This window comes from Chitinibacter sp. FCG-7, assembly GCF_040047665.1.
In the GTDB taxonomy this organism is placed as follows: Bacteria; Pseudomonadota; Gammaproteobacteria; order Burkholderiales; family Chitinibacteraceae; genus Chitinibacter; species Chitinibacter mangrovi.
The window spans coordinates 2,860,065-2,917,735 of the sequence record NZ_CP157355.1; the positions used below are offsets into that span (position 1 = coordinate 2,860,065).

Here is a 57,671-nt window from a genome sequence, read left to right on the forward strand (position 1 = left end):
TTGGTGGTGGCGGCGCTTCAGGACGATGGTAATGACAACAAAATTCTCGCGCTGCTGGCAGCATCTAAAACGCAACCCTTTTCGTCAGCAACTTAATGGCGAAATGAGTTCGCGCCTTACACAGGTGATCAGCCAATCCGAGCTCGGTCATCGCTGCGAAATTCGTCTTGTCATCGAAGCACGCCTGCCGCTTTTACTGGCATGGAAGGGGCTTAGCGCGCGCGAACGCGCGGTGCAATGGTTTTCTGATTTGCGCGTATGGGATACCGAGTGCAATACCGGCATGGTGTTGTATTTGCTACTGGCTGAACGCAAAATCGAACTCGTCGCCGATCGCGGGATTGCTGCTTGTGTACCCCAAAAGCAATGGGATCAGATTTGCCAGCAGCTACAAAACCATCTGGCTGCATCGCAAGCCGAAGCGGGCTTAACTGAGGCATTGAAAGCGCTGGGGCAATTGCTGCAACAACACTTCCCATTAGCATGCACCCAGGCCAATCCCGATGAACTATCCAATGAGCCCGTAATTATCGCCTAGGTATATAGCTAGAAATCTCTCGAAATAAGGCTTGTATCAACATACCTATGAGCAATAGAGTTGCCGCTCTTTTGCGAGAACATATTACGTTTGCTGCTAGATTAACGATCGCCACGAATAACTAAAGGCCGATTGTCTCCATCTTGGAAACGTCGGTAGCCTTTCAGTGTGATGAGTAAATCATGAAAGGCATATGTGTATTTATCTTGGTCGCCATAATATGCCCATGTGTATTCACCGCCAGTATGCTCACGGGTATTACGCACCTCGGCCATCAAGTCCATATGCCAAGTACCATCAACTTTTATAAAGAAGTGCGGCGATACAAAAGGTGTGTTGGTGAAATAAAGCAATGCTAGGTCGCCACGCTCGACAACCTTGAATTGCTTGCCATACTCACTCAGAAAAATATATTCCGCGTAAGCCGGACTACTCGGCAATGATGCTAAATATTGGCGTGACTCTGGGGTTAGGAAATCGGCGTTTGGATTCAGTGGCCAGTTTGATAACCAAGCCAGATAAGTCTGATAAGTGCTTGTTGGCGATTTTTCGGCTGGAAATGCTGCTTCACTGTCTGGTAGGGCTACAGGCGTGCTTTCTGTCGTGCCAAGTGTAAGCGCCGCATTAACCCCTGCGCCTCCAGAAAGGTGCGCCAATTCGCTAGCTTTGCTGATAGTACGCGGATCGAAATCATTTCCAATTACGGCCTCGCGAATCCGATGCTGCAGTAGACGTAACATTAACCGTAAACCTAACGATGCATCTCCTGACGCAAAGAATGTTTTCGTGTGCTTTTGTACTAGGTAATTAACAAATACATCTGGAAAAACTGCTTCTAGTCCATATCCCACTTCAATTTTAAGCCGTTGATTTTGCACGTCGTACAATAACAAAATGCCGCGCTGTTGGCCGGTTTGCTTGCCAATCTGTAATTGTGACATCAGATCCACGGCCTGAGTCTCAATGGGTTTATTCCCTGTGCTGGGTAAAAACACCATGCGCACATCAATGCCTGATTCACGCAAAATCCAGCCCATATACTGCTCAAAGCGCGGTATGTCGCCTGACGGGATAAAATTTGCTTGATCGATAATGTGGGAATTTAAAGGCAACTGGGCCTGCGCTGCGATTGGTGTTGACGCAGAAACGAAGTTGACTGGATTGGACTCTTGTTGATTATGCCAAAACCACAGCGGCGATAATGAAACGGTACATAACCCCAAGCCATATAGAATGCCGCGATTCATTATCTGTTTTTTGCTAAGTATTTCAAGGCACGCTCCTCGCCTTGCGCTGCTGCTTTTTTAATCCAGCTCTCTCCCAAAGCAGAATTGACTTCAATTCCTTGTCCCGTCAAGTAATGAAATCCCAGAGCACTTTGCGCATGCATATTTCCTTGTTCGGCAGCTTTGCGATACAAGCTCAATGCTTTAGCCAAGTCTTGGGGCACACCTTTGCCACTTTTATACATGGTGCCTAAGTTGTACTGTGCCTTGTCATAGCCTTGCGCTACTGATTTTTGATACCAGCTGGCAGCCTCTGTGTAGTTGATTGCAGTGCCAAATCCATTGTAGTAACAGAGCCCCATGTTGTATTGGGCGTTGGCATAACCTTGATCGGCTGATTTGCGATACCAAGCAATGGCAGCCGCATTATCGTATCCTCGTGCTAAGTTGCCGATTTTATTTTGAGCAAAGGCATCGCCACGCTTTGCCTCAGCTAGCAAAGTGTCAAATGAACTTTTGTCGCCTTCTTGTGCATTGGCGTACAAGTTATTAGCCTGCTGTTCAGTTAATTTGGCGCTTGCAATTTGCGAAACAAATAAAGCACTGGCGATGAGCAAAAGGAATGAGGCTGTGCGATTCATGAGGCCCTAAAAGGTATCATCGTAAAATGACAGCGTATTACAAGATTGCTAGCGATGCATAATTCTGGGCTGCTTTGTTGTGAAACTGCAGAGAATGTCCGCTTTGGCCGAAGAACACTCGCACAAATCAAAAGTAATGAAGGTGGCAACCGGATGGTTAGCGGCCTTTCGTTTTCCTGGGGCATGCTTGTGCTGCTCAGCCATAGCCGACACTCAAATTTCTCTACAAAAGCTTGGGCGATTCAGTCATTACATAGTTGCTGTATTCCTATGAACTTGCGTTATTGCTTGAGTTGCCTGAGACTAAGAAAAAACTTGGCTAGAACATGACGCTTGATAATCTTGATGCAATGAAAGCTCGAATCTCTCGAATGCTAGTTACGGCCCAGACGGCTTCGGGAAATAGGTACCAATCCAACTTTCAGGTGCCTGGACAGGACTTCGTTACTAACTTCACTGCACTTGGCATAAAGGCACCGGTGTTCGCGCCGATTGAAATTTGACCCATCCTGCCGATCGAATTTTGACCCAGGCCGGGGCGTTGCTTTTTCATCGAGCAACTGTGGATAAGTCTAGCAAATAGCGAACGGCCCGCCCGCTATTTTTCATCATCACCTTCGCTTTAGAACTGCTCAGGTTCTGCCGTTAGTTCTTCCTTTCTGCTTTGCTCCCTTTGTTTGATTTTCGATTTCGCCACCATATTGCTGTGCTGGAAGCGGTAAGACTCATTGCCCGTTTCTACAATGTGGCAATGATGAGTGAGTCGATCCAAGAGCGCGGTCGTCATCTTGGCATCGCCAAATACACTCGACCATTCCGAGAAGTTCAGGTTAGTCGTGATGATCACGCTAGTGTGTTCATATAGCTTGCTGAGCAAATGAAACAGCAAAGCACCCCCAGCTTGGCTGAATGGCAGGTAGCCCAGCTCGTCCAGTATCACCACATCAACCCGCATCAAACTCAGCGCAATCCGTCCTGCTTTACCTTCACGCTTTTCCTTTTCAAGCAAATTGACCAAGTCCACTGTCGAGTAGAAACGGGCTCTTTTGCCATGACGCGTGATGCCTGCAATCGTGATCGCCGTCGCCAGATGCGTTTTTCCGGTACCTGGCCCACCAATAAAGACGGCGTTTTGTGCTGTTTCAGTGAAGGCCAGCGTGGCTAATTGGCCAACTAATGCTTGATCTAATTTGGTGGCACTGAAGTCAAATCCAGCCAGATCGCGATGCACAGGGAATTTGGCCGCACTCATCTGATGCTGGATCGAGCGCATACCTCGGTCGGTGTTTTCAGCTTGAAGTAAATGCTCGATCAGCCAACTGGAGGTATCAATACCTAGGCCACCTTGGGCTTTTAAATCCACCCAGGCACCAGCCATGCCATGCAAACGCAAGGCTTTGAGTTCTGCAGTGATGTCACGCATGATGAACCCCTTCATGTGTCACTACTTCAGTGCCGGCTGAGGTTAACTCATCGGTATCGCGCAGTTGGTCATAACGCTCGGTATTGGCTTGCGGTGCTTCGAGTAGTTGCAGCTGGGTTTGCGCCGATTCAGCGGTGGGCGGATCATTCAAGCGCGCGACGATATTCAGAATGTGTTCAATACTGAGTACGCCAGATTCCAACACCAGTTCCACTGCGACCAGCACCGCATCTAGCCCCGCAACGGGGACTGTCGCGAGCACCTGTGCCATCACTCGGTCACCGCCATCGCGTTTGAGCAGGCCTCGCTTGAGTCGCAACAAGGGTTCGGGCATATCGGCAAAGGGCGCGCCGTTGCGTAATGCGCCCGGTTTACGCCCAATCAACGGAATGTAATGCTGCCAATCAAAGCTCACCTGCTGCTTGCCCGTCAGGCGAGCATGACTGGCAACGATGTCATCATTGGCCACAATGACGACCTGCGTCGGATACAGTCGCACACTAACGCGATGGCGTGCCCATTCGCAGGGCACCGAGTAACGGTTACGGGCAATCGACACTAAGCAAGTACTGGAAACGCGCGCCAATTGTTCTACGTAGCCATCAAACGGCGTTGGCATCGGCATCATCTCCAGCCTTTCTTGCTCCAGCATTTCTGCGATGCTGAGCCCCTTGAACTCTGGATGCGGCAGTTCTGCCCACAACGCCCGACAACGTTCGCCAAGCCACGCATTCAACGCCTCAAAGGTGCTGAATTTAATGCTTTGGGCTTCAATCCAGATTCGCCGCCGACTATCCTGAACATTCTTCTCGACGACGCCTTTCTCCCACCCTGAAGCCACATTGCAGAAATCGGGATCAAATAGATAATGTGCGCACATCACCGCAAAGCGCGCATTGACGATCCGGCCTTTGCCCTTCAAGACCTTGTCGACTGCGGTTTTCATATTGTCGTAAATGCCGCGTCGCGGCACACCACCCAATGCAGCAAACGATCTGGCATGTGCATCGAACAACATTTCATACCCTTGGCTGGGATAGGCCACCAACCAGAAGGCACGACTAGCGCAGAGTTTAAGGTGAGCCACCTGAATCTTGCGATAGAGACCGCCAATCACCAGATTCTCCTCGCTCCAATCAAATTGAAACGCTTCACCCAGCGCAAATTGTAATGGCACAAACCCCTGAGACGTTTTACCGGCTTTACCTCGCCATTCGCGAATGAAATCCGTCACGCGACTATAGCTACCGGTATAGCCTTCGGCCTGAATCTGCTCGAACAATGCTTTGCCAGTACGCCGATTGTGCTTGGCACGAAAGGAATCAGCTTTAAGGGCTTGTTCTAAAGTAGCGCAATACGGAGTGAGTTTACCGGGCTTGGGTTGCCGGATGTAACGAGGCTCTGCCTTTGAAGCGGGCTTGCGAACCCAGGTGCGGATGGTGTTGCGCGCCAGACCGGTACGCTTAGAAATTTCGTGCAGCGATAACTTATCGCGAAAAAACATCCTGCGGATTTTGCCAATCATTTCCATGGTGATCACCTTTTAGCCTCTGCCTAAGAATTAAGCAGAACAAGTAGAACACCTGGGTCAATTTTGGATCGGCACAACTAGCTAAAGTGGGTCAATTTTCGGTCGGCGACAACATTATCTCTTGCTTGCTCAAGCATTTCTAGAGCGTCCTAAGCCATTGGCTGTGCGTCCAATTGCCATGAACTTTAAAAAGAAGGCGACTGAATTAGGTTTGCAAACCTATGCTGGCAAAGTTAAGCACGCCTTGCTCAGTGATCTCGTCATTTCAAAATTTGGGCGTGAGTGGTTGCAGGCCGTCATGCCTAAACTCGCAGCAAAGTCTGAAGGTAAGATCTTAAATTCGATTGATGGTGTGCTCTATTGCTATAAGAGTTCATCAACTTCAGTTGCCTATTTGCTTGCCGCAAGCGCCTTATTTGAAACATATGATCAAGCTATGCTGGCGCTTGAAGCCACTGATGAAGAAGAGCAAGTGGTCAGTAGTCGCCAATCGATCCGCATTCCCAAAAACGAATTACCCAAACACTATGCCGCGTCAAATGGCGATTATCGAGCGACCACGGAGCTGTTCCCAAAGATCAATGACTTTGTGGTTCGCAATCGATTACAAGCGCTTGGTTTGCCAAACTTTGGTGGTAGGAGCCACCCTAATTTGTTACAAGCGGCGAGCGCTTTTTATCTGGAGCAAAAATCATTAATTGAGTCCGCTACAGTATTTGGCGTTCCCTTGTCGCAACTGGAAAGTCTAGTGCGAAATGCTGGAGTGAGCATGGCGAAGGTACTGAAAATGATTGCTCAGGGCGGAGAACAGCGATTCTTTACGAAGACGCAACAAAATCTGCCGACAGTATGTTTTGCCAATTGAACCAAAAGCAATGAAGAACTAGTCAAAGGAGTTGCCAGACTGATCCGCACTCTAAGCTACGCGCTTTTATTACGATAAAGAGCATATTTGTAAGCTTTAGCCACGACTTTAAAAATACCCCTTCGCTGCAAAGGGCATTTTTATTGGGTTCAATTTCACGACTATATTAAACATTTCACGACTTTAATTGCTAATTCACGACTTTAATAGGTTGAAATAGTAGTTGAAATAATAATGAACCTCATTCGACAGTCACCGATTTGGCGAGGTTTCTAGGTTTGTCTACATCAGTGCCTTTGCGATGCGCTGTATGATAGGCCAAGAGTTGCAAAGGTATGCTGAAAACAATCGGTGCGAGTGGGCCGGTGTTCATTGGCAAAATCAAGGCTGATTTGACGTAGGGTAGTGCGGCTTCGCAGCCGGGCTCGGCGATCAGGAAAATTTGCCCTCCGCGTGCTTCTACCTCGCGCAAGTTCGACATTAATTTTTCAAACAAGGCATCATTGGCAGCACACACAATCGCGGGCATGTTTTCATCCACCAGAGCCAACGGGCCGTGTTTGAGCTCGCCTGCAGCATAACCCTCGGCGTGAATGTAGGCGATTTCCTTCAGCTTGAGTGCACCTTCCAGTGCAATAGGGAACAAGGTGTTGCGGCCCAGATAGAGCGCATGCTGGAAGTGGCTCAGGGCTTGCGCCCAGCCTTCCATTTCGGCTTCCTGTGCCAGTACCGCAGTGATCATCGCTGGTAGGCGTGGTAGCCAATTGGCCAGCTCGGCAAGCTGCGTCACATCCAGGGTTTGCCGTGCCTGCGCCAAACTGCCGGCCAAGACATAAAGTGCAGCCAATTGCGTGGTAAAGGCCTTGGTGGAGGCGACGCCAATTTCAATTCCGGCTTGGGTAAGCAGAACCAGATCGGCTTCACGGGTCAGCGTGGAATGGGCCACATTGCACAGGGCTAGGATTTTCACGTCGCCGCGTTCCTTGGCATTTCTGATGGCAGCCAGCAAGTCAGCAGTTTCACCCGATTGCGAAATGGCAATAATCAGCGTGCCTTGCTGTTCAAGGCCTTGGCTATAGCGGTATTCGCTGGCGATGTCCACGCTGACTGGCATACCGGTATATGCCTCTATCCAGTATCTGGCGACTAGCCCAGCGTGATAACTTGAGCCGCAGGCAATAATCCGCACTGCACTGGCCCGGCTGAAAATATCAGCCGCAGTGTCGCCAAACAATTCAGGTTTAAACCCCAGACTGAGGGCCTGGTTCAGCGTGTTGGCCAGCGCGACGGGTTGCTCGAAGATTTCTTTTTGCATGTAATGGCGATAAGGACCAAGTTCGGCCGAATCACTGCACACATCCAGCGTGCGCGTCTGGCGTTCGCTCGGTTGCCCTGCGTGATCCCAAATCCGGATGCCGCTCGCATCCAGCAGCGCCATATCGCCTTCTTCGAGATAAATCATTTTCTGCGTCAGAGGGAGCAAAGCGGCGATATCGGAGGCAAAAAAACTTTCCTGAAAACCCAGACCTATGACCAGAGGGCTACCTTGGCGGGCACAAATGACTTCAGTCGGGTGGGCCAGATCGAGCACGCCAATTGCGAATGCGCCTTTGAGTTTTTGTATGGCCAAACGAACTGCACCGAAAAAATCAGGCGTAGTTTTGGATTGTTGCGCAATTAAATGGGCGATGACTTCAGTATCGGTATCTGAGCTGAAAGCAAACCCGTCGCCGATCAGCGCTGCTTTGAGTTCGGCAAAATTCTCAATAATGCCGTTGTGCACCACCATGACGCTTTCTCCACCCAGATGGGGGTGTGCGTTTGCTTCGGTGGGGGCTCCATGCGTTGCCCAGCGCGTATGGGCAATGCCTATGTAGCCATTTGCAGTTGATGCTTTTTGCGCCAGATCGGCTACACGTCCAGCCACCCGGATTCGCTGCAAATAGGGCGTTCCATCGACATGATCAATAATGGCAAGACCACTGGAGTCGTAGCCGCGATATTCCAATCGCGCCAAACCTTCCAGCAGCATGGGTACAACATTTCGAGTCGAGATAGCGCCAACAATTCCACACATAAGCCAAGATCCTTAATTGATGCAGTGCAACGCCCGAACTGTAGGCGAGTTGCCTGCTGGTGTCCCTAAACAAAACACCTTATAAGCAGAGCGCAAGTGCTTTAGTGGGTCTTGACCGTTTGACGGATGGCGCTATCAATGCCTAGCTGGCTCACTACATTGAATTAAAGGTTTATGCGGGTTGGAGCTTGATATGGCCATTCAATTATTAAGTCTAGGCGTCATTGGAGTGCGCTTGCTTGATCGAATTCTGACGGCCAAAGCAATTTACCCAGAAGAATTGGCCGATCAAATCGTTGATGAAATCAATCAATATTTAAGCCGGGCACCAGAAGCCGAAAAAGCCATGCTATTTAATCTGGCTTGTGAGGTACACGAGGCGCTGGCTGATCGTTATGGTCGGGTTGATGCGCCCCAAACCCGTCTGGATATTTCGCAGATAATGGGGCTTTTGGTCTATCGCGCCAAAATGACAGCGAATCAGGGACGCTGAAGCTGTTATTACCCACCCATCTTCAATCTGAATAGCCACAAACCATATGGTTTGTGGCTATTTGCTGTATCAATTGCCATTTACAGTTCAATCAAAGGCATGCTGAGTGCCTTGGCTGCAGTTACTGCAGGCTGGCTTTGAATTGCTGCTCCAACTGCGCATATTGGCCATTGGCTTTGATCGTGTTCAGGCCTTGCTCAAACACTTGGCGCAGGCGTAAACCGTCGGGGTGTTTTTTGCTAAAGCCGATGTAAAACCTGGCCTGATTGACCAGACCTACTTCAATGATTTGAGTGCGGTAGCGCTGGTTGTTTTTCTGCATCAATTTGGCGGGCGTGCTATTGACCAGCGCATATTGCACCCGTCCGGCGAGCAGCTTTTTGAATTGCACTTCGTCGCCGGGCGAGCCGTCTTTGATGATTTTCCGGTTATTCATAATCAGTGGCGGGTAGGTATAGCCATTGGTGATGGCGACGGTGTGGCCTTCCAGATCGGCCACAGTAATTTTGCGATGCGGCGATTTGGCAAAAATGGACAGGCCTTCTACAAACAGCGGTGTGTTATGGAAGTGGTATTGCTGCTCGTTTTCACTATTGATTTCGATGTCAAAGCAGCCAAGCGCTGCGCCTGAGAGCGTCTCGCGCAGGCAGCGGGTAAATGGCACTGCGTTGTAATTGACCTTGATGCCTTGGCTGGCAAAGGCTGCGCTGATCACTTTGGGGGCAAAGCCCTGTATTTTGCCCGCGACGACGTAGGAGTAGGGCGCCCAATCGTCTTCCGCATTCAGCGTGATGGTTTCGGCGGCGTTGGCGCTCGGGGGGGATACGCTGGATAAAGTCAGCAGACTCAGAGATAAAATCAGGGCAGAAATCTTGTGCATGGCCATACTCGTGCGTTCTTTTGTACTTGGTCTTTTTGCCGCGGCCTTACGGGCTTTGGGGTACTTCTATAGGGTATATCTGGCTAACTAAATTGTATATTGCCTTCTGGCGATATACCTGCCTTGCTTTTCGCCAGCTTATCAGCGCATTTTTTGTGCGCAGTTCAGACCGTGCAGCTGTAATGATTGTCGGCGCAATCGATTTTCCGTGCAATCTTCAACTGGGCTTTAGTCAGATAACTGGGTTCATTTGCACAGTGGCGACTGCATCCGTGCTGCTGATGCTGTACTCCTGCACCAGTTGCTGCAAAGGCCAGCGCCCGTCTTCATAGGGCAAAATCAGTGGTGCCAGGCTGTGCTGAGCCAGACGTTTTTCGCAGGCGTCGGCGATATTGGGGTGACACATTGCTGCCGATATTGATTCTTGCAATGGATCATCCGACCAGATGATGTGCTCAAGATCAAAGGTGCGCAAAGTACTATTACGCTGATGGTGGCTGGAGAGCACAGCCTGATTGCCTGTCAGCAGCACCATGCCAATTTGCTGTACCAGATCCCACTCGCTCGGCCCCAGGCAGGCAATGCGCCCTAGGGGGCGATAGCGCAGCTCGTTGTATTCGCCCTGAATGCCGGGAAGGGCTAGCACGTGTTGCAAGGGGCTGCGCCTGGCGGCGTCTTCGAACAGAATTTCCAGATCCAGCCCTTGGTCGATGTCGGGCCAGAGCTGGGCGATTTTGCGCAAATCTTCCACTTTGCTCGCCAGCTCGCGGTAATGAGGCTGGCAGGGGCTGGCGTGGCGCGTTAATTGCCATACAGTCCACGGGCTGGCCAGCTTGCCGAGCGGATGGCTACCCACGATGACATCGGCCAGATTGCAGTTGAGCCGGTAGTTGCCAATCTTGGTTTGTGCGATCAGTTGCTCGATGTGCTGGCTAATCCGGCTGTGGATACCGAGCGTGGCGCAAGCGGGGAGTGCGTTAATCAGGCGACTCAATTCATGCTGTTGCTCTGCATGATAAGCCCACACATAAAGCACTGGGCCGGGGATGGTTTCTTTGAGCGTAGCCGGGTCGTCAATTTCAATCAGGGTCGGTGCCATGAATTGCCCGTCTGCCGTCGCGGTATTCAGCTGTGGCTGAAATACCTTGCAGCCTTGCGCCCTGCGTTGGCTTATTTCCTGCTCAAGCGCAGCCAGTGCAGCCGCATTGAGCATCGGCCCCAGATCACTGGCAGCGTGCGCCGGGTCGCCCACCACAAAGCTGTCCATCGCCTGTTTCAGCTGCAAAATCACCTGTTCTGCAATGTCTTGCTGCACACACAGTAGCCGCAAGGCTTCAGGGTGCTGACCGGCATTGAGCCACGCCGAATCCAGTACATCCTTGATCAGCAAGGGAAGGGTGGCGCTGCTGTCCGCGATCATCACATTCAGGCTACGGGGACGCGCCAGCAGGACGCGGCCCGCGCCAAATTCGGCTAGCGCCTGGCGGACTTTATGCGCGTTGGCCTGTGTGCCCTGAAAGCAGACGCCCTGACAGCGCTGATCGAGCGTCAATGCCGCGCCCAAGGCCGCGCCGCCGGGCAGCATTTGCAAGGCCGCTTCGGGAATGCCAACCTGATGAAGGCACCGAATGGCCAGCGCGGCAATCAGGCATGTTTCGGGCGCAGGTTTGGCAATCACTGTATTGCCGGTGAGCAGGGCGGCGACAATCGGTGCGATCCACATCGCCAGCGGCGAGTGTCGATCACCAATCACAATCACAATGCCCAGCGGCGCTGGTGCTGTTTCGGGCCAGGCTGATCGGGCTTGCTGGGCATGGTAACGGCATAGATCAATGGCCTGACGCAACTCGTTTCTTGCTTGCAACAAGGTGTAGCCACATTCGCTGATCAGCAGGTAGATCAGCGCGGCCTGGCGCTGCTGTAACTGGTTTGAAACGGCGTTGATCAGTCTGGCGCGTTCCTTGATGCTGCGTGCATGCCAGCTGCCCAGCTGAGCCTGCGCGCTGGTAAACGCTGGCTCGATGGCGGCAAATGGTGCATCGTAGCAATGCCCGATCACTTGCCGGGTATCGGCGGGTTTGTAGCAGATACGTGGTGTAGTATTGCTATCGGGCTCTTTTTCCATAATGGGTCTGGCGATATACCCCTCACTATGGTTTGAATTTAATAATGAATACCAGGCCAGACCCTGGGGCCAGAATAAAGGATCGTCTAGCGCCGGGGTTTCCCGTGGGGAGAAAACCTTGTTGGGGGCTGGAAAATGGTGTTCCCCCTTGACAAGCATCTCGCCAGCCTCGGCGCTCCCCGGTAACTGTTGAACGGTGTCCGGATTGGCATGGTGCTGCAAATAGCGCCTAACCAGATACGGCAATAATTCATGATGCGCGCCCACCGGGGCATACAGCCGACACGGCCGATCAATGCCCAGCTCTTTGGCGAGTTGGTACAGCGTTTCACCCAGACCAAATAGCGCCTGAAATTCAAAATCATGCGCCCCAGCCAGTTGATGAAGGTAAGACAACGTAAAGGGATTGTGCGTGGCAAATTGCGGGTGGATGCGCCCACCGCTTTGCAGCAGCGCCTGGGCGCAGGCCAGATAACATTGCTCGGTGTGCTCGGCTTGTGTCCAAACCGGATAGTGGCCGAGCGCAGCCTGCTGTGCCTGCCGGATTTCGCGCTCCCAGAATGCGCCTTTGACCAGCCGAACCTGAATCTGGCGTTGAGTCTGCTTGGTGTACTGGTTTAGCCATTTAACCGTATGCAGGGCGTTTTTCTGGCAAGCCTGTACTGTGATTCCCAGGCCATCCCAGTGCGCCAGATGATCTGCCTGCAGCAGGCGTGAAAATAACTGCAGCGTCAGTAGCTGGCGGCTGCTTTCTTCGGCTTCGATCATCAGGCCGATATCATAGTGCTTGGCCAGCAGAGCCAGCTGGAGCAGCCGCGGATACAGCACTTCCTGCACTTGCTGGTAATGCAGCAGATTAAACTGCTCATACAGCGTCGATAGCTTGACCGAGACGTCAGGGCTAAGCCGTGTACCACCCTGATGGGCGCGGCCAATCAGATGGATGGCAATTTCGTATTGCTCAAAGCAATAAGCCGCATCTTCCCGGCCAATGGCCGACTCGCCCGAGAGGGCGAACGCGTATAGAAAATCCGGATCTTGCTGCTTCAGGGCACTTTCAATGTCCTGGGCGATAATCAGCTGGCTTGCCAGCATATGCATGGCCTTTTTCATGCCTTCGCGGATCACCGGCGCCGCCAGTGGCTGCGGCAGATGTTCGGCCACATCCAGCCCTAATGTCGCCAGATTGATTGCCCACGATGGGCTGGCTCCGCGATAGGTGTGCCACTGCGCCGAGTGCAATTGCGTTTCAATCAAACGGTCTAGCTGTGGCTGATCGCTGATGCGCAAAACACCTTCAGCAAGATTGATCAGGGCTTGTCCGGCAGGGCTGGACAGCGGGTATTGCATCAGCAGATTATCCACGCTGCCTTGCCCTTGCCGGGCAAAGTGCAGCTTTTGCTTAAGCAAATGAGCCAGTGCATCGGCCCGCAAGCTCTGCTCGGCCACTAGATGGACTGCGCCCCTGATTTGTCTGGCCAGGCTGAGCTCGTCAGCCAGCTGCGCCTGTGCCAGCGGCGCAAACATGGCGGGTAAGGCTGGAAAGGCGGGAAAGCCTGGCTGGGCCCGAATCATGGGCGACTCCAAAAAAGCATCAGTACAAAAGGCAAGGTGTGGTTCTGTCCGAAATGATCGGGTTTGCTGTACTAGACCTTAAAGCGGCGGATGGTGTTGTCCAGACTCTGGGCAATCTGGCTTAAGCGCTCGGAGAGCCGGTTGGTGCTGGCGGCGGCGCTGTGATTTTCTTCGCTGGCCTGGGCGATCTGCTCGACATGGCGGGCAATCTCATGGCTGGCCGTGCTTTGCTCCTTGATCGCGCTGCTGATGCTGGTGATATGCTCGACCGAACGCCGTGATACCGCTTCAATTTGCGCTAGCGCCTCGGCAACGCTTTGTGTGCTACGCACGCCGTTTTCAACCAGATGCGTGGCGGCCCGCATGCCTTCAGCGGCGGTGCTGGTGTCTCTTTGCACCGAATCAATCTTGCTGGTGATTTCTATCGTCGCCTGCGTGGTTCGTTCGGCCAGCTTGCGCACTTCATCGGCGACCACCGCAAAACCGCGCCCCAGATCGCCCGCTCGGGCCGCTTCAATCGCGGCATTCAGGGCCAGCAAATTGGTCTGGTCGGCAATATCCTTGATCACCATGGCGATGCTGCCAATTTCATCCGAGCGCTGATTAAGCTGCACGATTACTTGTGAAGAATGGTTGATTGAATTGGCAATCTGGTTGATTTCAGTCGCGGCTTTTTGCGCCGTTAGTGCACCTTCGGTCGCGGTTTGTGCTGCCTCGTGGGTTTCATGCTCCATATTGTGCGCATTATCGGCAATCATGTTCACGCTCACTGTCAGCTGCTCAATCGCTGCTGCCGTTGATGCCGACGCTTCGGCTTGCAGATGAGACGACTGGGTAATTTGCGACGAGGCACTGGTGAGTTCGTGCGCGGCGCTGATCAGCTCGCTGGAGTTGCGGTTGGCCTGCGAAATTACCTCGCACATGCCGGTAAACAGCCGATTGAGTGCGCTGGTGGTTTGGCCGATTTCGTCCTGATTATGCGCTTTCAGGCGCAAACCGATATGGCCGGAGCGGTCGATTTCGCCAATATCGCGCTGCATTTCATTCAGCGGCGTGGTGACCGATTTTATAATGACAATGCTGGCTGCAAGGCCAGCCAGGATCGCCAGCGCCATCAGGATCAGGCTTAAACGCAATTTTTCGGTCTTGATGGCATCCACTTTGCCCTCAATCGCGTTGACGTTGGTAATCGCCTGTTTGGCTTGCGTGCTCAGGCTGTCGCTAAGCGTGCGCACGGGCTCCTTGTATTTACCAAAGGCTTTGTTAGCTTCGCCAGTATTGGCGAATTGCCCGGCCGAGAGCTGGGTAAAAGTTTCGCCAAAGCCCTGCGCATATTGATTCAGACTTTCTTTTAACGTTTGTAATTGTGCTGTCTGAGCGGGGTTGGCCAGCTTTTCTGCGGCGGCAATCGCAGCTTGGGTTTCATTTAGACTATCATCCCATTTCTTTTTGTATTCGGCGATTTTCTCGCCTTCGCTCAGATTGATGAAGGCGTCTTTTTCGTAGCGCCGCAGATCGCCAACGTGTTTTTGCGCATCAATGATATTGATGCCAAATTGCAATTCGGTTCGCAGCAGCTCGCTCACGACGCCGTGCTGCTTGCTCATGCCGAGCAAGCCGACAATCCCGATCACAATCAGTAGTGCGATCATGATCACGAAACCGACGGTAATTTTTGCTGCAATGGAGAGTTGGTTTAGCATCTGCATGACCTCAAGTTTGAAATCGCTGGTTCAGCCTCAGTTTAGCTTTGATAAGCGGATTAGCAAGTGGGCAAAGGTCTGGAGCGCAAGCGTAAAAAATGTAATAATTTCTTAATAATTCATGGCATTAGAGAAGGTTGGTGTATGTCGGAAGTGATTGAATTAAGCCCGTATGAACTCTTAGGTGGGCCAGCCGTTTTGCGTCAGCTGGTGGATCGTTTTTATGACATCATGGCGACAGATCCACGGGCGGCGGGCATTCACGCCATGCATGCACCAGACAGCGCGCTGATTCGTGATAAGTTTTTTGATTTTTTGTCCGGCTGGCTGGGCGGGCCGCAATTATTTATTGAAAAATATGGTCATCCGCGTTTGCGGGCACGGCATATGCCGTTTGCCATTGGCGAGGCTGAGCGCGATCAGTGGCTGCTTTGCATGTATCAGGCAATGAGCGAAATTGCGATGAGCGATGCGCTGCGCGAGCACTTGGAAGAAGCGTTTTTCAAAACGGCTGATTTTATGCGGAACAAAGAATAGGGTATATCGCTGTAGCTCTATCTAGATTTAGTTTAGCGAGTAATGCTGAGGTAGGGTATATGAAAAAGGCCGCATAAAAGCGGCCTTTTTCATGCTCAGACGTGCTTAAAAAATACCGCCCGCAAAATCATTCTGCCGCCAGGCTTCGTACACCGTGATGGCGACGGCATTGGATAGATTCAGGCTGCGATTGTCCGGGTGCATCGGCAGGCGAATCCGGTCTTGCGGGGCGAATTCGGCCAGAATCTCGGCGGGCAATCCGCGCGTTTCCGGGCCAAACACCAGCACATCACCGGGTTTGAATTGCACCAGATCGTAGCGCTGCGAGCCTTTGGTCGTTCCGGCAAAAAATCGCCTTCCAGCCAGCGCGACGCGGCAATCAGCCCAGTTCTCATGCACCTGCATTTGCGCGTATTCATGGTAATCCAGCCCGGCGCGGCGCATTTTGGTGTCGTCAAGCGGAAAGCCCAGTGGTTTTACCAGATGCAATGTACAGCCGGTATTGGCGGCCAGACGGATAATATTGCCGGTATTGGGCGGGATTTCAGGCTGGTATAAAACGATCTCGAACATAAGCTCTTATTGCTCTTATTGGTAGATGGCAGCAAGTTGGAAAGCGCGGCAGCGGCGGCTAAAGCCTGCAAAAAGCACTCGCCGCGCCAGGTGCCGCAATCATACCAAAGCCGTGGCGAGGTTGCCGCAGGAACTGACTTGCAGGCCGTGAGCGGCCTGCGCCGCGACAAATGAGCTGATCAGGCGCAAAACTCGTGGCTTTTGCCTGACATTAGCGGCGTGTGGCTGTTAGAATCGTTGCAACTTTTGTTTGCGAATCCATCATGAATCAAACTGCCACGCTCCTGATCAGCTGCCCAGACCGCAAAGGCCTGTCTGCAGCAATTGCCAATTTTCTGTATACCTACAACGCCAATATCGTTCACTCCGACCAGCATCAGGACAATACCGATAATCTATTTCTGATGCGGATCGAGTGGGATTTATCCGATTTCACGCTGGATATGAATGCTTTTTCGGCGGCTTTTCAGCCGATTGCAGATCGATTCGAGATGACCTGGAAAGTGGCGCTGTCTAATCGCCCGCAGAAAATGGCCATTTTCGTGTCGAAATACGATCATTGCTTGGTTGATTTGCTGCACCGACATAAAAGTGGCGAGCTCAATTGCGAGATTCCGCTGATTATTTCCAATCACGAAGATTGCCGCGCGCTGGCCGAATTTTACGGCATCGAGTACCACGTGATTTCTGTTACCAAAGACAATAAAGCGCAAGCCGAGGCCGAGCAAAAAGCGCTGCTGGCTGAGAAAGAAATCGATCTGATCGTGCTGGCGCGCTATATGCAGGTACTCAGTCACGAATTTACCGCCGCTTACCCGCAGCGGGTGATCAATATTCACCACAGCTTCCTGCCAGCGTTTGACGGTGCCAAGCCATATCACCGCGCTTTTGCGCGTGGCGTGAAGCTGATCGGCGCCACCAGCCATTATGTGACCGAAATTCTCGATGACGGCCCGATTATCGAGCAGGACGTGAACCGGATTTCTCACCGTGATGATGTTGAAGCGCTGATCCAGAAAGGCCGTGATCTGGAGCGCGTCGTGCTCTCGCGCGCGGTGCGCTGGCATCTGGAACACCGCGTACTGGTGTATTCAAACAAAACAGTGATTTTTGACTAAGCGATTTTCGATTAAATCATCTTCGACTAGCCCAGCCGTGGCGGGCTAGACACAATGCGCGGTGATCCCGCGCATTGTTTTTTGCAAGACGAATTACAGGCAGACCAGCGCGGTGCCAAGCAGGATAATCATCGCGCCAGCAATGGTATTGCCGCCGATATGTTCACCCAGAAACACCGCACCCCAGAGCACGCCAAATACCGGAATCAGAAAAGTGACGGTCAGCGTTGAGGCCGCGCCGATCTCGCGCACCAGGCGGAAATACAGCAAATAGGCAAAGCCGGTGCACAGGACGGCCAGCGCAATAATCGCCAGCCAGACCGATGGCGTGGGTGTGGTTAGCGGCTGGCTGCTCAAAAACAGCGGTGCCAGCAGCAGGCTGGCGCCCCACATACTGCCGTGCGCGACCTGAAACGGCGCAATGTGCTGGGCTTTGAGCTTGGTATAGGCACTGGCGATCCCATAGCACAAGGTGGCACCCAGGCAGGCTAGAATACCCAGAATCGCTCCGGACTGAGTGCTGATCCGGTCAAACCCCACCAGCACCGCCACCCCCAGCATGCCAAGTAATAAGCCCAGACACACTTTGCGCGCCGGCATTTTGCGCATGAGCAAAGCCATGATGACCGCGCCCCAGATCGGTGCCGTGGCGTTCAGAATCGACATCATTGACGCATTGAGGGTACGGGCCGCGAAGCCGTAAGCCAGAAAAGGCAGTGCGGTATTAAACAAGCCGAGAAACAGATATTCCCGCCAGTTCTGCCAGTCAAACCGGTGCTTGAGCGCCGCAGCAACCAGCCCCAGAAACACCGCTGCCAGCCCGATGCGGGCGCTGATCAGCCAGATCGGCCCCAGGCTGGGGACGGCAATGCGCATAAACAGAAAGGAAGCGCCCCAGATCGCGGCAAGCAAAATCAGGCGGGTGGCGTTGGCAAAAGTCATGGTAGGCATCGCATCAGCAAGGTGGCTTTATTGTGCGATGCCTCGATAGTGATAGCTAGGGATAATTGCTGCCGGATTTCCCGTATTGCCAATAGGCGATAAAGCCGTAGTAGCCGAATATCGTAATTGCCCACGTTGCCAATGTGCAGGATTTATTGCCGCCAGTTCAGCTGCTCGTGCAGTTTGACCACATCGCCAATAATCAGCAGCGCTGGCGGTTTGATGTGGCTGTCACGGACGGTTTGCGCCAGCGTGCTGAGCTCGGCAATCACGACTCTTTGCTGCGCCGTGGTCGCGCGCTCAATCACGGCGACTGGGGTATTGCCTGCTCGACCATGTTTGATGAGCTGTTCAGCAATATACCCTGCCTGTGCCACGCCCATGTAAACGACGACGGTTTCATTGGGGTTGACCAGACGTGGCCAATCGAGCTCGAGTTTGTCGGCGTCGCTGTCGGTGGCGCGGCGATGGCCGGTGACAAAGGTGACCGATTGCGCGTAATCGCGGTGCGTGAGCGGAATACCGGCGTAGCAGGACGCGCCGGCCGCCGAGGTAATGCCGGGAACCACTTCAAACGGAATTTGCGCAGCGGCCAGCTCGGCAATTTCTTCGCCGCCCCGGCCAAAAATAAACGGATCGCCCCCTTTAAGCCGCAATACTTTTTTGCCTTCCTGCGCCAGCCGCACCAGCAGCAGATTGATTTCTTCTTGCGGCAGCGCGTGGTTATTCGATTTCTTGCCGACATAAATGCGTTCGGCATCGCGGCGCACCAGCTCCATGATTTCGGCGCTGACCAGATTGTCATACAGCACGACATCGGCTTGCTGCATCAGGCGCAGCGCGCGGAAAGTGAGCAGGTCAGGGTTGCCCGGGCCGCTGCCTACCAGGTATACCGCACCCTGTATTGGCACCGAGCCCTTGTTGATTGCGTCTTCCAGAGCAATACGTGCTGTTTCAATCTGGCCGGAAAAGACCTGATCCGGGATGGGGCCAGCCAGAACGTTCTCCCAGAATTCGCGGCGGCTGGCCGGATCGGGTATTTTTTCCTTGGCCAGCGTGCGCAGCTGACTGCCCATTTTGGCCAGCTCGCCCCAGCCGTGCGGAATCAGCGCTTCGAGCTGGCTGCGCAAATGTCGCGCCAGCACCGGCACGCCGCCGCCCGTGGACAACGCAATGGTCAGCGGTGAACGGTCAACGATTGCCGGGGTAATAAAACGACTGTGCGCCGGGTCATCGACCGAGTTGACCAGAATACCCGCCGCTTCACAGGCGGCAAACACCGCTTGATTGACGCTGGCGTGATCGGTGGCAGCAATCACCAGTCTTTGTCCGGCAATGTGCGAGAGTGAAAACTCGGCCGGACGCCAATGTACTTTGCCGTGCTTGACCATTTCACGCATTTCATTGCACAGCTCGGGCGCGACAACCGTAATATCTGCGCCAGCCGAGGCCAGCAGCCGCAGCTTGCGCACGGCGATTTCGCCACCGCCGACAATCATGCAAGGCTGCTGTTTCAAGTTGATAAAAAGCGGGAAGTAGTCCATGGGTTTCACCTGCACAGTAAGGTGGCTATTGTCGCTTGGATTTGCCACTTTGCGCATAGAATTTGCCCGCTATTATTGATTTAAGTCGATTATTTACCGTTCCAATCATGCCATGATCGGCAGGTGCGCGCAGCGGCTGATCTTTTAACCTTGCGCGCGGCGGTACCTGCGGCCGCCAAGATCATGAGTAATCAATCAGGAGAAAACAATGAAAAAGCCAGTTGCATGGATGATGTTGACCTTGGGGCCCTTGCTAGCCTTGCCAGTGCAGGCATCGGGCGTTGAGGCGCTGATGAAATCGAAAAGCTGTTTTGCCTGTCATGCCACCAATACCAAAATGGTTGGTCCTTCATACAAGGATGTGGCGGCCAAATACAAAACCGACAAAGGCGCAGTTAGCAAATTGGCGCTGAAAATCCGCAAAGGCGGAGCTGGGGTTTGGGGGGGCGTGCCGATGCCAGCCAACGCGGTCAGCGAGGCCGAAGCCAAACAGATGGCCGAGTGGATTTTGAAAGTGAAATAATACCGTGGCAGGTTTTGGCTTGGCTTTGGAACTTCGGTGTCAGATCTGGCCTCCCATCACGACTAATCGGTAATCATCCGAATGAATGTGGAGCCTGATCATGCTGATTCGTCGTCCCGGCGATATTTTGCCATCCGAAATTACCCCCAAAGACGTGTTTTTGAACCGTCGGCAATTTATGGCTGCGGCAGCCGGCAGCGCTTTGCTGGCTGGCGAAGCTGCTGCAGCCTTAAAAGGCATTCCCAGCCGCTATTCGGCCTCCGAGCAGCCCAATAGCCGCAAAGAAATCACCTCCTACAATAATTTTTACGAGTTTGGCACCAGCAAGGAAGACCCGGCCAGAAATGCGGGCAGCTTGAAAACCCGCCCGTGGCAAGTGGTGGTCGAAGGCGAGGCGGGTAAACCCAAAACCTTCGGCATCGAAGAGATATTAAAGCTGGCGCCGCTGGAAGAGCGTATCTACCGCCTGCGCTGTGTGGAAGGCTGGTCCATGGTGATACCTTGGGTGGGTATCCCACTGGCGAGCTTACTCAAAGCCGTACAGCCAACGGGCAATGCCAAATTTGTCGCCTTTGAAACGCTCAATGATCCCAAGCAAATGCCGGGGCTGGCGAGCCGGGTGCTGGATTGGCCGTATCGCGAGGGCTTGCGCATGGACGAAGCCCTGCATCCACTGACCATACTGGCGGTGGGCTTGTATGGCGAAGTGCTGCCCAATCAGAATGGCGCACCCATCCGCCTAGTGGTGCCGTGGAAATATGGGTTCAAGAGCATCAAATCCATTGTGCGGATCCGCTTGCAGGCGCAACAGCCCGCAACGAGCTGGAATCTGGCCGCGCCCAACGAATATGGTTTTTATTCCAATGTGAACCCCGCAGTGGCGCACCCGCGCTGGAGTCAGGCCACAGAACGGCGCATCGGCGAATTCCTCAAACGCAAAACGCTGCCGTTTAACGGCTACGGCGATCAGGTGGCCCGCTTGTATCAGGGGATGGATTTGGCGAAGTTTTTCTAGGGTATAAGCTGGAAGTTATTTCTGATATTGGTTTGTGGCTATATACGTATAGGGAGTAGTTCTGGTGTTGCTGCGCGTATTACAAAGCGGGTCTTTATGGTTTGTACTGTCCTTATTGCCATTGCTGCGCGCTGTGTTGCTGCTCTGGCAGGGAGAGCTGGTCAATCCGGTTGAATTTATTACGCGCTCGAGCGGTACCTGGGCGCTGGTATTTTTATTGCTGACCCTGGCGATCACGCCGCTGCGGCAGATTAGTGGTTGGTCGGGCTGGCTGCAGTACCGGCGCATGCTTGGGCTGTATGCATTTTTTTATGCCGTGCTGCACTTTGGTATTTATCTCTGGCTTGATCAGTTGTTTGATTGGGCTGCAATCGTGCGCGATATTATTGAGCGGCCATTTATCACTGTCGGCATGCTGGCTTTGCTACTCTTGATACCGCTGGCGATGACTTCGACCAAGGCCATGATGCGCCGGCTCAAGCGCCGCTGGGGGCAATTGCATCGACTGATTTATCCGATTGCGATTCTGGCGGTGGTGCATTTCTGGTGGCTGGTGAAAAAAGACCTGAGCGAGCCGATGATCTATGCCGCCGTGCTGACGCTCTTGCTTGGCTGGCGCTGCCGTGCCTGGTTGCTCGGTTTTACAGGCCGCCTGAAGCAACAAAATGCACGCGCTCATAATCCGCACCGCGGCCAAGCAGGCTAACCAGACGGATGCGATTCATTTGTTTGCCATCCCAGTAATCGAGCAGACGCCCCTGTCTGAACCAGCCGGGGGGCAGCAGCAACGTGGCTGGCGATTTCAGCGCTGGCATCGCGCCGAGCATCAGCACCTGGGTAAAGTCGCCCTGACCAAAACGGGCCGCATCCTGCGCGCGGATACAGGCCGCCTCAGGAATGCCGGGTAGCAGCTCGATGCCGATTTCCCAGTGTGCTGCACATTGTGATAACCAACGGATTTGCCCCAGAAACTGCGCTTTGCCGTCGGCCAACAGGATTAGCTGATGCAGTTGCAGGCGCTGGGCGAGTGCGGTGCTGCTGTTCAGGCACATGCCTTGCGCTGTTTCATTCACAATTTGCCATTGCTGCGTTTCCGGCGCTGCTGGCGCGATCACCTGGCGAGCGCGGGTTTGGCCGAACATCCGGATCTGCATCAATTCGGTGCTGCTTATTTGATGCTCGTTTTGCGGTGGCGGCGCAAATTGATGGCGTGCCAGCCACAGGTGCAGATTGTTCAGGCCAACTCCGGCCTCAAGGTATTGCTCGCTGCTGCGGCGTACCAGCGTGCGCTCCATAGGATGATCGCACCAGAGCCGATATAGATCACGCAGAATTTCTTCGGCTGCCTGCGGCCCCAGCTCATTGCCTAGGCCGATCTTCTCCGGCATTTCGCCCAGTTTGAGCAGCTTGATCCGCTTGCTGATCACCTGAGCCAGCGCCAGCGTATCGATTTCGAGTTCGCTATCCTGTGCGCGCGGATGGGGGCGACGCGTGGCTGGTGCCGGGGTGGCCAGATCGATGCAGAGTGGCGCACGCTGCGGCAGGGTGGGGGCTTGTGCCTGCAGTGAGGTGCGCGTGGCGAGAATTTCCAGCCGATTATTGAGCCAGGCTTGTTGTTTGAACGAATACTGCGCCGGGTTGGCCATATTGAATAGCAAGGCGTGCAGAAATATCGATTCCGGTGTACTGGTGCCGCTGATGGGGATCAGGCTGTCGCGCGCTTTGAGTTTTTCAATATGCTGGGTTTTGGCCAGCTCGTAATAAGCAAACAATTGCCGCCATTCTTTGTCTCCCGGTTTGCGGTAGATATGCGCCAGATGTTGCAGATTTTTATTGGCGTAATACAGCGTTCGCTCGGCCAGGAGCGGCAAAAATTCGGCAATGCCCAGCTGATTCTTGCACGCAGCATGCCAGGCGCGTGCATAGGCTGTTTCAAGCAAGCGCCACAAATTGGCAATCGATTGCCAGATTTTCTCTTCTTCGTCGCTCAGGGGCAGCGCTTTGCCGATCAGTTTACTCAGTGTCGCGTCTTGCAGTACGTGCACTGATTCGCGGAACTGTTCGACAATTTTCAGGCTTTCCAGCGCGGCCAGATCGCTTTGGTTTAATTCCGATAGTGCCTGGCTAATTTCGGCATGGGCAATCGGCACATTGATCATCGGGAGTAATTTGAGCCAGTCACGGGCAGTTCGCACATCGTCAAATTGGGGTGTGCTACTGCCGCCCACAGCGGGGAGTGTGCGCTGAATCAAAACCTCGATCATGGCTTTAATTGCTCAAGTTGGTGTTGCAATTGTTCAAGAAGAGCTGCTGCCGGGGTGTAAACCTGACGATCCGGATTTGCGCTGGCCCAGATTGGGGCAGGAAAGTGCAGATCATCGCGCCAGCGCGGGATAATGTGCCAGTGTACATGCGGCACCATATTGCCCAAGCTGGCTAGATTGATTTTAGCCGGATTTAAAACGCTGCGCTGAATGCTTTCAACGGCCCAGACGATATTCATTAATTCGGTGCGTTCTGCGACGGACAGATCGGTCATTTCGGCCGCATGACGATTCAGAATAACTCGGCAAAATCCGGGGTAATCAGGCTCATCCGCCAGCACGACGCGCGCCAAGTCATTGCGCCAGACAATTTTGCCGCCGTCTTGCTGGCAGAGTGGGCACTGGGTAGGCATGGATGAAGTCCGTCAGCTAAATAATCTTTTGATTATATTACGCGCAGGCGGTATTGAGCGGCGATTCTGCTCGAAGACGACCATTTTGCGTGAAGAAGATTACAAGATAGCGACAAACGGGAGTTGCTTAAAGGCTGAAAAAACAATGGCGTCAGAATCCTTGCAGATTCTGACGCCATGATGGCTTACGGAAATAAGCTGAAATTACAGCAGGACGCGCTCGATACCGCCATTGCCTGCTTGCTTGACGTATTCGGGCATCCAGTTCTCGCCCAGCACGGTCTTCGCAATTTCAACCACGATGTAATCGGCTTCAGTGCCCGAATCGTCGTTATAACGGCTCAAGCCCTGCATACATGATGGGCAAGAAGTCAGGATCTTGACTGGTGCTTTAGCATCGCCCGCATCGGCGCGCAGTTTAGCCGCGCCTTTTTCCATCTCTTCTTGCTTACGGAAACGCACCTGAGTCGAAATATCAGGGCGAGCAACGGCAAATGTACCCGACTCACCGCAACAACGATCATTCAGGTCAACGCGTTGGCCCATCAGCTCGTTGGCTACTTCAATGCCTTTGTACGTTTTCATCGGTGTATGGCACGGCTCGTGATACATATACTGGGTACCGCTCACACCTTCAAGCTTGACGCCCTTTTCAAGCAGATACTCATGGATATCCAGCAGGCGGCAACCCGGGAAAATCTCCTCGAAACGATATTTGAGCAGCTGATCCATACACGTACCGCACGAAACAACGACGGTCTTGATGTCCAGATAATTCAAAGTGTTGGCCAAGCGATGGAAGAGCACGCGGTTTTCCATCGTGATCTTGTCGCCTTTATCTTGCTGGCCGCTCGAGGTTTGCGGGTAGCCGCAGCACAGATAGCCTGGTGGCAAGACGGTCGTCGTGCCGACATGCCACAGCATCGCTTGTGTCGCCAATCCGACCTGACTGAACAGGCGTTCCGAGCCACAACCGGGGAAGTAGAACACGGCTTCGTTTTCTTCGTTCAGCCGTTTCGGGTCACGAATCACCGGTACGATATTGCTATCTTCCACATCCAGTAGTGCACGCGCAGTTTTCTTCGGCAGGCCACCTGGCATCGGTTTATTGATGAAGTGAATCACCTGCGTCTTGATCGGCGCAGTGCCGAGTGTCGACGGTGGCTGTTTGGTGACTCCCTTGAGCAGACCAAAGCGTTTTGCCAGCGAATGACCTAAACGCTGGGCTTTGTAACCCCAGCCTATCATCAAGGCGCGCATCAATTTGATCGTGGCCGGATCTTTTAGCGTCAAGAAAGTCATGCCCAGCGCCGAGCCCGGGTTGAATTTCTTTTTGCCTTCTTTGCGCAGGAAGTTGCGCATCGCGACCGACACATCGCCAAAGTCGATCTTCACCGGGCAAGGATTTACGCAGCGGTGGCACACGGTACAGTGATCTGCCACATCACCCAGCTCTTCAAAGTGCTTGAGCGAAATGCCACGGCGAGTTTGCTCTTCGTAGAGGAAAGCTTCAGTGAGCAAACCCGTCGCCAGAATCTTATTGCGCGGCGAATACAGCAAGTTCGCGCGTGGCACGTGCGTGCTGCAGACAGGTTTACATTTGCCACAACGCAGACAGTCTTTGACCATATTGCTGATGCTGCCAATGTCCGATTGCTCCAGAATCAGCGACTCGGTGCCGAGCAGGCTGAACGATGGCGTGTAAGCATCGGTCAGATCGGCACCCGGCATCAGTTTGCCTTTGTTGAAGTGGCCGTTTGGGTCGACTTTTTGTTTGTACGCTTCAAACGGCGCAAGCTCGTCACGCGTCAAAAATTCGTACTTGGTAATGCCAATGCCGTGCTCACCCGAAATTACGCCATTCAAATCACGCGCAACTTGCATAATGCGTGCCACGGCGTGGTGAGCGCGTTGCAGCATTTCATAGTCGTCTGAATTGACTGGCAAATTGGTATGCACATTGCCATCGCCGGCGTGCATATGCAGCGCAACCCAAGTGCGGCCTTTGAGCACCTTTTGATGCAGGGCGTGGATCGCATCCAGAATTGGCTTGTCGGTGCGGCCGCTAAACAGCGTTTCCAGCTCGGTGAGCAATTCGCGTTTGTACGAAATACGCAGCACAAAGTCGCGCAGCGCGTGGAATACGCTTTGCGGTAGCTCATTGGCATCCACTGCTTTTTCCAGTGGCATACCCGGGAAAGCAGTCTGGTATAGCTCGAAGGCGTCGTCCAGATTGGTGTTAATCCATTCCCAGTGTTTGCGCGTTTGCGCAATAAATGCCAGCGCCGACTCGCGACGATCGCCAATCAGCACATCGTGGCTGACGGGGGCATCGCTGGTATCGAAAGGCAGGCGGCCTTGGGCGAAGAAATCGCTCAGATGATCGAGCAATTCGAGTTTGTTATGAATCGACAGCTCGATATTGATGCGCTCAATTGCGTCCGAGTATTCGCCTAGCCGTGGCAGCGGAATCACCACGTCTTCATTGATCTTGAAGGCGTTGGTGTGCTTGGCAATCGCGGCCGTGCGGGCGCGATCGAGCCAGAATTTTTTGCGCTGCTCAGGCAGTACCGCAACAAAACCTTCGCCGCCACGGGCGTTGGCCAGCTGCACCACATGGCTGGTCGCTTCGCCCAGTGCTTTTTCATCGTCCGATACGATATCGGCGATCAGCACCATTTTCGGGCGGCCTTTGGATTTTGCCTTGGTCGCGTAGCCGACGGCACGCACATAGCGCCAATCGAGGTGTTCCAAGCCCGCCAATTGCACGGTAGGGTGCGCATCCAGATAGTTTTTGATTTCAACAATCGACGGTACAGCGCGGCTGACTTCGCCGAAAAACTCCAGACAGACAGTACGGATATGATCAGGCATGCGGTGCAGCACAAAGCGTGCGCTGGTGATCAAACCATCGGTACCCTCCTTCTGTATACCCGGCAAACCCGCAAGGAACTTGTCGGTCACGTCTTTACCCAGGCCTTCTTTACGGAAGGTGGTGCCTGGAATCACCAGCGTCTCGACGCCCAGCGCGGTTTTGCCGTCGGGTTTGAATTTGCTGATGCGGAAAGTGGCTTGCGCCGCATCGTGGATTTTGCCCAGATTGTGATCCATCCGCTCGATGAACAACCAGTTGCCATCGGGGTCGACCATTTTCCAGCTGACCAGATTGTCGAGCGCAGTGCCCCACAGAACGGCTTTTTTACCACCAGCGTTCATTGCGACATTACCGCCGATACAGGAGGCATCGGCTGAGGTTGGGTCAACGGCAAAGACGAGGCCAGCTTCTTCAGCCGCTTCCATCACGCGGCGGGTGACGACACCGGCACCGCACTGGATCGTTGAAATTTCGTGGTCAACACCGGGAATATGCATTTTCTCAACGCCCTGATGGCGATCGAGTTTTTCAGTGTTAATCACGGCGCTCAGCGGGGTGAGCGGCACAGCACCGCCGGTGTAACCCGTACCACCGCCACGCGGGATAATCGTCAGCCCCAGCTCGATACAGGCCGCTACCAGCGGCGCCATTTCGGCTTCGGTATCGGGGCATAGTACGACAAAGGGATATTCAACGCGCCAGTCGGTGGCGTCGGTAACATGCGATACGCGAGCCAGACCATCAAACTGGATATTATCCTTGCGCGTGAGCGAGCCCATTTTGCGCATCACTTTTTTACGCAGGATCGCTACATCACGGAATTCGCGCTCAAACTCATCAACGGCCTGGCGTGTCCGCTCCAGCAGCACATTGACGCGCTCGTTTTCCTGACGGCGTTTTTCAATTTCGGATAGCCGGTGATGCATGGCCTCAACCAGCAGCTTCAGGCGCTTATTGTTTTCCAGCAAATCATCCTGCACATAGGGGTTGCGCTTGACGACCCAGATATCACCCAGCACTTCAAACAGCATGCGGGCAGAGCGGCCTGTTTTTCGTTCCTGACGCAGCTCATCCAATACGCGCCAGCCGTCTTGGCCAAGCAGGCGAATCACGATTTCACGGTCGGAAAATGAGGTGTAGTTATATGGGATTTCACGCAGGCGTTCTTGCGTGTGGGCGAGGGGCGCGGCAGTCTGGTCGGCCATGAAGGGCATCTCCGGCGGGAAATACGACTAAAGACCGAATTTTAACGGAAAAACGTCAGGTAAAACTCGCAAATTTAATAAGGATATGGCGAGTAAAGCGGAAAATATTGATTTTTAGCTAAATTTGCATCTAGTTCACGCTTAAAAAACAATCTGATTACGACCCGCTTGCTTGGCTCGATATAAATTCTGATCAGCACGCTGGACGAGCTGCATCAACTGGGTGTCATTCTGATAGTGCGTCACGCCAATGCTGATGCTCATACTCAGCCCATGCTCGATTTTGTCCCACGACCAGTTTTGCACCATCAGGCGCAGGCGCTCGGCCACATCGCGCGCAGGCATGCCATTGCGCGACGGTAGCAGGATCAGGAATTCTTCCCCGCCCCAGCGGCAGACCAGATCGTCCTGCCGACAGCCGGATTTGAGCAGGGCAGCGACCTGGCGTAGCACATAATCGCCGACCAGATGACCCCAGCGGTCATTGACTGCCTTGAAAAAATCAATATCCAGCATCAGTAGTGCCAGTGGTTCACGGTGTTCCGGGTTCGACTGCAGTAGCGCGTGCCCACGCTGCTCGAAGCCACGGCGGTTTAATAACCCGGTCAGCTGGTCTTGTGATGCGATATGGTCGCTGTAAAGGCGTGCTTTGCGTTCCTGATCGTTTTGCGCACGCAGGTGGATGTTTTCCTGTCGGGTTCTTTCGGCCTCCAGCTTGGTTTCCATGGCATGCAGACGTTGCAATGAGGCCTGACGCAATAAATGGTAGTGGTGCTGATAGGCTTGCTGGTGCAGTTTGAGTGCCAAGGCAAAGTTGCCGCTGTATTCCTGGGCTTCGGACAGGGCAAATTCCAGTTGATAGATCAAATGGCCTGCACTCATCTGTTCAGCCGCCTGCAGGCTCAGATTGAAAAACTCGATGGCCTTGTCGAGCTGGTTTTCCCTGCGCGCCAAAAGCCCGAGGTTATACAGATTGTGCGCCTCTCCCCAGCGGTTTTCGTGGCGCTGGTTGATGCCGCGTGCCCGCTCTAGGTAAGAGCGTGCGAGCGGTAGATCGTTCTCCGCCAGTGCCACACGACCTAGTGTGCCCATGGCCGCCGCCTGATATTCCAGATTGTGCGCTTGCTGAGCATAAACTAGGGCGCGTTTGAGTGTGGCTTTGGCGCTATCGAGTTGTTCCAGTTCAAATTGGTCGGTGCCAATATTGATTTCAATTGCGGCCAGAATGTTCTGATCCTGGCATTGATAAGCGTGATCGCGAGCTTTGAGGTGGTGATTGAGCGCATTATAAAAATCGTCATGCGCAAAATACAGCTGGCCCAGGCCAATCTGCCCCTTGATATAGATGTCTTTGGCGTCAATGGCTAAAGCCGCATCCAGACACAGCGCCCAGGTATCCAGTGCATTATCGTAATCACCCATCGTGTAGCAGGCTCTGGCGATTTCCTGCAGGCAATCGGGAGTTAGCGTCTGAAACTGGTGCAGATTGGCCATATACAGGGCGTGGCGCATCAGGTGCAGCCCTTCGGCCACATTGCCCTGCAAGCTCATAATGCTGCCCTGAATGAAGATGGCCTCGGTAAAGCCAAAATCATAGTTGAGCTGGATGGCGTAAATGGCCGCTTGCTGCGCACAGGCCAGCGCTTCGGTTGGGTGTTCGCGCGAGAGGGCACGTGCTCGCTGGTTCAGGTTATTGACATCGTGTTCTGTGGTCATACGGGCATCCCTGCGTCAGCGCTATAGCAGTTCCAGACGCAATTCCATGGTTTCCAGATCACTTTCCAGCGTGCTGGCCAGTAGCTGATTGCGCAAAGTCTTATGTAATAAAACATGCCCTTCGGCGATATCGCTTTTACCCAGCTTTGAATAAATTTCAGCCAGCGCCAAATGGGCATTGTATTGCAGATGAATTGCCCCCAGACCGCAGGCTTTGTTCAGCGCCTCAACCAGCTGCTCTCGTGCCATCTCAATATGACCGCTGGCCAGATAAACTTTCCCCAGCGTGAGCATGGCACTGGCTTCGCCCCACTGATTGATGTGCATGCGGTTGATTTTCAGCGCCACAAGCAAACTCATCCTGGCTTTGTCATAGTCGCCGCGAAGCAGCTGGATTTGCCCGATCAGTGCATAAATCTCGGCTTCATTCCGGTAATTGTGATCGGCTTTGACTAGCGGCAGCGCGCCTTTGAGTACCACATGGGCATCGCTGAGCTTGTTACAGCTGATCAGATCGGCGGCAATATTGATCAGGATGGCTGCTTGCAACTGGTAGTCGTCCGAGCTGGCGGCCAGCTCTTCGGCTCGGCGATGGTGAGCCAGCGCCGATTCGTAATGCTCGTGTGCGTAATACAATTGACCCAAGCCAATATGCGCCTTGATTCGCGTGTCCAGAATTATGGCCGAGTCGGGCAGGGTGAGGCAGCGTCGCCAGTAATCGCTGGCCTTAGCGTACTCGCCCATCGTGTAGTAGGTGCGCGCATAAGTTTGCAGCAGCTCGCCTTCCTGTTGCCCAATCTGATTCTGGCTGGCCAGCTGGTCGATTTGATCAAGGTAATCGAGCACTTCGGCGTAATGGCCAAAGTCATAAACGCACAGGGCAGTGATGCACAGGGTATTGGCTTCCAGCTCGGGTAATTGCAACGCTTTGGCGTGCTTGCGAGCATCCAGAACGATGGCCAGTGCTTCGGTGCTTTGCGAGTGGAGGAGTTTGCGCGCACGGGCGATTTGGCGCCTTAATTCTGCCTCGTTCATGGGTCTGCTGTCGGTGAAAGGCTCAAAGCGCAAGAATACCACTGTGTCCTGGCTTACACCGCAATCGCCTATGCCGCTGTCAGCAAAATGGCACGGCAATCGTCGGGTGTCAGATCCTGATTTTCTCCCAGCTTCAAACGCTGATGCCGGATTAGCTGGGCGGCAACGCCATCGGCGGCTTCTTGCGCGTCGATGCCATAATCGCCGAGCCGGGCAGACAAGCCCATCTGGGCAAAAAACTGGCTGGTCGCTTCAATGGCTGCAGCAGCCACCGTGGCATCGTCGCCGGTCAGCGCCCAGACTCGCCGCCCGTATTGCGCCAGCTTGGCCTGCTTGGCGGCAAAGCGATAGCGCCATAAAGCGGGCAGCACAATAGCCAGCGTGCGCGCATGATCCAGACCGAACAGCATGGTCAGCTCATGCCCCATCGCATGGGTGGCCCAGTCTTGGGCTTGCCCCAAACCGACCAGACCATACAGAGCCTGATTGGCCGCCCACATTAGATTGGCGCGGGCATCGTAATTGTCCGGCTCGTTCAGTGTCACCGGGCCGATTTCGATCAGTGTTTGCAAAATGCCTTCGGCCAACCGGTCTTGCACGCGGGCTTCGTTCGGGTAGGTGAGGTACTGCTCCAGCGTGTGTACGAAGGCATCGACTACGCCGTTGCCAATTTGCCGTGCGGGCAGCGAAAAAGTCAGTGTCGGGTCCAGAATCGCCAGTTTGGGAAACACGAGCGGATTTTTGAATGACAATTTGTCATTGCTTTCCCGTCTTGAAATCACCGCAGCAAAATTGCTTTCCGAGCCGGTGGCGGGCAGCGTGAGGACGGCCGCCAGCGGCAGGGCTGTTTTCAGTGGTGTGCGGTTGCCGATAATGAGCCAGCAATCGCCGTCATGCGGCACGGCCGCGGCGACAAATTTGGCCCCATCAATGACCGAGCCGCCACCCACCGCCACGATGTAATCAAGCGCATGCTTGCGCGCAAACTGTACCGCCCGCATCAGTGTTTCAAACTCGGGGTTGGGCTCGATGCCGGAAAATTCCTGCCAGTGATGTTGTTGTAATGCCGAGCTGATCTGCTCATAAGCGCCGTTACGTTTAATGCTGCCACCACCGTACAACACCAGCACCCGGGCCTGTACAGGAATCAGGCTACCCAATTTGGCGATCTGGCCTGCACCAAACTCGATCTGACAGGGATTATGAAAGCTGAATGCGTGCATGTCGGCGTCCTTTGATTAAGGCGGGGTAGGGGTATTGTGCTGCAGGTATTATATGGGTTTGTTTGCCAGTAGATACTGGCCTAGGTATTTTCAAGCTGCGCTTCCAGCTGCTGCAGGCGGGCAAAAATCTCGGGTGAGCCCAGCCGATTGAAGTGTTCCTGGTACAGGCGTTGGTGTTTTTCGGCCAAACCATGTTTGCCTACCTTGTCGTAGGCGCGCGCCAGTACGGCGTGCACGACATGTACTTTGCTATTGCATTCGTACTGGTTCGCCAGCGTCAGCGCTTCTTCAAATGCGGCAATGGCCTCATTATTGCGCTCTTCGGCTTGCAGGATTTTGCCGGTCACGATTTTCCAGCTGATTTCACCCCAGGCCCAGTAGCGCTCCATCGTATGGCCACGCTCCAGTAGCTGGGTGATTTCATCAAGCCGGTCTTCTTCCAGCAGAATCAAGGTGCGGTAGCCCAGCGCTTCGCCCAGATATTCAAAATGCCGGATTTCTTTGGCCAGCGCTTCGGCCTCGTCCAGATACGGTAGTGCCTGCTTGTGCTGCCCCAGCTCGCAATAATCTGCGACCAGATTAATCAGCAGGCGCACGTATAGATCTGTTGCGATTTGCTCGCTCACCCACTTGAGTGCACTTAAGTGGTGGCGCAAGGCGTCGGCAGGCATATGAAAGGCAAAATACAGCTGGCCCAGCGAGATATAGGTATTGATCCGCGTGGCGGCTGAAAAGCCCTGATTTTCCAGATTCAGGCAATCGCTCCAGTAGTCTATCGCGGTGCCAAAGTCGCCAATCGTGTAATGCGCAATCCCGATGTGATAGAGCAGCTCGCCGCGTTCGGCTTCCAGGTTTTCGGTTTCGGCGATCACCAGAATCTGATGTAATAAAATTAGCGCTTCATGAATGCGGCCAAAAGCGGTCAGCATTTCCACTTGCTGATAAATCACCGCAACGCGCAGTGCCGGTTCGTCTTCCGGGCTCAGCAAGGCCACCGCCTCGTCGATCAGTCGCAAAGATTCTGCCGAGTCGACATAAATCAGCTGTTTGCTTTGCTCGTAAAGCTCGCGGATGCGCTGGAGATTGGGGTTCATGGCAATGGGAGCGAATGGATGCGTTACGATAACGCTTTCTGGAGGCGGATTCAATGAATATTTCATTATCCTGACACAATAACCCGCAGCGCTGTTGGGCGCTGCGGGTTCGGGGTATTACTGATCGCTGCTGATCTTGTGACGAAGAAGATCAGCAGATCGAGCAGAGCTTACTTCGGTAGTGCCTTCAGCGTGGCTGAAGTTGGTTTGGAGAAGTTGTAGCCGTCTTTTTTGTCCCAGTTGATCGACCACGTCATCACGCCGCGATAATCCGGGTAGGCTTGTTTAGGCTTTACCATGCCGCAGTTTTTCAGCTGCGTCAGGCAAGTGAGTGCATCGCTCACCACTTGATTGCTCACAAAGCCAGTATTGGCCGAGCTGCGACCACTTGGTACGCCAAAAGCGACTTGATCAGGGCGCAGACCTTTGAATTCCCAGCCGGTGCCGCCGACGGTTTTAAAGCCTTCGATTAGCATCAGCGAGCCGCCAACTAGGCCATCGACTGTGCCTTCATTGAGCGCGCCATTCGAGTACGGTGTCCACAAACCGCCATTGTTGTAGTACTGCACATGGATCATGTTCAGATCGTCGCGCAGCGCGTCAATAATCGGCAGATAAGCACCCCAGATGCCCGAGTAGGCCACGTAGCCACCTTGCACATACGGATGCTCCGGTGCCATCGACAGATAGAAGCTTGGGCCCACTTTGGCTTTGAGCTGTTTCACTGCGTCGATCAGATTATTGATAATCGGCGTACCCAGTACGACACCGGCACCGCTTTCCAGATCCAGATCGATACCGTCAAAACCGTATTTAGTGATGATGGCGTGCAGACTGTTGACGAAGTTGGTGACGTTTTCCTTGCTCGACAGCGTCATGCGGCCTTCTTGGCCACCCAGCGACAGGATGACTTTTTTGCCCTGCGCCCGTTTGGCCGCCACGTCGGCAATAAATTCAGCCTCGGTGCCACCATTCTTGTCCAGATTAAACGCCACCGCACCATTGCCCGCATCGTCGGCAAACGAAATCATGATCACGTCCCATTCCGGCGCCACGTCGCGAATACGATAAGTGTCACCCGATGGATTGGTGAAATTATGCCAGTAGCCAATGAGCGCATGTTTAGGCAGGCCATCCGGGCTTGGCGTAGTGCCCACCGGCGTCGGGCTTGGTGTCAGTGCTGGCGTGGCCGTCGGGCTCGCTGTTGGAGCTGGGGTTGCGCTCGGTGACGGGCTTGGTGGTGGGCAAGTACTGTAAACCGCTGCTGCAGGATAACCAGGGCAATTTGGACGAATTGGAGTCACGACAGGTGTTACCACTGGGGTGACTGCAGGAGTCGCAGTGGGCGAAGGGGTTGGTGTGCATTCCGGTGTGAAGCCTGGGCTAATGCAGCTGCCGATTGGTGATGGTGATGGCGTCGGTGGAAGTGGGGTTTGCGCGGTTCCCACTAATTTCCATGGACCCCATTCGCTGGCTCCTGGTGTGTCACCCTGATTCCACCATTTGGCTTCGTAAGTCGCGCCATTGTAAGTAACACGCTGACCGCCTGTGTACACCAGTGTTTTGTCCCAGCTACCGTTGACTGGTGCTGGTGTCAGCACTGGCTTGCTAGTCGGTGTTGTCGTTACTAGCGGGGTATTGCTGGGGGCGAGTGTAGGTGCTGCAGTAACGTTGCTGCCGCTTTCTTTCCACAAAGTCGGGGTGGCGGCCGGATTCCAGTTGGCACCGGCAAAAGCCGTGTGCGTGACCAGTGCGGTATAAGTTTTGCCGTTGTAATCGACACTACTTCCCGCTGTGTAGCTTGTACCTTCTTGCCAGTTCGCAGCTTGTACCGTTGCCGCTAGCAGCATTGAGCTGAGCAGTAGCGCAAGGCGGTTTGCCTTTCCTGATACATGTTGACTCATTTGAGTTGACTCCATCCTGTTGTTTTTGGTGGCGGTTTGGTGATTTGCCGCCATTGTTTCCTGACGTTGCATTCAGGAATCGCCATGCTAGGACGATTTTAGGTCGATGACAATGAGCTCAATCTCAGTGTAAGTAAATGATGTTTTGCTAATAAAGAGGGTGGCAGGATGTCTCGATATGGCTTCAATATCTACATGGGGTATATGTCTAGAGTTATTGATTTGATTGATTCAGGTGGGTATACCCATGCTTTGTTTGCGCCAATAAAAAAGGGCAGCGAAGCTGCCCTTGTGCTTACTGTTGCAATTGTGCTGATCAGGCTCTTTTGCCTTCGATCGCCAAGCGAATCTCGTCCATATGGTGTTCCAGATAATGAATGCTGGTGCCACCTTTGATAAAGGCTTTATCCAATAACAATTGCTGATGCAAGGGAATATTGGTTTTGATGCCCTCCACCACCATCTCTGACAAAGCAATGCGCATCCGCGCCATCGCCTGTTCGCGCGTATCGCCATAAGTGATGATCTTGCCGATCATACTGTCGTACGTTGGCGGGATGGTATAACCCTGATACACGTGTGAATCTACGCGCACGCCTGGGCCACCTGGCATATGCCATTTGGTGACCTGGCCGGGGCTAGGAATAAATTTCAAAGCGTCTTCGGCATTGATCCGGCATTCAAACGAGTGACCTTTCAGCTTCACATCGTCCTGCGTATAGCGCAGTGGCAAGCCCGCGGCAACGCGGATTTGTTCTTGCACAATGTCGATGCCGGTGATCATTTCAGTCACTGGATGCTCAACCTGCACGCGGGTGTTCATTTCAATGAAATAGAACTCGCCGTTTTCATACAGGAATTCAAACGTACCTGCACCACGATAGCCGATCAAACGGCAAGCGGCGGCACACGCTTCGCCAATGCGCTGGCGTTGCTCTTCGGTCACGCCCGGTGCTGGCGCTTCTTCGATTACTTTCTGATGGCGGCGCTGCATTGAGCAATCGCGCTCGCCCAGGTAAATCGCATTGCCGTGCTGGTCGGCCAGAATCTGGATTTCAACGTGACGTGGCGTTTGCAGGAATTTTTCCATATACACCATCGGATTGCCGAAGAACTGATTGGCTTCCTGCTTGGTCAGCGCCACGGATGACAGCAAATCTTCTTCAGCATGCACCACGCGCATCCCGCGACCACCACCGCCACCGGCGGCCTTGATAATCACCGGATAGCCCACTTCACGACCGAGCTTGAGGATTTCTGCCTCGTCGTCGGGCAAGCCACCTTCCGAGCCAGGTACGCACGGTACACCCGCTTTTTTCATCGCGTCTTTCGCGGCAACCTTGTCACCCATAATGCGGATTGATTCAGGTTTGGGGCCGATAAAGACAAAGCCGGATTCTTCAACGCGCTGCGCAAAATCAGCGTTTTCCGATAAGAAGCCGTAGCCGGGGTGAATCGCTTGTGCGCCAGTGACTTCGGCAGCAGCAATCAGGCGCGGTACGTTCAGATAGCTTTGTGCGGATGGGTTTGGGCCGATACACACCGATTCGTCGGCCAATTTGACATATTTGGCTTCGCGATCGATTTCGGAATGAACGACCACAGTTTTGATGCCCATTTCGCGGCAGGCGCGCAAAATACGCAGCGCGATTTCACCACGATTGGCAATGAGTACTTTTTCAAACATAGCTTCACCTGTGAGGTGTGAGGTGTGAGATGTGAGGTGTGATAAAAATTCAGTGAAGAGCTCTGGTTTTACCCCTAACTCCTCACTCCTCACGACTTACCCGATAACAAACATCGGTTCGCCATACTCAACAGGTTGGCCGTTTTCTACCAGAATCGCTTTGATCACGCCTGAGTGTTCTGCTTCGATTTCATTGAGCAATTTCATCGCTTCGATAATGCACAAAGTGTCGCCTGCATTCACCGACTGACCGACTTCGACGAAAGATTTCGCGCCCGGGCTGGATGAGCGGTAGAAAGTGCCGACCATCGGTGATTTTTGTACATTGCCTTCAACCACTGGTGCAGCCGCTTCGGCAGCAGGTGCTGCAGCGACAGGTGCTGGTGCTGCAGCTGGTGCAGGAACGTGGTATTGCATGGGGGCTTGCATATAGCCTTGGCTGGCTACGCTACGAGTAATGCGTACCTTCTCTTCGCCTTCGGTTACTTCGAGTTCGGCGATGCCCGATTCTTCAACCAGGTCGATGAGTTTTTTCAGTTTACGCAGATCCATTGATGCAATCCTCTCTGTAATAAGGTGGAGATCAAAGCTTTTATAAGCTTATTGGTGTTATTGGGTTTTGAGCTTCTTGATCGCGCAGGTGAGTGCAAACTCATACCCTTGCGCGCCCAAGCCGCAGATCACGCCGGTGGCGAGATCGGAAAAATAGGAGTGATGCCGGAATGCTTCACGGGCATGCACATTCGATAAGTGCACTTCAATAAACGGGATTTTCACGCCAGAGAGCGCGTCGCGAAGTGCAACGCTGGTATGGGTAAAAGCCGCCGGGTTGATCACGATATACGAAACACCTTCGGTGTAGGCGCTGTGGATGCGCTCGATCAATTCGTATTCGCGATTGGATTGGAAAGTGCTGACTTCGATTTGATGGCTTTTGCCCAGATCGACCAGATTCTGGTTGATTGAGTCGAGTGTAACGTTGCCGTAGTGCTGCGGCTCACGCAGCCCAAGCAGGTTCAGATTGGGGCCGTGCAGAACCAGGATTTTGTCGTTGGACGACATAAAGCAATCCTTATATTCCCTGTGAATCGTCGGAGTTTGCCGCAACTTCGGCGAACTTGTCCAGAAAAAGCCGCGAAAATATTTAAATGGCTTATTGCTTACTTCTATGAAAGGTTTTGAAAAATTCTGTTACATGAGGATTGGCGCGGGTTACATGGCGTTTTGCTGATATAATCGCGACGATTTTTTATCTTGGCTTACGGCGTGCGCGCGCGATGCAAATTTCAGATTTTGACTATGAGTTACCCGAACAACTGATTGCCCAGTTCCCCCCGCAAACCCGGGGTACCAGCCGACTGTTGCATGTGGCCGGTGCTGCGCTCGACGATCGGGTTTTTACCGAACTTCCGGCGCTCTTGCAAGCGGGCGACGTGCTGGTGTTTAACGACACCAAGGTGATCAAGGCACGGCTATTTGGTGAAAAAGCCAGTGGCGGCAAGATCGAGGCCTTGATTGAGCGTGTACTGGGCGAGCATCAGGCGTTGGCGCACATCAAGGCGTCCAAAGCGCCCAAGCCCGGCAATCTGCTGCATTTTCAAGGCGGTTTTATTGCTGAAATGACCGAGCGCCAGGGCGATTTGTTCAAACTTGATTTTTCTGCCGCGCATCCGGATTTAACCGTGCTCGATATTCTGGAGCAGTCCGGCTTGCTGCCCTTGCCACCGTATATTACCCATATACCGGATGAGGAAGACGCCAAGCGCTATCAAACGGTGTACGCGCGCGACCCTGGCGCGGTGGCTGCGCCAACGGCGGGCTTGCACTTTACCGATGATTTGCTTGAACAATTGCGCGCAATGGGCGTGAAAACCTGCTTTCTCACCCTGCATGTTGGTGCTGGTACTTTTATGCCCGTACGCGTGGATAATATTGCCGAGCACGTGATGCACCACGAGCGCTACCGGATTCCGGCTGACACGCAAGCGGCGATTCGTGAAGCCAAGGCGCAGGGGCGGCGGGTGATTGCGGTGGGCACCACCTCGCTGCGCGCGCTGGAAGCGTCGTCGCAAACGGGTTTGCTGGCCGAGCCGGAGGGCGATACCAATATCTTTATCAAGCCCGGCTATCAGTTCAAAGTGGTTGATCGCTTGATCACCAATTTCCATCTGCCCAAATCGACTTTGCTGATGCTGGTGGCGGCTTTTGCTGGTTTTGATACGATGCGTGCGGCCTACGCCCACGCAGTAGCACAGCAGTACCGCTTTTTCAGTTACGGTGATTCGATGCTGCTTGAGCCTGAGCAGGGCGCCTGAGGCGAGTATTGAAGGCTTAAGGTGTTGCCGACCAGCGGGTGAAAATCTGCTGGTCTTCGCCTTTTTTCTGCATGTCCTGCCAGCCCTGATCAAAGCTGCTCGCCCATTGCTGCGCTTTGGCCGCTTTGGGATTGAACGCAATATACAGTGCCGACTGATCTATCTGGCCCCAATCGCGAATATGCTTCAATTCGGCCTTGTCCAGCTGCTTGCTCAATGTCGCCAGCGTGCCTGCCGAGAGCAGCATAAATTCAATATTGCCTGCCGAGAGCTGGCGCAAATTGGCCAGCTCGCTGCTCGATTCCACTTTCAGTAGGCCAGGCTGGCTGAGCATTTTATCGGGGTATTCGTATCCAGCCGTTAATCCGATTCGCTTGCCGGTCAATACCCCGTAGTGCAGCTCGCTAGGTGCCGCAAGCTTGCTATTGGCAATCAGGTGTAGCTTCATGACCAGGTACGGGTATTCTGGCCAGACAAATTGCGGAGTGCGCTCCCGGTTTTTGCCGACATCCAGCATCGCGTCGTACTGGCCCGCCAGCGTCAGCCGCAGGCAGCGATTGTAGCTGCCGCTAATAAAACTGGTTTCCACGCCGACTTTTTTAAATGCAGCCCGCACCAGATCGACCGAAGCGCCCACTGCCTGGCCTTTTTGACTAAATGAAAACGGCGCCCAGTCATTTTCAGCGCAAATCCGGATGGGCGCAGCTTGGGCTGTGGCGGTGAAGGCGAGAAGGACAAGGGCAGGGAGCAGGCGCATTGTGTAGCAAGACTCTTAAAGAACAAACGCAAAAAAGGCTGGGCGCTAGGGGAGCGATTGCTGGCAATTTTAGATTATTTCGCTATTTTTAGCCTAATGTTTTGTTTTTATTGAGCAATATTACGCTTGCCATCGGCCGTGTGCGCCGTTAATCTTGCCGCCTCGCGCTGGACTGTGTCTCCGGCTGCTTTTTCAGGATGTTTTTCATGCAATTCGAACTCAAAACCACGAGTAGCGGCGCTCGCCGTGGCACATTGACGCTCAATCACGGCGTAGTGCAAACCCCCGTTTTTATGCCGGTTGGCACCTATGGCACCGTCAAAGCGATGACGCCGCGCGATCTGAACGATATTAAAGCGCAGATTATTCTGGGCAATACATTCCACCTGTGGCTGCGCCCGGGGCTGGAAGTGATTGAGCAATTCGGTGGTCTGCATCAGTTTATGGGCTGGGATAAGCCCATGTTGACCGACTCGGGTGGTTTCCAGGTATTTAGCTTGGGCGCGATGCGCAAGATCACCGAAGAAGGCGTCAAATTTCAAAGCCCGATCAATGGCGATAAATTATTTTTAACGCCGGAAGAATCGATGCGCATTCAAAAAGTGCTCAACTCCGACGTGGTGATGATTTTCGACGAATGCACGCCGTATCCGGCTGATCATAAAACGGCAGCTGAATCGATGCGCTTGAGCCTGCGCTGGGCCAAACGCTCGAAAGACGAATTCAATAAGCTGGAAAATCCAAACGCGCTATTTGGTATTGTGCAAGGCGGGATGCACGAAGACTTGCGCAATGAATCGCTGGCTGGCTTGAACGAGCTGGATTTTCACGGCATGGCGATTGGCGGTTTGTCGGTGGGCGAGCCAAAGGAAGAAATGGAGCGCATTCTGGCGCACACCGCGCCGCAATTGCCGGTGAATAAGCCGCGCTATCTGATGGGCGTCGGTACGCCGGAAGACCTGGTGTTTGGCGTTTCGCAAGGCATCGACATGTTTGACTGCGTGATGCCAACGCGCAATGCGCGCAACGGCATGCTGTTCACGCGCTACGGCAATGTCAAAATCAAAAACGCGCATTACAAAAAAGACACGCGCCCGCTCGACGAGAGCTGTGATTGCTACACTTGCCGCAATTTCAGCCGTGCGTACCTGCATCACTTATTCCGCAGCCAGGAGATTTTGAGCTCGCAGCTCAATACCATCCACAATCTGCATTACTACCAAGTGCTGATGCAGGAAATGCGCGATGCGATCGAAGTCGATCAATTCCCGCAGTTTGTGGCCAAATTCAACGCCGACCGCGCGCGGGGCGCGGATTAAGCCAGAATAAAACCAAGCAAGACCAATCAGACGGCGACCCTAGGGTCGCTGTTTTTATATGGGGTATATCTCTGTGGCGTTTACTCTATATTTTCTACAGAGCTATACCTGTGGTATGTATTTGGGTGGGGCAAATACGCCTCGATTCGTCTGGGTGCAATTGTCTATTCTGGAAACTTCAACAAGCAAGGTGCGTGTATGAGCGAATCATTGAAACTGGCCGAACTCCTGGGTGCATTCTCTTACGCGCTGGATATGACCGAAGGTCAGCCCGAGGGGCATTGCGTGCGTTGCTGCTGGATTGGCGTGCATATCGGCAAGCAGATCGGCATGAGTGAGCAGGCGCTGTGGGAGCTGTATTACACGCTGCTGCTCAAAGATCTGGGTTGCAGCAGTAATGCGGCGCGCATTTGCGAGCTGTATCTCACCGATGATCAGAGCTTTAAACGTGATTTCAAGCTGGTCGGCACCAATCTATCGCAAGTGCTCGGCTTTGTATTCGAGCACACCGGGCGCAATGAAAGCTGGACCAAACGCCTGACGGCGATTCTGAATATCATGCGCAACGGCGACACGATCGCCAACGAGCTGATCCAGACGCGGTGTGATCGCGGCGCGCGGATTGCGCGGCAATTGCGTTTCCCCGAATCGGTGGCGCAGGGGATTCATTCGCTGGACGAACACTGGAATGGCAGCGGCCGCCCGGACGGTTTGCAAGGCGAGCAGATTCCGCTGTATGCCCGCATTGCTTTGCTCTCGCAGGTGATCGACGTTTTTCAATTTTCGCATGGTAAAGAAGCTGCGCTGAGTGAAATCCGCCAGCGTGCCGATTTCTGGTTTGACCCTTTGCTGGTGGCCGCATTTGAAAAAGTCGCCGTTGACGAGGCGTTCTGGCACACGCTGGCTGATCCACAGATCGCCAAAGCCGTGCTCGAGCTCGAACCCGCGCAATTTACCGTGCCGCTCGATGATGACTATATGGACGAAATCGCTTCGGCTTTTGGTCAGGTGGTCGACGCCAAAAGCCCGTTTACCGCCGGCCACAGCGAGCGCGTCGGTTTTTATGCCGACCTGATCGCGCAGGAGCTGGGTTTTGATGACCGACGGCGTAATTGGGTCAAACGTGCTGCGCTATTGCACGATGTCGGCAAGCTGGGCGTGAGCAGCGCCATTCTGGAAAAACCGGGCAAGCTGACCGACGACGAGTTTCGCGCCATTCAGCAGCACGCGCGTTTAAGCGAGGAGATTCTGGGCAAAATTGCCCAGTTCGCTGATCTTGCCTTTGTCGCCGCTGCGCATCACGAGCGGCTGGATGGTAATGGCTATCCACGTCGCCTAAGTGCGCCCGAGATCCGGCTGGAAACGCGGATTATCACCGTGGCCGATATTTTTGACGCCATCAGCGCCGAGCGCCCGTATCACGCGGCCAATTCACCGGAAAAAACCATCGAAATCATGTCCGGCATGGTGGGCAGCGCGATCGACCCCGCCTGCTTTGCCGCGCTCAAAACCGTGCTGGAGCGCGAGCTGGCGGGCGTGTTGTAGCACGGCCTTGCAGCGAAATGTGTTGTGGTTCAATGATTTCGGACACCAACTTAGGTGGTAATCTCGCCACCATTAACGAGGTGTTTCATGAGCAAAGTTCGCAGGACATTTACCCCGGAATTTAAAGCCGAAGCCGCCAGTCTGGTCGTCGATCAAGGCCACACGGTGTCACAAGCCAGTAAGGCGATGAACGTCGGCGAGAACATACTGCGTCGCTGGATTAAGCAGCTGAAACAGGAAAGACAGGGCATCACGCCGCAGGCCAGAGCACTCACGCCAGACCAGCGTCGCATTCAGGAGCTCGAAGCGCGCATTGATCGGCTGGAACGGGAGAAAGCCCTGTTAAAAAAAGCCACAGCTCTCTTAATGGCGGACGAACTCAATCGTACGCGCTGGTAGACCAATTAAGTGAGCATGAACCCGTAGAAATGGTCTGCAGCACCTTCGGTATTTGCCGTTCCAGTTATTACCATTACCGGCATCGACGCCAGCATATTGATCGTGAACGAATCGAGTTGCGCGCCAAAGTACGCAATCTGTTTAAGCAAAGCCGAAATGCGGTAGGCAGCCGCAGTCTAGTCTGGATGCTGGCGGTCGAAGGCATTACGGCTGGCCGATATAAAGTGCGCCAGCTCATGCGAGAAGCCGATTTGCAGTGCAAACAGCCAGGCGCGCATCGCTACAAAGTCCACAAAGATGAACGTCCAGACATTCCGCACTTATTGCAGAGGGCGTTTAATCCGGAGCAACCGAATCAGGTCTGGTGTGGCGATATCACCTATATTTGGGCGGGTAATCGCTGGATTTATCTGGCTGTGGTGCTGGATTTGTTTGCCCGTTGCGTGGTGGGCTGGGCGCTTAGTGAGCACCCGGATGCCGAGGTAGTCAGCCGTGCGTTAGATCATGCCTGGCAACAGCGTGGCCAGCCACTGGGAGTGATATTTCACTCGGATCAGGGTAGCCAATATGGCAGCCGGTTGTTTAGGCAACGGATATGGCGCTACCAGATGCAGCAAAGCATGAGTCGGCGCGGGTGCTGTTGGGATAATGCGCCGATGGAGCGGTTATTTCGCAGTCTTAAAACAGAATGGATACCAAAGCCTGGGTATGAATCTGCAGAAGAAGCCAAGCTGGATATTGGCGTTTACCTGATGGCGTATTACAACTGGCAGCGGCCACACACCGCCAATGGCGGGCTAGCCCCTGCTATTAAGGAAAGACAACTTAATTTACTGTCCGAGAATTGTTGACCACAACAATGGGCTGATCTGGCGCTTTGTTTGACGCAAATCAAAATGGTGCTTGGTGCTCTGGGCAGTATGCAGGCTACACAATAGCCAGCGTTGACTGGTAAGGAGTACGAGTATGAGTCTGCTTATCGAATGGAATGAATCATTATCGGTTGGCATTCAGGAAATCGACGAACAACACAAAGTATTGGTCAATCTGCTCAATGAATTGCACGATGCGATCCGCCACCATCACGGCCGCGATGCCTCGATTGCCGTGCTGCAGCGCCTAGCCGATTACACCCGAACCCACTTTACGGTGGAAGAGAGCCTGATGCGCATTTTGGGCTACCCCGAATACGACACGCACAAAGCGCATCACGAAGACCTGATTAGCCAGATGAACGATTTGCAAGCGCGGCTCAATAATGGCGAAGCGGTGTCGTTCGAACTGCTGCATTTTCTGCGCAACTGGCTGACCAATCACATCATGGAAGGCGACCAGCGCTACGTGGAGCATTTCCTGTCGCGTGGCGCGCAAAAAAGCTGGCACAAGAAAAGCTGGCTGGAGCGCTTTTGGTCTTAATAGGGTATATGGCTACAGGTCAATCTAGTATTTTCTTGTAGCGATATACCTGCCTTGATTGGCATGGAAAAACGCCTCGGTTGTCGGGTATTGCAGCCGCCAGCGCAATTCACGTTTGGCGCGCTGATTACTGAGCTGGCGCGATTCGTTCATATACGACCACATCGTCGGCGAGAGCTGGCTTTGTGCGTCTTCGCGGCTGAGTTTGGCCACGCGGGGCAGGGCGGTGAAGTCGGATACTTGGTCAAACCATTCGCTCATCGTGTGCGGCGCATCGTCGACAATATTGTAGCTACGCTGCGGCAGGCCGCGAAACAGCGCCAAGCAGACCGCATGCGCCAGATCATCGGCGTGAATATGATTGCTCACGCTGTCTTCGCTGGCGATGATGCCCGGCTCGCCGCGTGCAATGCGGGCGGTAGGCAGGCGATCAAGCGCATAAATCCCCGGCGCGCGCAGCAGGCAGACGCGGCGCTTGGCTGATTGAGCACGTGCCCATTGCCGCAGCTGATTTTCCGCGCTGATGCGGCGCAACGCCCGGCCGGTACTGGCCAATTGCGGCGAGGTTTCGTCAATCCACGCACCGCCATGGTCGCCGTAAACGCCACTGGTGCTGATATAGACGATGCTGCGCTGTGCTAAAATCGCGTTTTGCGGGGCGAGCGCGCCGCAGGTTCGCGGCTGCGAGAGCGCGGCCAGCAGGCGGCGAGTACGCAGGTCAGCTTTGCCTTCGCCGGGCGGCGTGCTGTGGATGATCAGATCAGCTAGGCCTGCCAAGCGCGCTAAAGTCCGGCGCTGATCCAGATCGGCGACGATGGGGTGGATGCCTAGGGTATGCAGCTGTAGCGCTTTATCGGCTCTGCGTGCAGTGGCATACACCTTGAAACGCTGCAGTAGCCAGGGCAGTGCCCGCCGAATAACGTCACCGCAACCAATAATTAACAAGCGTTTTTTTCGCACAAGTCGGAAATCCAAAAGAATGAGCAAGCAACTTATCATTGAACCTTCAGGTCAGCAACTGAGCGTGTTTGACGGTGAAACCCTGCTGGATGCAGCGATGCGCGAGGGCTTTAATATGCCCTATGGCTGCAAAAACGGCTCATGCGGCGCGTGCAAAGGGAAAGTACTCAGCGGCGAAGTAGCGCACGGCGATCATTCGGCCAGCGCCTTGACCGCGAGCGAAGTAGCGCAAGGGCTGGCGCTGTTCTGTTGCGCCACGCCGGTGAGCGATAGCGTCAGCATCGAATGCCGCGAAGTCACCGCCACCAAAGACATCCAGATCAGAACGCTGCCTACCCGCATCGAAAAAATCGACAAGGTGTCGCACGACGTGGCCGTGCTCACGCTCAAGCTGCCGTCGACCGAGCGGCTGCAGTTTCTGGCTGGCCAATACATCGACATCCACACCAAAACCGGCAATAAACGCAGCTTCTCGATTGCCAATGCGCCGCATCAGGAAGGCTATCTCGAATTGCACATCCGTCATGTGCCGGGCGGCGAGTTTTCCGGCTATGTGTGGGAGACAATGAAAGAGCGCGAAATTTTCCGCTTCACCGGCCCGCTGGGTAGCTTCTTTTTACGCGAAGACTCAGACAAGCCGATTATCTTTATCGCCACCGGCACCGGCTTTGCGCCGATCAAAGGCATTATCGAACACGCGCTGCACCACAACACCCAGCGCGAAATGGTGCTGTACTGGGGCTGTCGCTCGCTCGACGATTTGTACATGCCCGCCGTGCCGTCCGACTGGCAGCAGCAACACCCCAATTTCACCTTTATTCCAGTGCTCTCTGCGCCCAAGCCGCAAGACCAATGGCAAGGCCGCACCGGCTTGGTTCACGAAGCGGTATTGGCTGATTTTGCCAATCTGGCGCACTACCAAGTCTATGCTTGCGGTGCACCCGTGATGGTCGAAGCGGCAGTAAAAGGCTGCGTCGCCCAAGGCCTACCGGCCGAAGAGTTTTACTCGGATGCGTTTTTTAGCAGTAAAGATTTAAAATAAGCGGTTTAGTGCTTGCGCATTTTAATAAATGGTGTAAAATGCGCAGCTCTTAGCCGATGTAGCTCAGTTGGTAGAGCACCTGACTTGTAATCAGGGGGTCGCGAGTTCGATTCCTGCCGTCGGCACCAAGAATATAAGGGTTCCAGCTTTTTAGCTGGAACCCTTTTTTCGTTGGCGCTCGGAAGAGCCGTTTTATGGTTACAATTATGGCTACACTTGGCGAAGGCTAGCAGATCGCTTTTTACGCTTTAGCAGCTAAGCGCTGCCACTCAGCACCAAGACACAGCCGTTACTGCAATCGTGGTGGTGAGTGAGGTGTCTTGTTGCTTTCAGCGCTTGCTGTCATTAAATCTGTTGCCACAGCCATCGGCAAACAATCAGTACCAGTAAAAACCCCCACCAACTGAATTTGCGTTTTTGCATGCAATAACAGACCCAGACAATACTGCCTGCCGAGAGCAAGTAATTGAGCGATAGCAAGCCGATCAGCATTAACGCCAAAAACGCTACGGCGATTTGCAGATAAACGCTGACCGGTGTGTCGGCATGGGCAGCCAGTGGCGGTGCTTGCTGCTGTTCGAGTAGCACCACATCTGGATCGACTGGGGGCACTGCGCGCTGGCTGTTTGGCTGCTGCGCTGATTGTTTGGCCTGCTGGTGCTGCTCTTGAGTTAGCTCAATAATGGGTATTGCACGCTGTGCCATTTGAGTAATGCCCTTCGGGGCAATACCCTTGCTGCTGGACGTGCGAAAATCGCGGTAGTAGCTGCTGCGGGCTGTTTCTGGTGCAGACCATTTCAGTTGCGCGGCACGTACTCGGGCCAGTAGCGGGCGGCCTTTTTCAGCATCGACCATCACGATAAACTGCGCGTAGCCGGCTAACGCAGCCAATACATTTTCGTTTCCATTCCAGTGCTTGCCGGTCGGCCCCGTTTGCTCAACTTGAAACAGCACCGCCCGAAAGCGGCGCAGAGTTTCGCGGCAGACCGCAGGCTGCTGATTGACGACAATCCCGGTGACTTCTTGCCGTTTATGGCGGCGCATCACTTTTTGTTTGTCGGGGTGCAGCGTAAAGCCTTCTTCCCGAATCACTTGCTTGGCTTGCCATAATAGTCGCGCTAATTGGTTATCGTCTGCTGCAGAAAAAGTCATGTCGTCGGCGTAGCGGGTATAGCGAAAACCCAAGCGCTGCGCCAGCGCACTAAGCCGCGTATCGAGCCTGCGGCATAGTAAATTGGTCAGCGCCGGGCTAGAGGGCGCGCCTTGTGGCAAACGCCGCACGCCGGTTTGGACAAAATAGTGTGCGCCGTCGACTGCCACTTCATCGCAGGGCGTTTCGCTGCAAATCAGCGCCAAAATCGTCGCCAACTGCTTGGAATAGCCCATAGACTGGAATAGGCCCGATACGCGCTGCCAGTGTATAGATGGAAAGAAATCTTGTAAGTCGAAGTTGACCACCACCGCCTGTCCGGTGTGTGGCGTGGCATTGCTAACGATCGAGCGTCCAGCGACAAAGCCTTGCGCTGCGGCGTGCACTGGTAATTTCAGCAAAATTTGCTCCAAAATCCAGTATTGCAATCGTTTCAAGCGCGGCATCGGCGCAGAAATCAGCCGCACCCCGCCGGTTTTTTTTGGTACAGTAAAACGCCGGTAGTGACTGATTCGCGTGACATTGCGGCTAAAGCTCAGAAAACGCAGCTCGGCCACCGTCACCCCCATCGCTTGTGCCAAGACGGCGACGCTGCTGAAATGAGGCAGGCCCTTGCTTGCCAGCCGCGCTTCATCGCAGCGCGGATCAGCCAAGCCTTGCGATACGTCTTCACCCAAATAAGTAATATCGTTTTGCTGCTGCGTATGCCAAGCAAGCGCGCGATCATAACGGCGTTGGGCTTGCTGGCGGCGGGTGACTTCGCGCTTTTCTCGCGCTAGGCGCATTCGCTCCTTCCGCATGGCTTTCAGTGCCGCTTGCGGATCTTCCACTTGATGCAGCTGCTGGCTTAAATCGTGCAAAGCACGCACCAGCTCACCTTCACGTTCGATCAATGCAAGGGCAGCTGCTTGCTCGGGGGACGGCTCATCTTTGGGCCAGAAGCCCTGACGGCGCATTTCTTCTAGAATCACCTCGTCCTTACTGCTATCGCGCATGCGCTGCAAAATGGCTTCGCGGCTATTGGGCGGCAGGGCAGAATTGGACAGATTCGGATTGGACTGGCTCGGCTGGCTCATAATTTAAGCCGGGACAAGCAGTACACCTTAGTGTCTGGCTCGAATGAACTACCCGCCGTCGTCATTCCCGCGTAGACGGGAAACGAAAAGCACGGCCAGTATCACCGATAAAAACCTTCGGGGATGACTGACATTTCAGGAGTTTACTTCGAGTCAAATCCTAGATACCGCTTACATCAGCAACTCGGAAGGGTGTGGCAGGGTTCTCATCGAAGAGCCTGTAAGACTGGACTGGTCCACTCGAAGCCGGTACGTGCTACCTGCGACATTGGGCTTGGCACAAGCCGCACCGTCATGTCGCAGGTAGCACGTACCGGCCCAGTGAAGAACAGGCCAGTGACGCGTGGAACAGCAAAAGACAAGGCTGGCGATACACCAGCCGGGTTGCAAGAGCCTCCCCACCACACCAAAACGAGTCTAACAGACCCGGAAATCCCCCTTCAATAAAGCGTTAATTAACAAGCGTCTTTACAACAGCAACATCACAAGCCGTCAGCTGAGTTTAAAGCTAGGTCACCGACACGGCGCTTTTCGTTTTTTGCCTTACCATGTCCCGCTGTGCAGCCAGCCGGGTGGCGATAATGTGTTCGCAAGGCCCACGGTACAAGCGGTTCTGGGTATAAAAATGACACTGGCAGCCAGCGTCGGTCATTCTTTCGTCTACATCAATTCGACAATATGGGGTATAGCTCTGGCCATTAACATTAATCTGTGCGGTAACGCTATACCCAGATTCACCCTGCTCAATCTGAATCTTTTTGACTTGCCCAGCCACGACCAGCGCAGCCGCGGTGTTTTCACGTTCGCTGACTAATTGGCTGATCTTCAGCGGTTCACGGCTCAGCTCGCGCAGGCGGTAAGCACCTTTGCTTAAGTCGTAAATCACGCGCCCATCTTGCGATAGCAGCAGCAAACCGGATGCCACGACCTCTGGATCAAGTGCACACTGCTGCGCGAGCTGAGCCACCGTCGCGGTGAACTGCTGCGCCAGAGTTTGCAAAATCCGCTCGCAAGTCGCGTGATCGACGCTGTGCCGCGCGCCCAGCAAATCAAACTGACCGCAACGCGACCAATCATTCGCAGTCCAGCCAGACAGTCCCAGCGTAAATTCCCAGCCGGGTGCTGCCACTTGCCAGAAACTGGGCATGCCGCTACCTAGTAGCAGCACGTCCACGGTGGTAGCCAGCGGAATCAAGCGCTCCAGCTGCAACAGACGGCGGCGGCCCCATAAGCGTATTGTTTGCGTTTCGGTGGCGCTGTGGCTGGAACGTGGGCATTCCAGCACGGTATTCCACGGCTCGAACACCATTTTGACTGGCTGCTCCGGCGCCAGCTCAACGCGAATTGAACGCGGTCCGACGCGCTCTTTGCAGCGTTTGAGCAAGTGGCAAATATTGTGCAAATCCATCGGATCTAGCTTTAATTTGATGCCGGGTTGCGCCATCGCGCTGCTGACTTGCAAAAAGCCGCGCACCCAGCTGTCGGGTACGTCGATTTTATGTTCGACAAATTGATCCGCTGCGGCGGTTTGCACGCTTAAGCCCGTACCGGCGATTTCCAAGCGAGTGGGGTGATAAGGCCGGATGCGTTGAAATTCGTCGTACAGTGCCTGCGAATAATCGATATTGGTCGTGCCATACACCGTTTCGCCGTGCGCTTCAAAAAACGTGTGATCAAACGACAGCCGCGCGTAGGCCGATTCGTCTTGACTAAAGCATTCAAAGAACACCAAATCGGGATGCACGGTAATCACCGGATCGAGCACGTACCACCATTCACGATTGTGTTGGTACAGATGGTCAAAATAAGCGCGCTGTGCTTTGAGGAAAGGCGATAAGACCGCGTCTTTTTGCTTGCGCAAGGCCTTTAATTCATCCTGCAGCGCGGCGACCTGCTCTTTCAGTACGCCCGCTTGGCTCATGAATTCGGCGAGCAAATTGCTTTCATTGGCTTGCAGCCATGCTAAGTAAGCCGTGTGGTCGCGGCCACGAAAACGCAAATCGGCCAAGACCACGCGATGCAAGGCCGACATGGCTTCGCGAAACGCAACATGATGCCTAATCTCGGCGATAAACTGCACCGGCGCGCGCAAGGTATCGGCAGCAAAAGAGACAGCCGTGGCACCGTCTTGCTGACTAACGGCGCTTTCACCGGCATATTGATATTTGAATTCCATCAGGCGACTCCGCGTACTGGCTGTCGATGTTCGGACTGTCGGTGTGTTGGCGGACAAATTTGCAGGCCGGTTTCGATGTGCGGATAGTGCTGGCGGATTTTGGCCAGCGCTGCAATGTATTGCGCCTTGTCGGCGATAGCGACGGTGAGTACCAGCCGCTGATACAAGCTGGCGACTTCCTGCGCCAGACTCTCCGATTGCAAGGATAGCGCCGACAGTAATTTAAACAGCGCCTGCTTTGCGGCGCGGCCTCGATTGACTTGCGATAGCACCGTCAGCAAAAAGTGCCGGTACTCGGCCAGCTGCAGATATGTTGCTTGCGGGCTTTCTTGCTGGACGTCGTACGCCGCCGACTCGCCCGCGTCCAAGACCTGCGCCAGCCAGCTCGCTACAAAACGCTGCACCTGCAATGAAGGATGCGCTGCCAGCGCCAGCAAGCAATCTTGATTGCGGTGCTGTGCCAAGCGTTGTTGCAGTAAGTCGCAGCCCAAGGCGCGCACTTCGGGGTATTCGTTATCACACAAGGCAATCATTGATTCAGGCGACCATGCGTCGGGGTCGACCCGTTCCCGCAGCCAGCCCAGCGCCTGCTGGCGCGTATCGGGCCAACGGCTTAACAAGACGGGCAATACGCCGTAAACGCCAATTTGCGGCCAATTCGTGTCTAGCACCTGCATCGCGCGCTGCCGCACCGCCAGCGCCTCGTGCCGCGCTAGCCTAGACCAGTCGCTTAGCGCGACTTCATGATCCTGACTTTGCTGCAATAGCCAACTGCCATACGCTTGTGCGCCACGACTGCGCGCCAGCAATAAGCGCAACATTGTGGCCTGATCGGCGCGCAAATGCATAAATTCGGCCAAGGTGGCGGTGAGTAAAGTCAGCAAATCTGCGTGCAATCCCTCGCTGCTTTCAGCGCGAAACAAGGCATCAAATAGCGGAGCCAGCGCATTGGCGGGCAAGCTAGGCGCAATCTGCTGCAAGGCCTGCTGTGCAGCTTGGCGCACTTGCGCTGCGTCGCTGAGGCAGAAATTGAGCAGCATGCTGCTTTGCGTGAGCAGGACATCGGTTGGCAATGCGGCCAATAAACGTACGCCAGCGGCTTGAATCTCTGGCTCTGGGCTGGATAACAAGCGCTGATACGCCGTTGCTGGGCAATTTTGTGCCGGATAATGCAGCAAAGCGCCAGCAGCCAGCAGCACAATCGGCTGCGCTGTATGCTGTAGCAAGGCTAAAAACTCAGGGTATACATCGGTAGTTAAGGTTTGAATTAGCGGATTAGCCAATACCCATGAGAGGTTTTCGCAAATCTCGGCCAACGCAAAGCTATGCTGATCACGCAGCCTTAGCTCGGATAGCAGTTGCGCCAGCAATGCCGTCAACAGCGCTGACTGGCTGGCAGCGATCTGACATAGTACACGGCCAAAACGGCGCACTTCCGGCGTACGCGCCAACACCACTGCGCTCAGTGTGGCTAAGCTGCCTGTTGCGGCTTGCGGGTTTTGCTCGAGGATTGTTAGGCCAGCTTGCGCGACCGCGGGATGGCGACTTGCCAGCAGCAAGGCCAGCCAGTGCTGTGAGTTGTCGCTACTTACTTTCGGCAAAATCCAGCGCATGGCCGCTTCGGCGGTGACCGCCATCGGGCTGTTAAGCAAACGCGCCCAATAATGTTCGTCCAACTGTTGCAGATACATTTGCTGCGGGCGGGTCGGCTCGCCGTCTGTGCTTAGCAGCAAGGGCGCGGCAAACGCATGCACCAGCTCGGCGCGGCTGGTCAGCAACAGGTGTAGCAAGGCGTCGGGGCGCTCGGCCCACATAGCGGCAAACGGCACAGGCTGCTGCGTCAGCTCGCCGTGCCACGGCGTCGCCGACCACCATAATTCGCTATTGCGTCCGCAATGTATCGAGCCAGACGCCTTAAGTAATAAATGGTTGAGCAGCATACTGCGTGAAAACGGATGGCAATAGCGGGTTTGCATTTGCCAGCGACCTTGCTCAAATACCGAGGCATTGTGCTGGGTGTAGCCGCTCAAATCGGTGCGGGCATCGTCGTATTGCAATAAAGCGGCCGCCGCCAACGGTACAAATTCTGCACTACCCTGCACCGCCAAGCGGCGTAAATAGCGCCAGCCGCGCCGCACCAGATAGGCGCGGGTGCGGTTGGAATAAGCCAGCCGGCTATTGTTACGTGGCAATTCCTCGTTTGAACGCAGCCATTCATTATCAAACGCCACCCATTGCGTGGCATGCGAGCGAGTAAATTGCGCCGGTGTTTGCTCAAAACGGCGCTGCAGCAAAGACCAGACCGCCGCGTCGCCACGTAGCTCGGCGGCTTTATAAATATGTCGCGCTGCACGGAATGTACCCCCGAGCAATGGTAAAGTGCTCAAAGCCTGCAATAGCAAGGGCCGCGCCCAGTTGGCGGACAAACTCACTCGATCAAATTCTTCTAGCCAGTCGCCGTACGGCTGGCGCAGCAAGGCTTGATCCCACTCAGTTGGCGCACTGAGCCGCGCTTGCAAAGTGGCAATATCTTGCTGCTGCCAAGCTTCTCGCAAAGGCAGCGCCCAATCGGCGATCTGGCGCTCGGCCCATTGGCTGCGCTCGGACGCGTTCGCCAGAGCCAGCCAAGCATCGCGGGCGATACGCTGCGCCGCAGGATGAGTCGCGCAGCGGCTTAGTTCATCAAGCGCCGCCATTGCGCCGCGATCATGGCAACGCCCCAAAGCCCAGGCAATACAATAATCGAGCAGACCGTGCTTCGTTTTTTCGCTACCGAGCAATTCAATGAGCCTTGGCACTGCAGCGGCGGCGCGCACTTCACCGATGCGCCAAACCAAGCGAGTGCGCTGGCGAGCACTGAGTAAGCGCCAAGCATCGGCGTGTAAATCTTTGATTAAGTGGGTTTCAAGTTCGGCTTGCTGTGAGGTACGGCGCGGATCAGGCGATGTGGTGGATTTCGAATCGGTTTCTGTGTGGACAGCTGGAATAGCGGTATCGGCTTGCAAAAAACCATCGGCCAGTCGGGCGGCCAGTACCTGCTGCTGCGCGGCCAAGGCGGCAGCGTGGTTGGTAAAGCGTGCTAGCACTTCAGGCGCGCTAGCTGAGTACTGCTGCAATAACAGCCAGTCATCTTGCTCTGGCTGCAGCCAAAGGCTGAGTTCCGATTCACCGGGTCGGTAAAGCTGATCTTTGCTCGCAGTCATACTGCTGTCTCTTGTGCTGACTTGGCCTGCAATCATAAGCGACAACTATTGATTGTTTCCATGCTTACTATGAGTCAGGTAAGGTAATCAGCATAAAAACAACGAGTTTTTGTAATGTTAGCATGGGCAGATTGCGCGCATCACGGCCAAGATTGGCTACGGATATCGCGCCAGCGCGACCGTTAACCCAACGTCAGCAGACCCTATACAATAATCAGGGACGATTCAATCTAAATTGGCGAGCTGCAGCAGGCTTTCAACCATGCCAGTGGCTTGGCGCAATGTGAGGCCGAATAGGCATTTGATAGTGAGGCAAAACTGAATGGCGTCGTCGCTGAAAGTAGGGGCTCGTCCACGTTTGCCAGTCGGTTCAGCAACCCATTTCAGCTTTGCATCGAGCCAAATCATCAATACGCCACGTGATTTCAAAGCAGCGTGATACCTTGGCCAGTGGGTGGTTTTGTACTTGTTAGGTGCAGGTTTGCTCATACAGCCATTCTACCAGCGGCACTGCGCCGCTGATTTGTGTAAAAAGCCCGTTGCCTGCTGAGCTCACCAGTTAATTCTGCCTCATTATTCAGATGCATGCCTACGTATTGCCAGCTAGGACAGTGCTGTAAACGCTTGCATTAATATACCCTGCCAATGTTGCTCTGCAATGCCCGCTCAGCAGCTGTTGATCGCCGGGATGATCAATGCGCGCAATCGGGCATGTGCTTGTGCCTGTTTATTGCTTACTCAATCACCGCTTTGAATTTGCTACTTTCATGCTGAATTAGCTGGCTTTCGTAATTCACGCCCACCGAATAGGCGGCGATTTTGCCTAGATGCGTGTAGGGCAGGCCGGTTTCATCGGCCCAGTCATTAAATAGCTGCTGGATTTTATTTAAATCGCGTTTGCTCGTTGGTTGATCGGGAATATCCAGTCCTGCCAACTGCAGCGCCAATACCACATCTTGCGTTAAAACAAACGCATCTTTCCCGATGTAGCGCAGTAACCATTGCCCCGTTTGTCCGCCCAAGCGGCTGCCGTGGCTTTTGAGAAACGCCATCAGCTCGACTTGTCGCGAGGCAGGGTATGTGTTCAGAAAGCGCGCAAAGCTGCCGTGTTCATGGCTATACGCCTGCACGAAACTCACGTTTTCCATCAGCGCTTTAATCTTCGGCCAATGCCGCACCACGCGCGTGTCGTTGCAATATGCTTCCCATTGCTCGGCGGATAGCATCGCCAGCTTATCAACATCAAAACCGAAAAAAGCCTCCTCAAACTGCGGCCATTTATTGCTAATCACTGTCCAGTTAAAGCCGGCCTGATTAATGGCTTTGCACATCATTGCCAGAATTCGGTGATCGGGTAGCGCCAAAAACTGTGCCTCGCTCGCCACCGAGGGCAATAAATCCTGCAAAGCTTGTGCGCCACCTTTACGCTCAATGGCACGGGCTTGGATTTCAGCGAATTTTTGCATGTTGACCTCGGGTTTTGATTGAGTCCTGGCAGTTAATCTCGATGTATTGCCCGCTAAGCCTTGCGTACGAATGCTTGCAGTCAAATACATCGCGGCGGTATCAGCAGGGCGAATTTTATCCCATTGCCTTGCTTGCGACTAAGCCTAGGCAATTCACAAGTGGCGTGCATAAGAAAATGTATAGGCTGTGGGTAAGTGGGCTAAGCGCTTGTCGCAATGGGGTTTTCTTGCGCTGCCTATTTTTTGATCTATTATCCCGCCTTTTCCCCACTTATCCCGTGCCGGACAGGACAGTTGCTGGGGTAAGTTGTGGATAAGCGGCTTAAGTGATTGTATCTGATGGCTATTCTGGTGCTGATTATATTTTAATCAGTATTTAATCGGTTTCAGTGCTGGTTTGGGTGTCGTTGCTGGCTTGATTGCTCGCTTGCCGGTCTTTCTGCCATTGGGCGATGCGGCGGAATATCCAGCTTTGTGCCTGCTCTTCGCCGGTGCGGATATAGTCGAGCAGGGCAATGCTTTCCTGCACGGCACTATGCGCCAGACGGGCGTGGTGGTCGCCAATAAACAGCAGCTCGTCGCCAAATTGCAGCAGCGTTTCGCTGCCGGGCAGTAGCTGGTCGTGGCCCGCATGTCGGTGTAGTAGCGCCAGGCAATGCAGCGTATTGCCGTGGTTCAGTGCGTCGTGCGTGTAATGGCCGATGCGCAGCGGCGGCACGGGTTGCGCCAGCATGGCGTGTACCGAGCTGGCATTCTGGGCGTTGAAGCGGATGCGCCAGATTTCCGGCACTTCACCGTGGCACAGGTTGAGCAATTGCGGCAGTAGGCTTTGCGCCCATTCTTCGCTTTGCTGCTGGATCAGCGCCATGGCGTCGGCCAGTAGCGGGTTTTCCATGGCGCGCAGGCATTCGTGCGCGATGATTTCGGCGCGGATCGACGTGATATTGGGTTTGAACGCTTCAAATAGCAGGTGATTGTGCGTCAGGTTTTGCCGCGCTACGGTAAATAGCGCTGGGTTGATTTCGCGTGCGGTGGCCAGCGCCGAGAGATTGTTGGCGTCGTGATCGTGACTGACCAGCAGCCCTACGGCGCGCTCGATGCCGGCTTGGCGCAGCGATGCGGCGTCAACGCCCAGCGCGAGGATAAAGTGATCATGATCCAGATCGCTTTGCGGTTCGGGGTCGATCACCGTGACGGTGCACCCGGCAGCCAGCAATGATTTATGCACCGCAGTGCCAAAGCGCCCGTAACCCACAATCACCCAGTGGCCTATCGGCGGGCTGGGCTCCTCGGTAATGGTTTTGCCGGGAAAATCAGCCAGAATGTCGCAAACGCGCGAAATCATCGGCTGCTGCAGGCGGCGGCTGAATTTGCGCCCTACGGTTTGAAACAGATTGATCACCTTGTTGGTGCCAAACGAGGCCATGTTTTCGGCTACGGCCTGATTGCGGCTGCGGCAGATCGACAGCAGCTTGGGCCGCAAGACGTAGGCGCTGATGGCAATGGCCAGATTGGCTTCTTCGTTGCCGGTAATACCCAGAATGCCAATGCAATGTTTGTGCTCGATACCGGCGATTTTCAATAGCTCGGGGTTGGATGCATCGCCTGCAAAGCTGGGGGTGTCAAATTTGAAATTGGCCAGCGCAATCTCGTTCACCCGCTCGGCGCGCTGCTCGACGATGACAAAGCGAATGTCCAGATCATCGAGCACCTTGCACAACAGCCGGGCAGTCTGCCCGTAGCCGCAAATCAGATAAAAAGGCTCGCTAATGCGCTGTACCTTATTGCGAAAGCGCGCCTGCGCAATGGCTTTGCGCAGCGATTCATCGCGCATCAGGCCGAAGATCGAGCCTATCGTATACGCCCACCCGGTCACCGCCAGATAAATACAGCACAAGACCCACAGCCTTTGCTGATAGGTAAACGGGTTGGGTATCTCGCCAAAGCCGATTGAGGTGGCGGTGTAGCTAATGAAATAAAACGCGTGGAAAAAATCAATATGATAGGGCTGGCCATTGGCATCAATGCCGGGGATCAGCACCAAGCCCAGCACGGCGATGCCGTAAATGGCAATCAGCGTGACAATCGGCGCGCGTAGGCGC

Annotated in this window: 45 protein-coding genes, 1 tRNA gene and 1 pseudogene (2 of these 47 cut by a window edge); 17 read left to right on the plus strand and 30 right to left on the minus strand. The window is 54.1% G+C overall.

The window, feature by feature from the left end:
* Together ABHF33_RS13505 and ABHF33_RS13510 are read left to right on the plus strand one after the other, a co-directional pair.
* Positions 1 to 32, plus strand: partial view of a hypothetical protein gene (locus tag ABHF33_RS13505; protein WP_348944433.1) — the final stretch only. 397 nt of this gene lie to the left of the window's left edge; only the last 32 of its 429 coding nucleotides appear in the window; the start codon falls outside the window, past its left edge; the stop codon is at positions 30 to 32.
* Positions 32 to 538, plus strand: coding sequence for a TPM domain-containing protein (locus ABHF33_RS13510; RefSeq protein ID WP_348944434.1), 507 nt, complete (start codon positions 32 to 34; stop codon positions 536 to 538). The genes ABHF33_RS13505 and ABHF33_RS13510 overlap by 1 nt, the downstream gene beginning before the upstream one ends.
* Before the next feature lie 101 nt (positions 539 to 639).
* On the opposite strand, the gene ABHF33_RS13515 is transcribed toward ABHF33_RS13510, so the two are convergent.
* The 4 genes from ABHF33_RS13515 to istA all read right to left on the minus strand — a co-directional run bounded on the left by ABHF33_RS13515 (position 640) and on the right by istA (position 5,359).
* The gene (locus tag ABHF33_RS13515) at positions 640 to 1,785 is read right to left on the minus strand and encodes a TPM domain-containing protein (protein ID WP_348944435.1); all 1,146 of its coding nucleotides are present in this window, start codon (positions 1,783 to 1,785) and stop codon (positions 640 to 642) included.
* Complete coding sequence (locus ABHF33_RS13520) at positions 1,785 to 2,405, minus strand: tetratricopeptide repeat protein (RefSeq protein ID WP_348944436.1); 621 nt, start codon at positions 2,403 to 2,405, stop codon at positions 1,785 to 1,787. Before ABHF33_RS13520 ends, ABHF33_RS13515 begins: the two co-directional genes overlap by 1 nt.
* A 622-nt stretch (positions 2,406 to 3,027) precedes the next feature.
* Positions 3,028 to 3,828 carry an IS21-like element helper ATPase IstB gene (istB, locus tag ABHF33_RS13525; RefSeq protein WP_348944437.1) on the minus strand — a complete coding sequence of 267 codons (801 nt, stop codon included), beginning with the start codon at positions 3,826 to 3,828 and terminating at the stop codon, positions 3,028 to 3,030.
* Positions 3,821 to 5,359 (minus strand): IS21 family transposase, encoded by a 1,539-nt coding sequence (gene istA, locus ABHF33_RS13530; RefSeq protein ID WP_348944438.1) that lies wholly within the window; start codon positions 5,357 to 5,359, stop codon positions 3,821 to 3,823. The genes istB and istA overlap by 8 nt, the downstream gene beginning before the upstream one ends.
* A 121-nt stretch (positions 5,360 to 5,480) precedes the next feature.
* Between istA and ABHF33_RS13535 the strand changes: the two genes are divergently transcribed.
* Positions 5,481 to 6,224, plus strand: coding sequence for a hypothetical protein (locus ABHF33_RS13535; protein WP_348944439.1), 744 nt, complete (start codon positions 5,481 to 5,483; stop codon positions 6,222 to 6,224).
* A gap of 241 nt (positions 6,225 to 6,465) precedes the next feature.
* On the opposite strand, the gene glmS is transcribed toward ABHF33_RS13535, so the two are convergent.
* A complete protein-coding gene (glmS, locus tag ABHF33_RS13540) occupies positions 6,466 to 8,301 on the minus strand; it encodes a glutamine--fructose-6-phosphate transaminase (isomerizing) (protein WP_348944440.1) in 1,836 nt (611 codons plus the stop codon).
* Between the two features lie 193 nt (positions 8,302 to 8,494).
* Here glmS and ABHF33_RS13545 point away from each other — a divergent pair, with 193 nt between their 5' ends.
* Positions 8,495 to 8,794 carry a hypothetical protein gene (locus ABHF33_RS13545; RefSeq protein ID WP_157669949.1) on the plus strand — a complete coding sequence of 100 codons (300 nt, stop codon included), beginning with the start codon at positions 8,495 to 8,497 and terminating at the stop codon, positions 8,792 to 8,794.
* A gap of 121 nt (positions 8,795 to 8,915) precedes the next feature.
* Here ABHF33_RS13545 and ABHF33_RS13550 read toward each other — a convergent pair whose 3' ends face one another.
* The 3 genes from ABHF33_RS13550 to ABHF33_RS13560 form a co-directional block, all read right to left on the minus strand.
* Positions 8,916 to 9,674: a substrate-binding periplasmic protein gene (locus ABHF33_RS13550; protein ID WP_348944441.1), complete on the minus strand. Its 759-nt coding sequence runs from the start codon at positions 9,672 to 9,674 to the stop codon at positions 8,916 to 8,918.
* A gap of 232 nt (positions 9,675 to 9,906) precedes the next feature.
* Entirely contained in the window at positions 9,907 to 13,374 is a 3,468-nt protein-coding gene (gene putA, locus ABHF33_RS13555) for a bifunctional proline dehydrogenase/L-glutamate gamma-semialdehyde dehydrogenase PutA (protein WP_348944442.1), read from the minus strand.
* Positions 13,375 to 13,445: 71 nt separating this feature from the next.
* Positions 13,446 to 15,077: a methyl-accepting chemotaxis protein gene (locus ABHF33_RS13560; RefSeq protein ID WP_348944443.1), complete on the minus strand. Its 1,632-nt coding sequence runs from the start codon at positions 15,075 to 15,077 to the stop codon at positions 13,446 to 13,448.
* Between the two features lie 144 nt (positions 15,078 to 15,221).
* Here ABHF33_RS13560 and ABHF33_RS13565 point away from each other — a divergent pair, with 144 nt between their 5' ends.
* Entirely contained in the window at positions 15,222 to 15,614 is a 393-nt protein-coding gene (locus tag ABHF33_RS13565) for a group II truncated hemoglobin (protein ID WP_348944444.1), read from the plus strand.
* Positions 15,615 to 15,719: 105 nt separating this feature from the next.
* Here the strand turns inward: ABHF33_RS13565 and ABHF33_RS13570 are convergent, their stop codons facing one another.
* Positions 15,720 to 16,187: a tRNA (cytidine(34)-2'-O)-methyltransferase gene (locus ABHF33_RS13570; protein ID WP_348944445.1), complete on the minus strand. Its 468-nt coding sequence runs from the start codon at positions 16,185 to 16,187 to the stop codon at positions 15,720 to 15,722.
* Positions 16,188 to 16,196: 9 nt separating this feature from the next.
* On the opposite strand from ABHF33_RS13570, the gene ABHF33_RS13575 reads away from it, so the two are divergent.
* Together ABHF33_RS13575 and purU are read left to right on the plus strand one after the other, a co-directional pair.
* The gene (locus ABHF33_RS13575; RefSeq protein WP_348944446.1) at positions 16,197 to 16,361 is read left to right on the plus strand and encodes a hypothetical protein; all 165 of its coding nucleotides are present in this window, start codon (positions 16,197 to 16,199) and stop codon (positions 16,359 to 16,361) included.
* Positions 16,362 to 16,450: 89 nt separating this feature from the next.
* Positions 16,451 to 17,305, plus strand: a complete 855-nt coding sequence (purU, locus tag ABHF33_RS13580; protein ID WP_348944447.1) for a formyltetrahydrofolate deformylase — start codon at positions 16,451 to 16,453, stop codon at positions 17,303 to 17,305.
* A gap of 93 nt (positions 17,306 to 17,398) precedes the next feature.
* On the opposite strand, the gene ABHF33_RS13585 is transcribed toward purU, so the two are convergent.
* Both ABHF33_RS13585 and cysG read right to left on the minus strand, forming a co-directional pair.
* Positions 17,399 to 18,247 carry a DMT family transporter gene (locus ABHF33_RS13585; protein ID WP_348944448.1) on the minus strand — a complete coding sequence of 283 codons (849 nt, stop codon included), beginning with the start codon at positions 18,245 to 18,247 and terminating at the stop codon, positions 17,399 to 17,401.
* A 152-nt stretch (positions 18,248 to 18,399) separates the two neighbouring features.
* A complete protein-coding gene (gene cysG / locus ABHF33_RS13590) occupies positions 18,400 to 19,848 on the minus strand; it encodes a siroheme synthase CysG (protein ID WP_432803939.1) in 1,449 nt (482 codons plus the stop codon).
* A gap of 151 nt (positions 19,849 to 19,999) precedes the next feature.
* Between cysG and ABHF33_RS13595 the strand changes: the two genes are divergently transcribed.
* The 3 genes from ABHF33_RS13595 to ABHF33_RS13605 all read left to right on the plus strand — a co-directional run bounded on the left by ABHF33_RS13595 (position 20,000) and on the right by ABHF33_RS13605 (position 22,035).
* Entirely contained in the window at positions 20,000 to 20,314 is a 315-nt protein-coding gene (locus ABHF33_RS13595; protein ID WP_348944449.1) for a c-type cytochrome, read from the plus strand.
* 100 nt (positions 20,315 to 20,414) lie between these two features.
* Positions 20,415 to 21,329 (plus strand): protein-methionine-sulfoxide reductase catalytic subunit MsrP, encoded by a 915-nt coding sequence (gene msrP, locus ABHF33_RS13600; protein ID WP_348944450.1) that lies wholly within the window; start codon positions 20,415 to 20,417, stop codon positions 21,327 to 21,329.
* A 64-nt stretch (positions 21,330 to 21,393) separates the two neighbouring features.
* Positions 21,394 to 22,035 carry a sulfite oxidase heme-binding subunit YedZ gene (locus tag ABHF33_RS13605; protein WP_348944451.1) on the plus strand — a complete coding sequence of 214 codons (642 nt, stop codon included), beginning with the start codon at positions 21,394 to 21,396 and terminating at the stop codon, positions 22,033 to 22,035.
* Here ABHF33_RS13605 and ABHF33_RS13610 read toward each other — a convergent pair.
* The 11 genes from ABHF33_RS13610 to aroQ all read right to left on the minus strand — a co-directional run bounded on the left by ABHF33_RS13610 (position 21,971) and on the right by aroQ (position 37,807).
* On the minus strand, positions 21,971 to 23,593 hold the full coding sequence (locus ABHF33_RS13610; protein ID WP_348944452.1) for a hypothetical protein: 1,623 nt from the start codon (positions 23,591 to 23,593) through the stop codon (positions 21,971 to 21,973). The genes ABHF33_RS13605 and ABHF33_RS13610 overlap by 65 nt on opposite strands.
* Positions 23,590 to 24,006, minus strand: a complete 417-nt coding sequence (locus tag ABHF33_RS13615; protein WP_348944453.1) for an HIT family protein — start codon at positions 24,004 to 24,006, stop codon at positions 23,590 to 23,592. The genes ABHF33_RS13610 and ABHF33_RS13615 overlap by 4 nt, the downstream gene beginning before the upstream one ends.
* Before the next feature lie 204 nt (positions 24,007 to 24,210).
* The gene (locus tag ABHF33_RS13620; protein WP_348944454.1) at positions 24,211 to 28,086 is read right to left on the minus strand and encodes an FAD/FMN-binding oxidoreductase; all 3,876 of its coding nucleotides are present in this window, start codon (positions 28,084 to 28,086) and stop codon (positions 24,211 to 24,213) included.
* Positions 28,087 to 28,227: 141 nt separating this feature from the next.
* The gene (locus tag ABHF33_RS13625; protein ID WP_348944455.1) at positions 28,228 to 29,802 is read right to left on the minus strand and encodes a tetratricopeptide repeat-containing diguanylate cyclase; all 1,575 of its coding nucleotides are present in this window, start codon (positions 29,800 to 29,802) and stop codon (positions 28,228 to 28,230) included.
* A 21-nt stretch (positions 29,803 to 29,823) separates the two neighbouring features.
* Positions 29,824 to 30,837, minus strand: a complete 1,014-nt coding sequence (locus ABHF33_RS13630) for a tetratricopeptide repeat protein (protein WP_348944456.1) — start codon at positions 30,835 to 30,837, stop codon at positions 29,824 to 29,826.
* Between the two features lie 68 nt (positions 30,838 to 30,905).
* Entirely contained in the window at positions 30,906 to 32,060 is a 1,155-nt protein-coding gene (locus ABHF33_RS13635; RefSeq protein ID WP_348944457.1) for an iron-containing alcohol dehydrogenase, read from the minus strand.
* Positions 32,061 to 32,140: 80 nt separating this feature from the next.
* A complete protein-coding gene (locus ABHF33_RS13640; RefSeq protein WP_348944458.1) occupies positions 32,141 to 33,154 on the minus strand; it encodes a tetratricopeptide repeat protein in 1,014 nt (337 codons plus the stop codon).
* Between the two features lie 170 nt (positions 33,155 to 33,324).
* The gene (locus tag ABHF33_RS13645) at positions 33,325 to 35,058 is read right to left on the minus strand and encodes a chitinase (RefSeq protein WP_348944459.1); all 1,734 of its coding nucleotides are present in this window, start codon (positions 35,056 to 35,058) and stop codon (positions 33,325 to 33,327) included.
* Positions 35,059 to 35,374: 316 nt separating this feature from the next.
* Positions 35,375 to 36,745: an acetyl-CoA carboxylase biotin carboxylase subunit gene (gene accC / locus ABHF33_RS13650; RefSeq protein ID WP_348944460.1), complete on the minus strand. Its 1,371-nt coding sequence runs from the start codon at positions 36,743 to 36,745 to the stop codon at positions 35,375 to 35,377.
* Positions 36,746 to 36,841: 96 nt separating this feature from the next.
* A complete protein-coding gene (accB, locus tag ABHF33_RS13655; protein ID WP_348944461.1) occupies positions 36,842 to 37,297 on the minus strand; it encodes an acetyl-CoA carboxylase biotin carboxyl carrier protein in 456 nt (151 codons plus the stop codon).
* A 57-nt stretch (positions 37,298 to 37,354) separates the two neighbouring features.
* Positions 37,355 to 37,807, minus strand: coding sequence for a type II 3-dehydroquinate dehydratase (gene aroQ / locus ABHF33_RS13660; protein WP_348944462.1), 453 nt, complete (start codon positions 37,805 to 37,807; stop codon positions 37,355 to 37,357).
* 215 nt (positions 37,808 to 38,022) lie between these two features.
* Between aroQ and queA the strand changes: the two genes are divergently transcribed.
* Positions 38,023 to 39,060 carry a tRNA preQ1(34) S-adenosylmethionine ribosyltransferase-isomerase QueA gene (gene queA / locus ABHF33_RS13665; protein WP_348944463.1) on the plus strand — a complete coding sequence of 346 codons (1,038 nt, stop codon included), beginning with the start codon at positions 38,023 to 38,025 and terminating at the stop codon, positions 39,058 to 39,060.
* A gap of 16 nt (positions 39,061 to 39,076) precedes the next feature.
* Here queA and ABHF33_RS13670 read toward each other — a convergent pair whose 3' ends face one another.
* Complete coding sequence (locus ABHF33_RS13670) at positions 39,077 to 39,817, minus strand: substrate-binding periplasmic protein (RefSeq protein ID WP_348944464.1); 741 nt, start codon at positions 39,815 to 39,817, stop codon at positions 39,077 to 39,079.
* Positions 39,818 to 40,023: 206 nt separating this feature from the next.
* Here ABHF33_RS13670 and tgt point away from each other — a divergent pair, with 206 nt between their 5' ends.
* The 4 genes from tgt to ABHF33_RS13690 all read left to right on the plus strand — a co-directional run bounded on the left by tgt (position 40,024) and on the right by ABHF33_RS13690 (position 44,496).
* Positions 40,024 to 41,136 carry a tRNA guanosine(34) transglycosylase Tgt gene (gene tgt, locus ABHF33_RS13675; RefSeq protein WP_348944465.1) on the plus strand — a complete coding sequence of 371 codons (1,113 nt, stop codon included), beginning with the start codon at positions 40,024 to 40,026 and terminating at the stop codon, positions 41,134 to 41,136.
* 198 nt (positions 41,137 to 41,334) lie between these two features.
* Positions 41,335 to 42,681, plus strand: a complete 1,347-nt coding sequence (locus tag ABHF33_RS13680) for an HD-GYP domain-containing protein (RefSeq protein ID WP_348944466.1) — start codon at positions 41,335 to 41,337, stop codon at positions 42,679 to 42,681.
* A gap of 87 nt (positions 42,682 to 42,768) precedes the next feature.
* Positions 42,769 to 43,931 (plus strand): IS3 family transposase gene (locus ABHF33_RS13685; RefSeq protein ID WP_348944467.1). Its coding sequence is split into 2 segments (ribosomal slippage): positions 42,769 to 43,033 and positions 43,033 to 43,931, totalling 1,164 coding nucleotides; the frame shifts between segments, so codons are not numbered across the junction.
* A 115-nt stretch (positions 43,932 to 44,046) separates the two neighbouring features.
* Positions 44,047 to 44,496 (plus strand): bacteriohemerythrin, encoded by a 450-nt coding sequence (locus ABHF33_RS13690; protein WP_348944468.1) that lies wholly within the window; start codon positions 44,047 to 44,049, stop codon positions 44,494 to 44,496.
* A 24-nt stretch (positions 44,497 to 44,520) separates the two neighbouring features.
* On the opposite strand, the gene ABHF33_RS13695 is transcribed toward ABHF33_RS13690, so the two are convergent.
* Positions 44,521 to 45,456, minus strand: a complete 936-nt coding sequence (locus ABHF33_RS13695) for an NAD-dependent epimerase/dehydratase family protein (RefSeq protein WP_348944469.1) — start codon at positions 45,454 to 45,456, stop codon at positions 44,521 to 44,523.
* A 19-nt stretch (positions 45,457 to 45,475) separates the two neighbouring features.
* On the opposite strand from ABHF33_RS13695, the gene ABHF33_RS13700 reads away from it, so the two are divergent.
* Together ABHF33_RS13700 and ABHF33_RS13705 are read left to right on the plus strand one after the other, a co-directional pair.
* Positions 45,476 to 46,498: a CDP-6-deoxy-delta-3,4-glucoseen reductase gene (locus tag ABHF33_RS13700; RefSeq protein WP_348944470.1), complete on the plus strand. Its 1,023-nt coding sequence runs from the start codon at positions 45,476 to 45,478 to the stop codon at positions 46,496 to 46,498.
* 52 nt (positions 46,499 to 46,550) lie between these two features.
* Positions 46,551 to 46,626, plus strand: a tRNA-Thr gene (locus tag ABHF33_RS13705).
* Positions 46,627 to 46,843: 217 nt separating this feature from the next.
* Here ABHF33_RS13705 and ABHF33_RS13710 read toward each other — a convergent pair.
* The 6 genes and pseudogenes from ABHF33_RS13710 to ABHF33_RS13735 all read right to left on the minus strand — a co-directional run.
* The gene (locus tag ABHF33_RS13710) at positions 46,844 to 48,724 is read right to left on the minus strand and encodes a reverse transcriptase domain-containing protein (protein ID WP_348944471.1); all 1,881 of its coding nucleotides are present in this window, start codon (positions 48,722 to 48,724) and stop codon (positions 46,844 to 46,846) included.
* A gap of 508 nt (positions 48,725 to 49,232) precedes the next feature.
* Positions 49,233 to 50,900: a hypothetical protein gene (locus ABHF33_RS13715; protein ID WP_348944472.1), complete on the minus strand. Its 1,668-nt coding sequence runs from the start codon at positions 50,898 to 50,900 to the stop codon at positions 49,233 to 49,235.
* Positions 50,900 to 54,103 (minus strand): hypothetical protein, encoded by a 3,204-nt coding sequence (locus ABHF33_RS13720; protein ID WP_348944473.1) that lies wholly within the window; start codon positions 54,101 to 54,103, stop codon positions 50,900 to 50,902. The genes ABHF33_RS13715 and ABHF33_RS13720 overlap by 1 nt, the downstream gene beginning before the upstream one ends.
* 228 nt (positions 54,104 to 54,331) lie before the next feature.
* A pseudogene (locus tag ABHF33_RS13725) lies at positions 54,332 to 54,592 on the minus strand (transposase); the annotation flags it as partial.
* Between the two features lie 245 nt (positions 54,593 to 54,837).
* The gene (locus ABHF33_RS13730) at positions 54,838 to 55,569 is read right to left on the minus strand and encodes a DNA-3-methyladenine glycosylase I (RefSeq protein WP_348944474.1); all 732 of its coding nucleotides are present in this window, start codon (positions 55,567 to 55,569) and stop codon (positions 54,838 to 54,840) included.
* 376 nt (positions 55,570 to 55,945) lie between these two features.
* On the minus strand, positions 55,946 to 57,671 hold the 3' portion of the coding sequence (locus tag ABHF33_RS13735) for a potassium channel family protein (protein WP_348944475.1). 8 nt of this gene lie beyond the right edge of the window; the window shows 1,726 of its 1,734 coding nt (coding positions 9-1,734); its start codon lies beyond the right edge, outside the window — the gene reads right to left on this strand; the stop codon is at positions 55,946 to 55,948.

Coding starts and splice junctions, on each gene's coding strand:
- ABHF33_RS13510 (WP_348944434.1), top strand. CDS start 32: ATGACAACAAAATTCTCGCGCTGCTGGCAGCATCTAAAACGCAACCCT.
- ABHF33_RS13515 (WP_348944435.1), bottom strand. CDS start 1,785: ATGAATCGCGGCATTCTATATGGCTTGGGGTTATGTACCGTTTCATTA.
- ABHF33_RS13520 (WP_348944436.1), bottom strand. CDS start 2,405: ATGAATCGCACAGCCTCATTCCTTTTGCTCATCGCCAGTGCTTTATTT.
- istB (WP_348944437.1), bottom strand. CDS start 3,828: ATGCGTGACATCACTGCAGAACTCAAAGCCTTGCGTTTGCATGGCATG.
- istA (WP_348944438.1), bottom strand. CDS start 5,359: ATGGAAATGATTGGCAAAATCCGCAGGATGTTTTTTCGCGATAAGTTA.
- glmS (WP_348944440.1), bottom strand. CDS start 8,301: ATGTGTGGAATTGTTGGCGCTATCTCGACTCGAAATGTTGTACCCATG.
- ABHF33_RS13545 (WP_157669949.1), top strand. CDS start 8,495: ATGGCCATTCAATTATTAAGTCTAGGCGTCATTGGAGTGCGCTTGCTT.
- ABHF33_RS13550 (WP_348944441.1), bottom strand. CDS start 9,674: ATGCACAAGATTTCTGCCCTGATTTTATCTCTGAGTCTGCTGACTTTA.
- putA (WP_348944442.1), bottom strand. CDS start 13,374: ATGATTCGGGCCCAGCCAGGCTTTCCCGCCTTTCCAGCCTTACCCGCC.
- ABHF33_RS13560 (WP_348944443.1), bottom strand. CDS start 15,077: ATGCTAAACCAACTCTCCATTGCAGCAAAAATTACCGTCGGTTTCGTG.
- ABHF33_RS13565 (WP_348944444.1), top strand. CDS start 15,222: ATGTCGGAAGTGATTGAATTAAGCCCGTATGAACTCTTAGGTGGGCCA.
- ABHF33_RS13570 (WP_348944445.1), bottom strand. CDS start 16,187: ATGTTCGAGATCGTTTTATACCAGCCTGAAATCCCGCCCAATACCGGC.
- purU (WP_348944447.1), top strand. CDS start 16,451: ATGAATCAAACTGCCACGCTCCTGATCAGCTGCCCAGACCGCAAAGGC.
- ABHF33_RS13585 (WP_348944448.1), bottom strand. CDS start 18,247: ATGACTTTTGCCAACGCCACCCGCCTGATTTTGCTTGCCGCGATCTGG.
- cysG (WP_432803939.1), bottom strand. CDS start 19,848: ATGCGCAAAGTGGCAAATCCAAGCGACAATAGCCACCTTACTGTGCAG.
- ABHF33_RS13595 (WP_348944449.1), top strand. CDS start 20,000: ATGAAAAAGCCAGTTGCATGGATGATGTTGACCTTGGGGCCCTTGCTA.
- msrP (WP_348944450.1), top strand. CDS start 20,415: ATGCTGATTCGTCGTCCCGGCGATATTTTGCCATCCGAAATTACCCCC.
- ABHF33_RS13610 (WP_348944452.1), bottom strand. CDS start 23,593: ATGATCGAGGTTTTGATTCAGCGCACACTCCCCGCTGTGGGCGGCAGT.
- ABHF33_RS13615 (WP_348944453.1), bottom strand. CDS start 24,006: ATGCCTACCCAGTGCCCACTCTGCCAGCAAGACGGCGGCAAAATTGTC.
- ABHF33_RS13620 (WP_348944454.1), bottom strand. CDS start 28,086: ATGGCCGACCAGACTGCCGCGCCCCTCGCCCACACGCAAGAACGCCTG.
- ABHF33_RS13625 (WP_348944455.1), bottom strand. CDS start 29,802: ATGACCACAGAACACGATGTCAATAACCTGAACCAGCGAGCACGTGCC.
- ABHF33_RS13630 (WP_348944456.1), bottom strand. CDS start 30,837: ATGAACGAGGCAGAATTAAGGCGCCAAATCGCCCGTGCGCGCAAACTC.
- ABHF33_RS13635 (WP_348944457.1), bottom strand. CDS start 32,060: ATGCACGCATTCAGCTTTCATAATCCCTGTCAGATCGAGTTTGGTGCA.
- ABHF33_RS13640 (WP_348944458.1), bottom strand. CDS start 33,154: ATGAACCCCAATCTCCAGCGCATCCGCGAGCTTTACGAGCAAAGCAAA.
- ABHF33_RS13645 (WP_348944459.1), bottom strand. CDS start 35,058: ATGAGTCAACATGTATCAGGAAAGGCAAACCGCCTTGCGCTACTGCTC.
- accC (WP_348944460.1), bottom strand. CDS start 36,745: ATGTTTGAAAAAGTACTCATTGCCAATCGTGGTGAAATCGCGCTGCGT.
- accB (WP_348944461.1), bottom strand. CDS start 37,297: ATGGATCTGCGTAAACTGAAAAAACTCATCGACCTGGTTGAAGAATCG.
- aroQ (WP_348944462.1), bottom strand. CDS start 37,807: ATGTCGTCCAACGACAAAATCCTGGTTCTGCACGGCCCCAATCTGAAC.
- queA (WP_348944463.1), top strand. CDS start 38,023: ATGCAAATTTCAGATTTTGACTATGAGTTACCCGAACAACTGATTGCC.
- ABHF33_RS13670 (WP_348944464.1), bottom strand. CDS start 39,817: ATGCGCCTGCTCCCTGCCCTTGTCCTTCTCGCCTTCACCGCCACAGCC.
- tgt (WP_348944465.1), top strand. CDS start 40,024: ATGCAATTCGAACTCAAAACCACGAGTAGCGGCGCTCGCCGTGGCACA.
- ABHF33_RS13680 (WP_348944466.1), top strand. CDS start 41,335: ATGAGCGAATCATTGAAACTGGCCGAACTCCTGGGTGCATTCTCTTAC.
- ABHF33_RS13690 (WP_348944468.1), top strand. CDS start 44,047: ATGAGTCTGCTTATCGAATGGAATGAATCATTATCGGTTGGCATTCAG.
- ABHF33_RS13700 (WP_348944470.1), top strand. CDS start 45,476: ATGAGCAAGCAACTTATCATTGAACCTTCAGGTCAGCAACTGAGCGTG.
- ABHF33_RS13710 (WP_348944471.1), bottom strand. CDS start 48,724: ATGAGCCAGCCGAGCCAGTCCAATCCGAATCTGTCCAATTCTGCCCTG.
- ABHF33_RS13715 (WP_348944472.1), bottom strand. CDS start 50,900: ATGGAATTCAAATATCAATATGCCGGTGAAAGCGCCGTTAGTCAGCAA.
- ABHF33_RS13720 (WP_348944473.1), bottom strand. CDS start 54,103: ATGACTGCGAGCAAAGATCAGCTTTACCGACCCGGTGAATCGGAACTC.
- ABHF33_RS13730 (WP_348944474.1), bottom strand. CDS start 55,569: ATGCAAAAATTCGCTGAAATCCAAGCCCGTGCCATTGAGCGTAAAGGT.